At 68.9% G+C, this 55,275-nt stretch carries 49 protein-coding genes (2 of these 49 running past the window's edge); 21 read left to right on the forward strand and 28 right to left on the reverse strand.

The window, feature by feature from the left end; all coding sequences use genetic code 11:
* Nucleotides 1–1,933, forward strand: the 3' portion of a protein-coding gene (locus AMK58_RS26485) for an efflux RND transporter permease subunit (protein ID WP_035682314.1). The gene continues 1,220 nt to the left of window position 1, outside the view; 1,933 of the gene's 3,153 nt are visible here — the last part of the coding sequence; its start codon lies off the left edge, out of view; it ends in the stop codon at nucleotides 1,931–1,933.
* A gap of 128 nt (nucleotides 1,934–2,061) precedes the next feature.
* Here AMK58_RS26485 and AMK58_RS26490 read toward each other — a convergent pair whose 3' ends face one another.
* Complete coding sequence (locus AMK58_RS26490) at nucleotides 2,062–2,898, reverse strand: MurR/RpiR family transcriptional regulator (RefSeq protein ID WP_059399660.1); 837 nt, start codon at nucleotides 2,896–2,898, stop codon at nucleotides 2,062–2,064.
* 372 nt (nucleotides 2,899–3,270) lie between these two features.
* Here AMK58_RS26490 and pflB point away from each other — a divergent pair, with 372 nt between their 5' ends.
* The 5 genes from pflB (at nucleotide 3,271) to AMK58_RS26510 (ending at nucleotide 9,943) form a co-directional block, all read left to right on the forward strand.
* Nucleotides 3,271–5,553 carry a formate C-acetyltransferase gene (gene pflB, locus AMK58_RS26495; RefSeq protein ID WP_059399661.1) on the forward strand — a complete coding sequence of 761 codons (2,283 nt, stop codon included), beginning with the start codon at nucleotides 3,271–3,273 and terminating at the stop codon, nucleotides 5,551–5,553.
* A gap of 185 nt (nucleotides 5,554–5,738) precedes the next feature.
* Nucleotides 5,739–7,016 carry a phosphopyruvate hydratase gene (eno, locus tag AMK58_RS26500; protein WP_059399662.1) on the forward strand — a complete coding sequence of 426 codons (1,278 nt, stop codon included), beginning with the start codon at nucleotides 5,739–5,741 and terminating at the stop codon, nucleotides 7,014–7,016.
* Nucleotides 7,017–7,054: 38 nt separating this feature from the next.
* Nucleotides 7,055–7,231 (forward strand): hypothetical protein, encoded by a 177-nt coding sequence (locus AMK58_RS30715; RefSeq protein ID WP_155903499.1) that lies wholly within the window; start codon nucleotides 7,055–7,057, stop codon nucleotides 7,229–7,231.
* Nucleotides 7,228–8,715, forward strand: coding sequence for a bifunctional enoyl-CoA hydratase/phosphate acetyltransferase (locus AMK58_RS26505; protein WP_059399663.1), 1,488 nt, complete (start codon nucleotides 7,228–7,230; stop codon nucleotides 8,713–8,715). Before AMK58_RS30715 ends, AMK58_RS26505 begins: the two co-directional genes overlap by 4 nt.
* A gap of 10 nt (nucleotides 8,716–8,725) precedes the next feature.
* Nucleotides 8,726–9,943, forward strand: a complete 1,218-nt coding sequence (locus tag AMK58_RS26510) for an acetate/propionate family kinase (RefSeq protein ID WP_059399664.1) — start codon at nucleotides 8,726–8,728, stop codon at nucleotides 9,941–9,943.
* Nucleotides 9,944–9,952: 9 nt separating this feature from the next.
* Here AMK58_RS26510 and AMK58_RS26515 read toward each other — a convergent pair whose 3' ends face one another.
* From AMK58_RS26515 to AMK58_RS26540, 6 genes are all read right to left on the reverse strand, one after another.
* Entirely contained in the window at nucleotides 9,953–10,744 is a 792-nt protein-coding gene (locus AMK58_RS26515) for an alpha/beta fold hydrolase (protein WP_035675492.1), read from the reverse strand.
* Between the two features lie 272 nt (nucleotides 10,745–11,016).
* Nucleotides 11,017–11,781: a 2-dehydro-3-deoxy-D-gluconate 5-dehydrogenase KduD gene (kduD, locus tag AMK58_RS26520; protein ID WP_059399665.1), complete on the reverse strand. Its 765-nt coding sequence runs from the start codon at nucleotides 11,779–11,781 to the stop codon at nucleotides 11,017–11,019.
* 31 nt (nucleotides 11,782–11,812) lie between these two features.
* The gene (gene kduI / locus AMK58_RS26525) at nucleotides 11,813–12,649 is read right to left on the reverse strand and encodes a 5-dehydro-4-deoxy-D-glucuronate isomerase (RefSeq protein WP_079285396.1); all 837 of its coding nucleotides are present in this window, start codon (nucleotides 12,647–12,649) and stop codon (nucleotides 11,813–11,815) included.
* Between the two features lie 51 nt (nucleotides 12,650–12,700).
* The gene (locus AMK58_RS26530) at nucleotides 12,701–13,453 is read right to left on the reverse strand and encodes a GntR family transcriptional regulator (RefSeq protein WP_059399666.1); all 753 of its coding nucleotides are present in this window, start codon (nucleotides 13,451–13,453) and stop codon (nucleotides 12,701–12,703) included.
* Between the two features lie 137 nt (nucleotides 13,454–13,590).
* Nucleotides 13,591–14,625, reverse strand: coding sequence for a 2-keto-3-deoxygluconate transporter (gene kdgT, locus AMK58_RS26535; RefSeq protein ID WP_035682897.1), 1,035 nt, complete (start codon nucleotides 14,623–14,625; stop codon nucleotides 13,591–13,593).
* Nucleotides 14,626–15,203: 578 nt separating this feature from the next.
* Entirely contained in the window at nucleotides 15,204–15,983 is a 780-nt protein-coding gene (locus AMK58_RS26540) for a response regulator transcription factor (protein WP_035682895.1), read from the reverse strand.
* On the opposite strand from AMK58_RS26540, the gene AMK58_RS30720 reads away from it, so the two are divergent.
* A complete protein-coding gene (locus tag AMK58_RS30720; protein WP_155903726.1) occupies nucleotides 15,982–16,254 on the forward strand; it encodes a hypothetical protein in 273 nt (90 codons plus the stop codon). The two genes, AMK58_RS26540 and AMK58_RS30720, sit on opposite strands and share 2 nt — an antisense overlap.
* Nucleotides 16,255–16,335: 81 nt before the next feature.
* Complete coding sequence (locus AMK58_RS26545; protein WP_035682893.1) at nucleotides 16,336–17,154, forward strand: coiled-coil domain-containing protein; 819 nt, start codon at nucleotides 16,336–16,338, stop codon at nucleotides 17,152–17,154.
* Between the two features lie 17 nt (nucleotides 17,155–17,171).
* Here the strand turns inward: AMK58_RS26545 and AMK58_RS26550 are convergent, their stop codons facing one another.
* From AMK58_RS26550 to AMK58_RS26560, 3 genes are all read right to left on the reverse strand, one after another.
* Nucleotides 17,172–17,420 carry a hypothetical protein gene (locus tag AMK58_RS26550; RefSeq protein ID WP_035682891.1) on the reverse strand — a complete coding sequence of 83 codons (249 nt, stop codon included), beginning with the start codon at nucleotides 17,418–17,420 and terminating at the stop codon, nucleotides 17,172–17,174.
* A 123-nt stretch (nucleotides 17,421–17,543) separates the two neighbouring features.
* Nucleotides 17,544–18,227, reverse strand: a complete 684-nt coding sequence (locus AMK58_RS26555) for a class I SAM-dependent methyltransferase (RefSeq protein ID WP_051140975.1) — start codon at nucleotides 18,225–18,227, stop codon at nucleotides 17,544–17,546.
* Between the two features lie 45 nt (nucleotides 18,228–18,272).
* Nucleotides 18,273–19,274, reverse strand: coding sequence for an alpha/beta hydrolase family protein (locus AMK58_RS26560; RefSeq protein WP_035682888.1), 1,002 nt, complete (start codon nucleotides 19,272–19,274; stop codon nucleotides 18,273–18,275).
* Nucleotides 19,275–19,511: 237 nt separating this feature from the next.
* On the opposite strand from AMK58_RS26560, the gene AMK58_RS26565 reads away from it, so the two are divergent.
* The gene (locus tag AMK58_RS26565; RefSeq protein ID WP_035682886.1) at nucleotides 19,512–20,177 is read left to right on the forward strand and encodes a MarC family protein; all 666 of its coding nucleotides are present in this window, start codon (nucleotides 19,512–19,514) and stop codon (nucleotides 20,175–20,177) included.
* Between the two features lie 7 nt (nucleotides 20,178–20,184).
* Here the strand turns inward: AMK58_RS26565 and AMK58_RS26570 are convergent, their stop codons facing one another.
* From AMK58_RS26570 to AMK58_RS26580, 3 genes are all read right to left on the reverse strand, one after another.
* Nucleotides 20,185–21,243 (reverse strand): Glu/Leu/Phe/Val dehydrogenase dimerization domain-containing protein, encoded by a 1,059-nt coding sequence (locus tag AMK58_RS26570; protein WP_035682883.1) that lies wholly within the window; start codon nucleotides 21,241–21,243, stop codon nucleotides 20,185–20,187.
* A 386-nt stretch (nucleotides 21,244–21,629) separates the two neighbouring features.
* The gene (locus tag AMK58_RS26575) at nucleotides 21,630–22,241 is read right to left on the reverse strand and encodes a DUF2076 domain-containing protein (RefSeq protein WP_059399667.1); all 612 of its coding nucleotides are present in this window, start codon (nucleotides 22,239–22,241) and stop codon (nucleotides 21,630–21,632) included.
* 325 nt (nucleotides 22,242–22,566) lie between these two features.
* Nucleotides 22,567–23,682, reverse strand: coding sequence for an AI-2E family transporter (locus AMK58_RS26580; protein ID WP_035682877.1), 1,116 nt, complete (start codon nucleotides 23,680–23,682; stop codon nucleotides 22,567–22,569).
* A gap of 204 nt (nucleotides 23,683–23,886) precedes the next feature.
* Here AMK58_RS26580 and AMK58_RS26585 point away from each other — a divergent pair, with 204 nt between their 5' ends.
* The 7 genes from AMK58_RS26585 to AMK58_RS26615 all read left to right on the forward strand — a co-directional run bounded on the left by AMK58_RS26585 (nucleotide 23,887) and on the right by AMK58_RS26615 (nucleotide 33,849).
* Nucleotides 23,887–24,564 carry an HAD family hydrolase gene (locus AMK58_RS26585; protein WP_035682875.1) on the forward strand — a complete coding sequence of 226 codons (678 nt, stop codon included), beginning with the start codon at nucleotides 23,887–23,889 and terminating at the stop codon, nucleotides 24,562–24,564.
* Nucleotides 24,561–25,445, forward strand: coding sequence for a lipid kinase (locus AMK58_RS26590; RefSeq protein ID WP_035682881.1), 885 nt, complete (start codon nucleotides 24,561–24,563; stop codon nucleotides 25,443–25,445). The genes AMK58_RS26585 and AMK58_RS26590 overlap by 4 nt, the downstream gene beginning before the upstream one ends.
* 359 nt (nucleotides 25,446–25,804) lie before the next feature.
* A complete protein-coding gene (locus AMK58_RS26595; protein ID WP_035673347.1) occupies nucleotides 25,805–26,494 on the forward strand; it encodes a GntR family transcriptional regulator in 690 nt (229 codons plus the stop codon).
* Nucleotides 26,495–26,535: 41 nt separating this feature from the next.
* On the forward strand, nucleotides 26,536–28,293 hold the full coding sequence (gene oxc, locus AMK58_RS26600) for an oxalyl-CoA decarboxylase (RefSeq protein WP_059399668.1): 1,758 nt from the start codon (nucleotides 26,536–26,538) through the stop codon (nucleotides 28,291–28,293).
* 116 nt (nucleotides 28,294–28,409) lie between these two features.
* Nucleotides 28,410–30,140, forward strand: a complete 1,731-nt coding sequence (locus AMK58_RS26605) for an NAD(P)H-dependent oxidoreductase subunit E (protein WP_051140211.1) — start codon at nucleotides 28,410–28,412, stop codon at nucleotides 30,138–30,140.
* A gap of 1 nt (nucleotide 30,141) precedes the next feature.
* Nucleotides 30,142–32,895, forward strand: coding sequence for a formate dehydrogenase subunit alpha (gene fdhF / locus AMK58_RS26610; RefSeq protein WP_035673352.1), 2,754 nt, complete (start codon nucleotides 30,142–30,144; stop codon nucleotides 32,893–32,895).
* A gap of 108 nt (nucleotides 32,896–33,003) precedes the next feature.
* Nucleotides 33,004–33,849: an IclR family transcriptional regulator gene (locus AMK58_RS26615; protein WP_051140212.1), complete on the forward strand. Its 846-nt coding sequence runs from the start codon at nucleotides 33,004–33,006 to the stop codon at nucleotides 33,847–33,849.
* Nucleotides 33,850–34,264: 415 nt separating this feature from the next.
* Here the strand turns inward: AMK58_RS26615 and soxR are convergent, their stop codons facing one another.
* Complete coding sequence (gene soxR, locus AMK58_RS26620) at nucleotides 34,265–34,726, reverse strand: redox-sensitive transcriptional activator SoxR (protein WP_035673355.1); 462 nt, start codon at nucleotides 34,724–34,726, stop codon at nucleotides 34,265–34,267.
* A 97-nt stretch (nucleotides 34,727–34,823) separates the two neighbouring features.
* Between soxR and AMK58_RS26625 the strand changes: the two genes are divergently transcribed.
* Nucleotides 34,824–35,084, forward strand: a complete 261-nt coding sequence (locus tag AMK58_RS26625; protein ID WP_014200106.1) for a hypothetical protein — start codon at nucleotides 34,824–34,826, stop codon at nucleotides 35,082–35,084.
* Nucleotides 35,085–35,430: 346 nt separating this feature from the next.
* On the opposite strand, the gene AMK58_RS26630 is transcribed toward AMK58_RS26625, so the two are convergent.
* The 3 genes from AMK58_RS26630 to AMK58_RS26640 form a co-directional block, all read right to left on the reverse strand.
* On the reverse strand, nucleotides 35,431–36,321 hold the full coding sequence (locus AMK58_RS26630) for a helix-turn-helix domain-containing GNAT family N-acetyltransferase (protein ID WP_104675503.1): 891 nt from the start codon (nucleotides 36,319–36,321) through the stop codon (nucleotides 35,431–35,433).
* Nucleotides 36,322–36,654: 333 nt separating this feature from the next.
* Nucleotides 36,655–37,905 carry a formyl-CoA transferase gene (gene frc, locus AMK58_RS26635; protein WP_035673364.1) on the reverse strand — a complete coding sequence of 417 codons (1,251 nt, stop codon included), beginning with the start codon at nucleotides 37,903–37,905 and terminating at the stop codon, nucleotides 36,655–36,657.
* 83 nt (nucleotides 37,906–37,988) lie between these two features.
* Nucleotides 37,989–38,417, reverse strand: coding sequence for a PAS domain-containing protein (locus tag AMK58_RS26640; RefSeq protein ID WP_035673429.1), 429 nt, complete (start codon nucleotides 38,415–38,417; stop codon nucleotides 37,989–37,991).
* Between the two features lie 356 nt (nucleotides 38,418–38,773).
* Between AMK58_RS26640 and AMK58_RS26645 the strand changes: the two genes are divergently transcribed.
* Complete coding sequence (locus AMK58_RS26645; protein ID WP_059399669.1) at nucleotides 38,774–40,837, forward strand: methyl-accepting chemotaxis protein; 2,064 nt, start codon at nucleotides 38,774–38,776, stop codon at nucleotides 40,835–40,837.
* Between the two features lie 51 nt (nucleotides 40,838–40,888).
* Here AMK58_RS26645 and AMK58_RS26650 read toward each other — a convergent pair whose 3' ends face one another.
* From AMK58_RS26650 to AMK58_RS26685, 8 genes are all read right to left on the reverse strand, one after another.
* Entirely contained in the window at nucleotides 40,889–42,178 is a 1,290-nt protein-coding gene (locus tag AMK58_RS26650; RefSeq protein ID WP_035673371.1) for an amidohydrolase family protein, read from the reverse strand.
* Nucleotides 42,178–43,101 carry an ABC transporter permease gene (locus tag AMK58_RS26655; RefSeq protein WP_035673431.1) on the reverse strand — a complete coding sequence of 308 codons (924 nt, stop codon included), beginning with the start codon at nucleotides 43,099–43,101 and terminating at the stop codon, nucleotides 42,178–42,180. Before AMK58_RS26655 ends, AMK58_RS26650 begins: the two co-directional genes overlap by 1 nt.
* A gap of 5 nt (nucleotides 43,102–43,106) precedes the next feature.
* On the reverse strand, nucleotides 43,107–44,156 hold the full coding sequence (locus AMK58_RS26660) for an ABC transporter permease (protein WP_014200097.1): 1,050 nt from the start codon (nucleotides 44,154–44,156) through the stop codon (nucleotides 43,107–43,109).
* Nucleotides 44,146–45,687, reverse strand: coding sequence for an ABC transporter ATP-binding protein (locus AMK58_RS26665; RefSeq protein WP_035673373.1), 1,542 nt, complete (start codon nucleotides 45,685–45,687; stop codon nucleotides 44,146–44,148). Before AMK58_RS26665 ends, AMK58_RS26660 begins: the two co-directional genes overlap by 11 nt.
* 196 nt (nucleotides 45,688–45,883) lie before the next feature.
* Complete coding sequence (locus tag AMK58_RS26670; RefSeq protein WP_372712406.1) at nucleotides 45,884–46,819, reverse strand: BMP family protein; 936 nt, start codon at nucleotides 46,817–46,819, stop codon at nucleotides 45,884–45,886.
* A 230-nt stretch (nucleotides 46,820–47,049) separates the two neighbouring features.
* Nucleotides 47,050–47,685 (reverse strand): uracil phosphoribosyltransferase, encoded by a 636-nt coding sequence (upp, locus tag AMK58_RS26675; protein ID WP_035673377.1) that lies wholly within the window; start codon nucleotides 47,683–47,685, stop codon nucleotides 47,050–47,052.
* Between the two features lie 29 nt (nucleotides 47,686–47,714).
* Complete coding sequence (locus AMK58_RS26680) at nucleotides 47,715–48,923, reverse strand: URC4/urg3 family protein (RefSeq protein ID WP_035673379.1); 1,209 nt, start codon at nucleotides 48,921–48,923, stop codon at nucleotides 47,715–47,717.
* Nucleotides 48,920–50,182 (reverse strand): GTP cyclohydrolase II, encoded by a 1,263-nt coding sequence (locus AMK58_RS26685; RefSeq protein WP_035673382.1) that lies wholly within the window; start codon nucleotides 50,180–50,182, stop codon nucleotides 48,920–48,922. Before AMK58_RS26685 ends, AMK58_RS26680 begins: the two co-directional genes overlap by 4 nt.
* 251 nt (nucleotides 50,183–50,433) lie before the next feature.
* On the opposite strand from AMK58_RS26685, the gene AMK58_RS26690 reads away from it, so the two are divergent.
* Nucleotides 50,434–50,772, forward strand: coding sequence for a hypothetical protein (locus tag AMK58_RS26690; protein ID WP_079285403.1), 339 nt, complete (start codon nucleotides 50,434–50,436; stop codon nucleotides 50,770–50,772).
* 70 nt (nucleotides 50,773–50,842) lie between these two features.
* On the opposite strand, the gene AMK58_RS26695 is transcribed toward AMK58_RS26690, so the two are convergent.
* On the reverse strand, nucleotides 50,843–51,244 hold the full coding sequence (locus AMK58_RS26695) for a hypothetical protein (protein WP_035673386.1): 402 nt from the start codon (nucleotides 51,242–51,244) through the stop codon (nucleotides 50,843–50,845).
* 387 nt (nucleotides 51,245–51,631) lie between these two features.
* Here AMK58_RS26695 and AMK58_RS26700 point away from each other — a divergent pair, with 387 nt between their 5' ends.
* Entirely contained in the window at nucleotides 51,632–53,701 is a 2,070-nt protein-coding gene (locus tag AMK58_RS26700) for a cellulase family glycosylhydrolase (RefSeq protein ID WP_035673388.1), read from the forward strand.
* Between the two features lie 81 nt (nucleotides 53,702–53,782).
* Here the strand turns inward: AMK58_RS26700 and AMK58_RS26705 are convergent, their stop codons facing one another.
* Both AMK58_RS26705 and AMK58_RS26710 read right to left on the reverse strand, forming a co-directional pair.
* On the reverse strand, nucleotides 53,783–54,127 hold the full coding sequence (locus AMK58_RS26705) for a hypothetical protein (protein ID WP_236778356.1): 345 nt from the start codon (nucleotides 54,125–54,127) through the stop codon (nucleotides 53,783–53,785).
* A 138-nt stretch (nucleotides 54,128–54,265) separates the two neighbouring features.
* Nucleotides 54,266–54,691, reverse strand: coding sequence for a hypothetical protein (locus tag AMK58_RS26710; protein ID WP_051140214.1), 426 nt, complete (start codon nucleotides 54,689–54,691; stop codon nucleotides 54,266–54,268).
* A 262-nt stretch (nucleotides 54,692–54,953) separates the two neighbouring features.
* On the opposite strand from AMK58_RS26710, the gene AMK58_RS26715 reads away from it, so the two are divergent.
* Nucleotides 54,954–55,275 carry the 5' portion of a hypothetical protein gene (locus tag AMK58_RS26715; RefSeq protein WP_035673391.1) on the forward strand. 56 nt of this gene lie beyond the right edge of the window, so 322 of the gene's 378 nt are visible here — the first part of the coding sequence; the start codon lies at nucleotides 54,954–54,956; its stop codon lies off the right edge, out of view.

Consider the following 55,275-nt stretch of genomic DNA (forward strand, 5'->3'; position numbering starts at 1 on the left):
CGACGCCATCGTGGTGGTGGAGAACGTCGAGCGCGTGATGAGCGAGGACGGGCTGCCCCCGCGCGAGGCGACCCGCAAGTCGATGGGCCAGATCACCGGCGCGCTGATCGGCATCGCGCTGGTGCTGTCCGCCGTGTTCGTCCCCATGGCCTTTTTCGGTGGCTCGGCGGGCGCCATCTACCGTCAGTTCTCGCTGACCATCGTGTCGGCGATGGCGCTGTCGGTGCTGGTCGCCCTGGTGCTGACCCCGGCGCTCTGCGCCACCATCCTGAAGCCGGTGGCCAAGGGCCACGGCCACGCCAAGCGCGGCTTCTTCGGGCTGTTCAACCGCGGCTTCGACGCCAGCAGCCGCGTCTATCTGAGCGGCGTGCGCGGGGCGGTGTCGCGGCTCGGGCGCTACGGCCTTGCCTACGCGCTGATCGTCGGCGGTCTGGCCTACCTGTTCCTCCAGATGCCCTCCTCCTTCCTGCCGCAGGAGGATCGCGGGACCATGTTCGTGCTGTGGTCGGCCCCGCCGAACGCCAGCATCGAGCGCACGATGGAGACGACCAAGCAGGTCGAGACCTATTTCCTGGAGAAGGAGAAGGACAGCGTCGAGGGCCTGTTCACCATCGCCGGCTTCAACTTCGCGGGCCGCGGCCAGAACGCCGGCATGGCCTTCGTCCGGCTGCGCGATTGGAGCGAGCGCGAGTCCGCCGACCGCAAGCCGACGGCCATCGCCGGCCGCGCCATGGGCGCCCTGTCGAAGGCCAAGGACGCGGTGGTCTTCGCCTTCATGCCGCCCTCGGTTCCGGGGCTCGGCAACGCCACCGGCTTCGACCTCCAGCTGGTGGACCGCGGCGGCGTCGGGCATGACCGGCTGATGCAGGCACGCAACCAGCTGCTGGGCCTCGCGGCGCAGAACCCAAAGCTGGTCGGCGTCCGCCCGAACGGGCTGGAGGACACGCCGCAGTTCAAGCTGACGGTGGACCGCGAGAAGGCCAGCGCGCTCGGCCTGTCGCTGACCGACGTCAACACGACCCTGACGGCGGCCTGGGGCTCCTCCTACGTCAACGACTTCATCGACCGGGGGCGCGTGAAGCGCGTCTATCTCCAGGCGGACGCTCCCTACCGCATGCAGCCGAGCGACGTCGACCGCTGGTACATGCGCAACGCCATGGGGCAGATGGTCCCCTTCTCCGCCTTCACCACGGCGCAGTGGACCTACGGTTCGCCGAAGCTGGAGCGGTACAACGGCATGTCGTCGCTCAACATCCAGGGCTCCGCGGCGCCGGGCATCAGCTCCGGCGAGGCGATGCAGGAGATGGAGGCGATGATGGCCAAGCTGCCGCCGGGCGTCGGCTATGAGTGGACCGGCCTGTCCTACGAGGAGCGGCTGAGCGGGTCGCAGGCACCGGCGCTCTACGCCCTGTCCATGCTGATCGTCTTCCTCTGCCTGGCTGCGCTCTACGAGAGCTGGTCGGTGCCGGTGTCGGTCATCCTGGTGGTGCCGCTGGGCGTCATCGGCGCCGTGCTCGCCGCCACGCTGCGCGGCCTGCCCAGCGACGTCTACTTCCAGGTGGGCCTGCTGACGACCATCGGCCTGTCGGCGAAGAACGCCATCCTGATCGTGGAATTCGCCAAGGCGCTCTACGACGAGGGCATGGAGCTGAAGGATGCCGCCATCGAGGCGTGCCGCCAGCGCCTGCGCCCGATCATCATGACCTCGCTGGCCTTCGTGCTGGGCGTTCTGCCGCTGGCGACCAGCAGCGGCGCGGGCTCGGAAAGCCAGAACGCCATCGGCGTGGGCGTGATGGGCGGCATGATCTCCGCCACCGTGCTGGCGATCCTGTTCGTCCCGGTCTTCTTCGTCGCGGTCTACCGTCTGTTCGGCAGCAAGCGTGCCGGCGCCCACTCCCCGCCGGGTGCCGAGCCGGTGCACGCCGGCGACTGACGGTTCGGCTGCGGCTGGAAGCGGAAGGCCCGGTCCCGGAAACGGGGCCGGGCTTTTTGCTGTGGGAACTGCGGCAGAACGGCACAGGACGGGCGGGGCGGCTTGCTGCCAAACTAATATACTAGTATTTATTGTTCCCGGGGGTGGCGGCTGAGCGCCTGCTTGTGGCGTTCCAGGCGCTCCCGCAGGGCGTCGCCTTTGCGCAGCGCCACGGCAATCGACAGTATGTCGCCGAGGACCAGATGGCTGATGCGCGACGTCATGGGCGAGTGGATGTCGAAGTCTTCCGCGACGTCGGCCAGCAGGCTGACCGTGGCGAGCTGCGCCAACGGCGAGCCGGAGCGGGTGATGGCGACGACCGCGGCGCCGGACGACAGCGCGTTCTGCACGGCCTCCAGCATGTCGCGGGTGCCGCCCGAACTGGACACGGCGACCACCGCGTCGCCGGGGGCGAGCGACAGGGCCGACACGAAATAGACGTGGGCGTCGCTGTAGGCGACGGTGGGAATGCCCAGCCGGAAGAAGCGGCGCTGGATGTCCTGCGCCACCGTGCCGGAGTTGCCGGAACCGTAGAACTCGATCCGCCGCGCCCCGGCCAGCAGGTCGGCGGCGCGGTCCACCGATTCCGCCGACAAGTTGTTGCGCACCTGCATGAGCGTCGCCAGGGTGCGGTCGAACACCTTGCCCGCGATGCCCGCCGCCCGGTCGTCCGGGCTGACCTCCTGGTCGATGAAGGGCATGCCGGCGGCGATGTCCTGGGCCAGCTTGATCTTGAACTCGCGGAAGCCGCTGCAGCCGAGCGCCCCGCAGAAGCGGGCGATGGTCGGCTCGCTGACCCCGGCACGTTCCGCCATGTCGGCCATCGACAGGGTGATGACCTCGCCCGGCTGGGCCAGCACGCAGTCCGCCAGCTTCCGTTCCGAAGGACGGAGCCCGTCGCGCACCGCCATGATCCTCGCCAGCATCGGCCTGTTCCCCCGTTCCGTCCGTCCGACACTGTAGCACGGATAGTAAAACTACATGACCCGATAGGAGGGTGCTATCGGCGGCACTGTTCCACATACCGGGACCGCCGACGATGCGGCGTTCCGTCACAGTAAGTTCATCAAAGACCGTGGAAAATCAACCGCTTTTGCCTTGCGCGCTTCGCTGATCCGGTTTATGTAGCAAAACTACAGAATGACTTTTGGCCCTGCCGGCTTCACAGCCCGTTGCCATACCGCCGCTCCCGCCCCGATCGGAGTCCGGCGGTCTTCCGACCCCTCCACTGGGGGGCCTCCAGGGTCGATCAGCGACGCGGCGCGTGCCGCCCAGACGCCTTTTCGTGAGGAGACATCATGGACACCCTGCTGAGAGACGGACTCGTCGAGACCCCGGAACAGCAAGCCGAGCGCCCCTGGCGCCGCTTCGTTCCGGGCGTCTGGCAGCAAGAGGTCAACGTCCGCGACTTCATCGTCCGCAACGTCCACCCCTACGCCGGGGATTCGCGCTTCCTGACCGGCCCGACCGGACGGACCAAGGCCCTGTGGGACAAGGTCACCGCCCTGCTGAAGGAGGAGCGCGCGGCCAAGGGCGGCGTGCTTGACGCCGACACGGAGGTCTTCGGCTCGATCATCGCTCACGCACCGGCCTACATCGACCAGGAGCTTGAACTCGTCGTCGGCCTGCAGACGGACAAGCCGCTGAAGCGCGCGATCATGCCCTTCGGCGGCTGGCGGATGGTCAAGAACGGGCTGGAGGCCTACGGCTTCAAACCCTCGCCCAAGCTGGAGGAGGTCTTCCCCGGCCTGCGCAAGTCGCACAATGACGGCGTCTTCGACGTCTACACCGAGGAGATGCTGCGCTGCCGCAAGTCGGGCGTCATCACCGGCCTGCCGGACGCTTACGGCCGCGGACGCATCATCGGCGACTACCGCCGGCTGGCGCTCTACGGCGCGACCTTCCTGATCGAGGACAAGAAGGCCCAGTACAAGAGCCTTGAGCTGGACCGCGTCGACGAGCACACGCTGCGCCTGCGCGAGGAGATTACCGAGCAGATCAAGGCGCTGAAGGAATTGGCCGCCATGGCCAAGACCTACGGCTTCGACGTGTCGCGCCCGGCGGCCAACGCCCGCGAGGCGGTGCAGTGGACCTACCTCGCCTATCTGGCGGCGGTGAAGGAGGCCAACGGGGCGGCCATGTCGCTCGGCCGCGTCTCCAGCTTCCTCGACGTCTACGTCGAGCGCGACCTGCGCGACGGCCTGCTGACCGAGGAGGAGGCGCAGGAGCTGATCGACCAGTTCGTGACCAAGCTGCGCATCGTCCGCTTCCTGCGCACGCCGGAATATGACCAGCTCTTCTCGGGTGACCCGACCTGGGTGACGGAGTGCATCGGCGGCATGGCGCTCGACGGGCGCACGCTGGTCACCAAGAACAGCTTCCGCATGCTCCAGACCCTGAACAACCTCGGCCCGGCGCCGGAGCCGAACCTGACCGTTCTGTGGTCGGAAAGCCTGCCGGAGGGCTTCAAGAAATTCTGCGCGGAGACGTCGATCAAGACCTGCTCGGTGCAGTACGAGAACGACGACCTGATGCGGCCCTACTGGGGCGACGACTACGGCATCGCCTGCTGCGTCTCGGCCATGCGCATCGGCAAGCAGATGCAGTTCTTCGGCGCCCGCGCCAACCTCGCCAAGACGCTGCTCTACGCCATCAACGGCGGCCGCGACGAGGTCTCGGGCGAGCAGGTCGGCCCGGCCTTCGCGCCGATCACCGGCGACGTGCTCGACCACGACACGGTGGTCGCCCGCCTGCTGCCGATGATGGAATGGCTGGCCCGCGCCTACATGAACACGCTCAACGCCATCCACTTCATGCACGACAAGTACATGTACGAGCGGCTGGAGATGGCGCTGCACGACCGCGACGTGCTGCGCACCATGGCCTGCGGCATCGCCGGCCTGAGCGTCGTCGCGGACAGCCTGTCGGCGATCAAGCACGCCACGGTCAAGGTGGTCCGCGACGAGCGCGGGCTGGCCACCGACTTCGTCATCGAGGGCGACTATCCGGCCTTCGGCAACAACGACGACCGGGTCGACGGGATCGCGGTGTGGCTGGTGGAAACCTTCATGGGTCTGCTGCGCAAGCAGAAGGCCTACCGCGACGCGGTGCCCACGCAGTCGGTGCTGACGATCACCTCGAACGTGGTCTACGGCAAGAAGACGGGCAACACGCCGGACGGGCGCAAGGCCGGCCAGCCCTTCGCGCCGGGGGCCAACCCGATGCACGGGCGCGACCGCAAGGGGGCGATCGCCTCGATGGCGTCGGTGGCCAAGCTGCCCTACGCCCACGCCCAGGACGGCATCAGCTACACCTTCACCATCGTGCCCGGCGCGCTGGGTCCGACCGGGGGTGAGCGGGTGGACAATCTGGTGGGCATGCTGGACGGCTATTTCGGTCAGGGCGGCCACCACATCAACGTGAACGTCTTCGACCGCGAGACGCTGCTGCACGCCATGGACCATCCGGAGCTGTACCCGCAGCTGACCATCCGGGTGTCGGGTTACGCGGTGAACTTCATCAAGCTGACCCGCGAGCAGCAGATGGACGTCATCAGCCGCACCTTCCACGGCGCGCATTGAGAAGAGTCTGAGCAGCGAAGCACTCGCCCCCACCCTGACCCTCCCCCGCTTCGCAGGGGAGGGGATGAACTCCCTCTCCCGCCCAGCGGGGGAGGGAAGGGGCCCGCGCAGCGGGAAGGGTGGGGGCTCCGCCGCGACCACTTTCCCCGAAAAATCCACTCTCCAATCAAGGTCCACACCCCGCCATGAGCGCCATTACCGAAATCCACGCCCGCGAGATCCTCGACAGCCGTGGGAACCCGACCGTCGAGGTGGACGTCCTGCTCGAATCCGGCGCGTTTGGCCGCGCCGCCGTTCCGTCGGGCGCCTCGACCGGCGCGCACGAGGCGGTGGAGCTGCGCGACGGCGACAAGTCCCGCTACGGCGGCAAGGGCGTGCTGAAGGCCGTGGAGTCGGTCAACGGCGAGATCTTCGACGCCATCGCCGGCCTCGACGGCTCCAACCAGCGCGCCCTCGACCTCGCCATGATCGAGCTGGACGGCACCCCCAACAAGGGCCGCCTCGGCGCCAACGCCATCCTCGGCGTCTCGCTCGCCGTCGCCAAGGCCTCGGCCGAGGAAGCCGCGCTGCCGCTGTTCCGCTACGTCGGCGGCGCCTTTGCCAACCTGCTGCCGGTGCCGATGATGAACATCATCAACGGCGGCGCCCACGCCGACAACCCGATCGACATCCAGGAGTTCATGGTCATGCCGGTCGGCGCCGAGACCGGCGCCGAGGCCATCCGCATGGGCGCGGAGATCTTCCAGGCGCTCAAGAAGAAGCTCAAGGATGCCGGCCACAACACCAACGTCGGCGACGAGGGCGGCTTCGCCCCCAACCTCGCCTCGACCGAGGACGCGCTGGGCTTCGTGATGAAGGCGATCGAGGCGGCCGGCTACAAGCCGGGCGACGACGTCATGCTGGCCATCGACGCCGCCTCGACCGAGTTCTTCAAGAACGGCAGATACGAGCTGGCCGGCGAGGGCAAGTCGCTGGCGTCGGAGCAGATGGTGGCCTACTGGGCCGATCTGGTCGGCCGCTACCCGATCATCTCGATCGAGGACGGCATGGCCGAGGACGACTGGGAGGGCTGGAAGGCGCTGACCGACGCCATCGGCGGCAAGGTGCAGCTGGTCGGTGACGACCTGTTCGTGACCAACCCGGCGCGTCTGGCGGACGGCATCAAGAAGGGCGTGGGCAACTCGATCCTGGTCAAGGTCAACCAGATCGGCACGCTGTCGGAGACGCTGGAGGCCGTCGACATGGCGCACAAGGCCGGCTACACGGCGGTCCTCTCGCACCGCTCGGGCGAGACCGAGGACAGCACCATCGCCGATCTGGCGGTCGCCACCAACTGCGGCCAGATCAAGACCGGCTCGCTGTCGCGCTCCGACCGGCTGGCCAAGTACAACCAGCTGATCCGCATCGAGGAGATGCTCGGCGCAGCATCCCGCTTCGCCGGACGCGGCATCCTCAAGGCGTAACGGCCCAACGGAAGGCGGCTGCGGCAAAGTGTCCGGTGATGCCGGATTTGCTGCGCCGCACCGCCTTTTCCGCTAATATATCAGTACACAAAAAGACGCTCGCAGAAGAAGACGGCAAGACGTGCTTCTCCTTTCAGCAAGGCGCGCGCCGGGAGGGATCGGCTGAAACGGGCAGCATCATGCCTTTTTCTCTTATCCGGAGTGTTCTGCAATGACTGCCAATGGTGAAACCAGCGGCGACCTCCCGGCCGTGCCGACCGAGGCGGCCCCGATCGAGAACGTCACCTTCGACGAGATCGTGGTCGGCCAGTCCGCCAGCATCGCACGGCAACTGACCGTGATGGACGTCGAGCTGTTCGCCACCGTCTCCGGCAACATCGATCCGGTTCATCTGGACGCGAAATTCGCCGCCGACAGCCGCTTTCAAAAGGTGATCGGGCATGGCATGTGGTCCGGCGCGCTGATTTCCGGCGTGCTGGGGACCCGGCTGCCCGGCGCCGGCACCGTCTATGCCGGCCAGGACCTGCGCTTCCGCCGCCCGGTCGGGCTGGGCGACGTCATCACCGCCACCGTCACCGTGCGCGAGAAGCAGGCCGACAAGAACATCGTCGTCTTCGACTGCCTGTGCACCAACCAGGACGGCGAGGTCGTGGTGACCGGGGCCGCCGAGGTGGTGGCGCCGACCCGCAAGGTCCGCCGCGCCGCCCACGCGCTGCCGCAGATCCAGATGATCCGTCACGACAAGCACGACGCGCTTCTGCGCAAGTGCGACGGGCTGGAGCCGGTCGCCACGGCGGTCGCCCATCCCTGCGACGAAAGCTCGCTGAAGGGTGCGGTGGAGGCGGCGGAAGCCGGCCTGATCGACCCCATCCTGATCGGCCCGGCGGCGAAGATCCGCGCGCTGGCCGCCGCCCACGGCCTGGACATCGCCCGCTACCGTCTGATGGACGTCGAGCACAGCCACGCCGCTGCCGCCGCGGCCGTCGCGCTGGCCCGCAACGGCGAGGCCGAGGCGGTGATGAAGGGCAGTCTGCACACCGACGAGCTGATGGCCGAGGTCGTCCGCAAGGAGACCGGCCTGCGCACCAGCCGCCGCATCAGCCACGTCTTCGTGATGAACGTACCCACCTACCCGCGGGCGCTTCTCATCACCGACGCGGCGATCAACATCTACCCGACGCTGGAGGACAAGGTCCACATCGTCCAGAACGCCATCGACCTCGCCAAGGTCCTGGGCGTCGAGACGCCGCGCGTCGCCATCCTGTCGGCGGTGGAGACGCTCAACCCGAAGATCGCCACCACGCTGGAAGCCGCCGCACTCTGCAAGATGGCCGACCGCGGCCAGATCACCGGCGGCATCCTCGACGGCCCGCTGGCCTTCGACAACGCCATCAGCGCCGAGGCCGCGCGCATCAAGGGCATCAAGTCCCCCGTATCGGGCCAAGCCGACATCCTGCTCGTCCCCGATCTGGAAGCCGGCAACATGCTGGCCAAGCAGCTCTCCTTCCTCGCCAACGCCGACGCGGCGGGCATCGTTCTCGGCGCGCGGGTTCCGGTCATCCTGACCAGCCGCGCCGACAACGTCCGCACCCGCCTCGCCTCCTGCGCCGTGGCGGCGCTGGTGGCCGTCGCGCGCCGTCCCGCCCTCGCGCTCAACGCCGTTGCCGCTCCCCTGGCTGCCCCCCTGGCTGCGGAGTGAGGATCACACCATGTCGCACCGTGACGCCTGTCTCGTCATCAACGCGGGCTCCTCCAGCCTGAAATTCTCCGTCTTCTGCGGCGCCGGAAGGAGCGATCTGGAGGCGGTCCTGACCGGCCAGATCTCCGGCATCGGCACCGCCCCGCGCTTCGAGGCCAAGGACGCGGCCCGCCACGTCCTGGCCGACGGCATCCTGGACGAGGTCGGCCCCGGCGACCGCGCCGGTCTGCTCGGCTTCCTGCTGACCTGGATGCGGCACGAGCTGCGCGACGTGCGGCTGGTCGCCGCCGGCCACCGGGTCGTGCATGGCGGCACCCGCTTCGACGCGCCGGTCCGGCTGACCCCGGCGGTGCTGGCGGAGCTGGAGGCCCTGGTGCCGCTGGCCCCTCTGCACCAGCCGCACAACATCGCGGCGATGACCGCGCTGGCCGAGGTTTATCCGGAGCTGCCGCAGGTCGCCTGCTTCGACACCGCCTTCCACCGCACGCGGCCCTGGCAGGCCCAGATGTTCGCCCTGCCGCGCGAGCTGACCGACGAGGGTGTGCGCCGCTACGGCTTCCACGGCCTGTCCTACGAGTACATCGCCCAGCGCCTGCCGCAGATCGCCCCGGAGCTGGCCGAGGCCCGCGTCGTCGTCTGCCATCTCGGCAGCGGGTCCAGCCTGTGCGGCATGCGCGCGGGCCGCAGCGTCGACACCACCATGGGCTTCACCGCGCTGGACGGCCTGCCGATGGGCACACGCCCCGGCGCGATCGACCCTGGCGTGCTGATCTATCTGATGCGCGAGAAGGGCATGGGCCCCGACGAGCTGGAGCGGCTGCTCTACCACAAGTCCGGGCTGCTCGGAGTCTCCGGCGTGTCCAACGACATGCGCGCCCTGCTGGACAGCGAGAATCCGCAGGCGGCGGAGGCCGTGGAGCTGTTCTGCTTCCAGGTCGCCAAGCAGGCGGCGGGGCTGGCGGCGGCCATGGGCGGGCTGGACGCGGTGGTCTTCACCGCCGGCGTCGGCGAGAACTCCGCCCCGGTGCGCGCGCGGGTGGCGGAGAAGCTGGGCTGGCTCGGCGTCCATCTCGACGGGGCGGCGAATCGCGCCCGCGCCACGCGCATCTCCGCCGCCGACAGCCGCGTCCCGGTCTTCGTCATCCCCACCGACGAGGAGCGGATGATCGCCAGCCACACGCTGGCCATCCTGGCGCGGAACGCGGTGCATCCGCCCCTGGCGGCCTGAGCGGACGCCTCAAAGCCCGTCCAGGAAGCTCCGGATCGCGTCGAGGACGAGCGTTTCCTGTTCGCGGTGCGGCACATGGCCGGTGTCGGGGAGAAGCCTTGCGGCTCCCCGCCCGGCCGCGATGCGTTCGGGGTGGGCGCTGGAACCGTACTCGTCGCGGTCGCCGTGCAGGGCCAGCACCGGGCAGCGCACCGCCGCGAGGGCAGGGTCCAGGGTCCAGCCGGCGAAGGCGGGGGACAACCACGTCTCGGTCCAGGCGTCGAGGACCCAGCGGGCTTTGTCGCCGTGATACCGCGCCAGCCGCGCGACGTTGGCCGGGTCCTGGAAATCGCGCTTGGCGTCGCGGATGCCGGCGAGGGTTCTCTCTTCCACGAAGGCCTGGGCGGCGATGGTCACGAGGGCGCGGCAGCGCTCCGGAAAGCGCGCCGCCGTCTCGACCGCCATGCCGCCTCCGACGCTGTGCCCGCAGGCGATGAACTCGGTCACGCCGAGCCGGTCGCACAGCGGCGGGATGCTGTCCCGTGCCTCCGCGGCGACGAAATCCATTGCGAGCCCACCCGAATGGGCGTCCGAGCGTCCGAAGCCGAGCCGGTCGTAGGCGATGACGCGGCGATTTGTTTCAGCCGCCAGCCGTTGCGGGAAGCCGCGCCACAGATCCACGCTGCCGAGGGAGTCGTGGAAGAGGATGATCGGCACGGCGCCGGCGGTTTCCGGAGTCCAGCTTTTCGCGTAGAGGCGGCCTTCCACGGTCCGGATCGACCATTCCGTTTCAGTCACGGGGGCTTCGTTTGGCGTCGGCATGGCTGGTGGCGTTGCGGTCCTGGGGACTTCCGTTATGCCGTGAAGTGCTGAGGAACGCCCGTGGAAACGTATTGACGCTGCCTTTGCCCCCTCCCTAACCCTCCCCCTTTTCGAGGTGGAGGGGACTGCCGCCGCTTCGCAAAAGGCACCCTCTCCCGCGTGAGCGGGGGAGGGTCGGGGTGGGGGCAAGGCTCACCGCGAACCGCCACGAAACAAAACCGGGCGCCATCGCTGGCGCCCGGTTTTCGTCATTCAAACGGAACCACCCCGCCTCAGCGGGCGAGCCAGCCGCCGTCGACCGGCAGGACCGTGCCGTGGACGTAGTCCGACGCGTCGGAGGCCAGGAACACCGCCGGGCCGCCCATGTCGGAGGGAACGCTCCAGCGGCCCGCCGGGATGCGGCCGAGGATCTCCGCGCTGCGCTGCTCGTCGGCGCGGATCGCCGCCGTGTTGTTGGTGGCGACGTAGCCCGGCGCGATGGCGTTCACGTTGATGCCCTTGCCGGCCCATTCGTTGGCGAGCAGGCGGGTGATGCCGGCCACGCCGCTCTTGGAGGCGGTGTAGGAGGGCACCCGGATGCCGCCCTGGAAGGACAGCATCGACGCGATGTTGATGATCTTGCCCTTGCGGCCCTGGCCGATGGCGTAGCGCCCGAAGGCCTGGCAGAGGAAGAAGACCGTCTTGATGTTGATGTTCATCACGAGGTCCCAGTCGGCCTCGGTGAAGTCCACGGCATCGGCGCGGCGGATCAGCCCGGCGTTGTTGACCAGGATGTCCAGCCCGCCGAAGGTGCCCACAACCTCCTCCACCAGACCCTGCACCGGGGCGATGCTGGTCAGGTCGGCGGACATGCCGTGGAACTTGCGGCCGGCGGCCTCCACCAGGGACTTGGTCTCGTCCAGCGGCACCACGTCCACGGCGGCGATGTCGGCGCCCGCCTGGGCCAGCGCCACGGCGATGCCCTGGCCGATGCCGGTGTGGGCGCCGGTCACCAGGGCGACTTTGCCGGTGAGGTCGAAGGGATGTGCCTGAGCCATTGTCTTGCTCCTTATTCTTGGCGCGCGAGGATCAGCGCAGGTCTTCCATGGGGATGAAGTCCATGTCGGTGAAGTCCTGGTTGTCGCCGGCCATGGCCCAGATGAAGGTGTAGTTGCGCGTGCCGACGCCGGAGTGGATCGACCAGCTCGGCGAGATCACCGCCTGCTCGTTGGCGACGACGACGTGGCGCGTCTCGGACGGCTCCCCCATGAAGTGGAAGACGCGGGCCGGCTCCGGCAGGTCGAAGTAGAAATAGACCTCGCAGCGGCGGTCGTGCGTGTGGCACGGCATCGTGTTCCACATGTTGTTCGGCTTCAGCACGGTCATGCCGAGCACGAGCTGCGCGGTGCGGCAGACGTCCGGGTGGATCATCTGGTAGATGGTGCGCTCGTTCGACTGGGCCGGGTCGCCCATGTGCACGGCCTTGGCCTGCGCGATGGAGATCTTCATCGTCTCGAAGCGGGCGTGGGCCGGGGCGCTGTTCAGGTAGAACTTCGCCGGGTTGGCCGGGTCCAAGCTCTCGAAACGGACGTCCAGGCTGCCCATGGTGATGTAGAGGCAGTCGCGCGGGGCCAGCTCGAACACCGCGCCGTCCACCGTGATGCGGCCGGGGCCGCCAACGTTGACGGCGCCCAGCTCGCGCCGGTCGAGGAAGTTGGCCGAGCCGATGGCCTTGGCCGATTCCAGCTTCAGCGGGCCGGACACCGGCATCGCGCCGCCGACCACGAAGCGGTCGATGTGGCTGTAAGTGAGGACGATGTCGTCCGCCTCGAAGATGGACGGGACGAGGAAATGGTCGCGCAGCTTGGTGGTGTCGTAGTTGCGGACGTCATCCTGGTGTGACGCGTGCCGGACGGTGATCTTCATGGCGGTATCCTCGTTTGTGTTTTTCGGGGGCCTGGGCGGCGGAATTAGGGGTCAGGGACCAGTGAAGAAGAACAGGTTCGCCCCCTGGGCCTGGGGGATGGAGGTCAGCAGGCCGTCGAGGTGGACGGCCATGCGGTCGGCGGCCAGTGCCGGGTCGGCGTCGGCGATGGCGTCCACGATCGCCGCGTGCTCGGCCAGCACGTTGGTGAGGCGCCCCGGCTCCGGCAGGGTCAGGCGGCGGTAACGGTCCACCTGCACCTTCACCTGCTGCGCCATGCTCCACAGGCCGGGATAGCCGGCGATTTCGGCGATCAGGGCGTGGAACCGCTCGTCGGCCTCGTGGAAGGCGTTGAGGTCGCCGTCCTCCACCGTCTCCTGCTGGAGCAGCAGGTTGGCCCGCAGGCCGGCGATCTGGCTGCCGGTGGCGCGCTGCGCCGCGTAGCGGACGGCGGTGCCCTCCAGCGAGGTGCGGATGACGATGGCCTCGGGCAGGGCGTTGACCGGGATGCGGGCGACGAAGGTGCCGACCTGCGGGAAGATCTCGATCAGCCCCTCGTCCGCCAGACGCAGCACGGCCTCGCGCACCGGGGTGCGGCTGACGCCGAAGGCTTCGGCGATGTGCTTCTCGACGATGGGCTCGCCCGGATTGCGGCGCATCTCCACGATCTCGGCGCGCAGCGACCGGTGGATCGCCCCCATGGTCGAGGCGCCCCGCGCCGGCCCGCGGGCGGGCTTCACCGCGCTCCGCTGGGCGGCGGGGCGGTCGTTGCTGGCGTCGGGCGTCGGGGTGGTCGGCATGTCCATGGCTGCACCTGTTGCGCCGGCTCGGCCGGTCCTAAGGGAGCATATTAGTATATCAGTGCCGTGGCGCAAGCCGGAAATCACGGGGTCCGCAATCTCCGGCTTTTGCCTGGGATGAAGCGACGCTCAGTCGGTCGCCGTCACTCGGCGGGGGCGGGCTGGACCGGCAGGGGCTGCGCTTCGGTGTTCTCCTGGGCGGCCTTCTGGGCGGCCAGATAGCGCGGGGAGAGGACGCCGAACCGGCGGGCCCACCAAGCGGTCAGGATCGGGGTGAGCAGCGAGGTGACGACGACGCTGGTGGCGACCAGGGCGGTGGCGGCCGGGGCGCTCGGGGCGAAGCTCGGTTCGATGGAGGCGATGATCGGCGGGACGGTCACGGCCGCGCCGGCGGTGGAGGCGGCGCCGATGCCTGCGGTGCCGTTGCCCTTGGCCAGCAGGACGTCGGCGACGACCAGCGTGAAGCCGGTGATGGCGATGACCGAGAGGCCGAGGACGATGCCGAGCAGGCCGGTGTTCAGGATGACCGCGAAGTTCAGGTTGTTGCCGAGCGCGAAGGCGAAGAAGGGCACCATCACCGGCACGGCCTGACCGAAGAACTTGCGGAACTCCTGGTCCAGGTTGCCGAGCGCGAAGCCGATCAGGAAGGGCAGCAGGGCGCCGACCATGGTCTGCCAGGGGAAGGCGGCCAGACCGGCCAAACCCAGCGTCGCCATCGTCATGAAGGGACCGGATTCCAGGCACATCAGGCAGAAGGCGCCGGATTCCTCCTTGGTGCCGTACTGCTGCATCAGCGCCATGTACATGCCGCCGTTGGTGTCGTTCATGGCGGCGATGATCGCCAGCACCGACAGGCCGGTGAAGAAGCCCGAACTGACGCCCTCGTGCGGGATGAACCAGGAGGCGACGATGCCCATGGTGGCGGCGGTGAGGATCTTGACGGTGACGAGCACGCCGCTCTTGCGCAGGACCAGCGGGGTCGCCTTCAGGCTGATGCTGGCGCCGATGCAGAAGAACCAGACGGAGAGGATCGGCAGGGTGCCGGTGATAAGGCCGTTGGTGAAGGACCCGAAGAACTTGCCCGTGTTCGGCGCGAAGGTGTTCAGGCAGGCGCCAAGGAACAGGGGAAGGATCATCATCCCGCCGGGGATGCGGTCGATCCGGGATTTGATGTTCATAGTCGGTACTCCTGGGGCGGTCCGACTGGGCCGTCGATGAGGGTCGTCAAAGGGAGGCGCCCCCGCTGGAAGGACAAGGGGGGGCTGCTGCCGGTTGCGGCGTATGGAGGGGGAGCGTGCCGCGCATCCCCTGCGGTTGCGGCGCTGGTCCGGCGGCCTGTGAGCCTGTCCATGGATCGCGTCGTTGATGAAGTGAATACTAGTATATTAGTGTTGAAGGCAAGTCAGGAGAACTGCGTATCCCGCCGGTTGACACTCTGTCGCACGTCTTGCGGTGGTGGTTTGGCGGTGCCGCTCTCGTGCGCCGAACAACGTGCTTCGTGTCGGAAAGCGCAAGCGTGGCAGCGGCTTGCAACGCTTCGTGAACGCTGCGGTCAGCGGCTTCGATGCGCTGGGCAGCCCGCGTGGCGCGCGAAACATTGCGATGACTTGTCGTCGACCAGCCGGGCGGCTTCCCGGAAGAGGGCGGTGTGGCCGAACGCCTCGAAGCGCGTTGGCCGTCCGCTTTGAACCGTTGCCTGTCTGCCCGTTGGACAATTCACGAAATTGGGGGTGGGCTCAACGCGACCATCGCCCCTTCACACCGCCAGCCGTGCCTCGCCAACTCCGCGCCCGAACCCCGCATATCCCGGCGGTACCCGGCGCGCCGGCTGTGCCGGGGCAGGGTCTTCATGCTCGGGCGGGGCTTCGAACTTGTAGCCGCGTCCGTAGACGGTCTCGATGTAGCGGGCGCCGCCGGTGGCCTCGGCGATCTTCTTGCGCAGCTTGCAGATGTAGACGTCGATGACCTTGTCGAGCGGGTCGGCGCCGGACAGTCCGTAGACCTCGTCGTAGATGTGCTCCTTGGAGACGACGCGGCGGTGATGGGCGGCCAGAACGCCGAGGATGGCGTGCTCGCGCTGGCTCAGCCGCAGCCGCTCGCCGGCGACCTCCGGGTCGCGCCCGTCGAGGAAGACGGTGAGCTGCCCCACCCGCACCGCGTTGCTCAGCAAGCCGCGCGAGCGCCGGCGCGCCACCTCGATGCGCGCCCGCACCTCGGCGCTGACCACCGGCTTGACCAGCACGTCGTCGGCCCCGGCGTGGAGCAGTTCCACCGTCGTCGCCACGCAGCGCCGGTCGAGCAGGCAGAGGATCGCCGCCCCGACCTGATGCGCCCGCAGCGCCGCCACGCAGCGCGCCGGGTCGTCGACGCTGCCCAGGACGATGGCGTCGTAGCCCAGTCCGTCCGCCCCCTGGTCGCGCAGAAGCTCCTCCAGCCCGGCCCAGTCCTGGCGGTCATAGCGGATCTTCCCCATGCCGAGCTGACGGCCGAGCGCGTCGGCGATCAGGGGGTTCGGTTCAACCAGGACAGCACGCATGGGGTTCTCCGCAACATCGGATCGGCGAGGGCGATTGATTTGCTTTTTAGGAAAAGTCTTTTTCGCGCCTGCAAACATCATTCAAAAAACCAATCGAAATCCGTACTGTCAATCGTTGGTGTTAATACCTTGGCGAGAGGCGGGAGTCGGCGTTAAAGCGGTTTTAAAACCCGTTAACAAACTTGATTTTGGGAAATTTGCCGACGAAATCCCTAAAAATACAAAACGAATTCTCGGCAGTGCGTTTGCCGGACCGTCTCCCGGCCCTTAGCCTATGGAAAAAGGTTCCTGTGCGCGGCGCGCCGGACGCGCTACTGTGGCGCTGCAGGCCCGACTGTCAGGATAAGCCGCGATGACCGAGATGATGCCGCTCTCCAACGCCGAGGACACGCCGCCTCCGCCCGCGGCACCGGCCAAGCGGGCCACGCGTCAACGCGCGGCAAAGGCGCCGTCGGAGGAAACCACGCAACTCCTGCGCGTCTATGGCGATCAGGTGGCCACTCTGGGCGAACAGATCGCCAAGGCGGAGGCCGCGGCAGACAGCGAACGGGCGGAGCGGCTGCGGGTGATCGCCGAGCACGCCTCCGAGCGTGAACGCTGGCGCGAGGCCATCGGGCAGGTGGAGCGGGCGCGCTCCGGGGATGTCGGGACCCTCCAGGGCGACCGCGAGGCGGAACGCGACCGCATCAACCAACTCGTCGAGACGCTGATTGCCGAGACCTCGGCGCGCGAGCATGGCATGGCCCGCGCGCTTCAGGACGCGGAGGACCGGCTGTCCGCGGTGAACGCGGAGATCGCCGCCCTCCGTCTGTCCCACGCGGTGGCGCTGGACCGGCTCCAGGCCGACCGCGAGGCCGAGCGCAAGCGCATCGGCGACCTCGTGGAGCGGCTGATCGCCGACACGGAGGCGCGGGAGCGCGGCTTCCGCCAGCGCATCGAGGCGGCGGAACGCCGCAGCGAGGAGGCGCAGGCGGCCTTGGAGCAGGAGCGCCGGACCGGCGCGGAGCTGGAAAAGCGGCTGGAGCGGCTGACCGGCACGCTGGACGGCCTGCGCCGCGACCGCGAGGCCGAGGTCGCCGCCTACGAGGCGATGCGCGACCAGTGCCGCATTCTGGTGACCGAGCTGGCGCGGCGGCAGACCCCCTGGTGGTGGCGCCTGTTCCGGAGATGAGCGTCCGGCGCTGAGCGTCATTCGTCCTTTTTGTCGTCGCCGCCGCGGAAGGGCGCGGTCGCCACGTGGGCCGTCGCCGACACCACGTCGCCCGCGACGCTGACCGCGGACCCGGCGACGCTGGCCGCCGTATCCACCGTGGCGACCACCACACCGCAACCGGTCAGAAGCAAGGTCGTCGGGAAGAGCAGGACGGCGGCGGACAAGCCGGAGCGGGGCAGCCTGGAGCGGAAGAGGCCGGAGCGGGACAAGGAGGGGCGGGGCATGGTCTTCGGCCTTCGAAAGGGTGATGCCGCTCCACTATGCCCCGGACGCGCGATGGCGCGCCTGTGACCAAACGGCGGCGCTCATGCTGGCACGCCGCCGTATCGCCGCCAAGTGGTCCGTGCTTAAGGCAGCTTCTTGAAGACCATGCGCCGCATCGGCTGGTCGAAGGCGGTCATCCCCTCCGCGTCGATCCGCCCGCTGGCGGCGAAGCGGCGGCGGACCTCGGCTTCGACCGGAGGCAGGCGCTCGCGCCGCGCCGGGTCCACGGCGGTGACGTGGGTCAGGTAATGATCGGCGTCGCGGTAGCGCACCACTGTGCCGTAGACCGTCTCGTCCACCGCCTGCAGCGGCAGCGGCGGGTGCTTCAGCGTGTCGTAGGCCGCGGCGCGCACCTCCGTCTCGTCCTCGATGGGCAGGATGACTTCGAAATAGGCGCCGTCGGCGATGGGCTCGACCACCACCAGCGTGCCGCCGGGCTTCAGGACCCGCGCCGCCTCGGCCATCGCGTCGGCCATGACCGCCACCGGCAGGTGGTGGAAGCTGTTGGAGTAGACGACGGCGTCCACCGACGCGTCTTCCAGCGGCAGGGCTTCCCCCTTGCCGACGCGGTAGTCGGCGCCGGCCACCGGCTCCGCCTTGCGGGCGCGGGCGAGCTGGCCCTCGCTGATCTCGATGCCGATGGCCCGGGCGCCGAGGCCCGCGAAGTGGCGGGTCAGCGACCCGTCGCCGCAGCCGACATCCACCACGGTCCGGTCCCGCGGGTCCAGAACCTCGGCCAGGGCGTCCTTCAGGGTCATCGTCGTCATGGTGCGTTTCCGTTTTTCTTGATGGTTGGCAAGTGTTAAGGCGGGTCAGGGCGCGGCGTTCAGCGTCCGCCGGAAATAGTCGAGGACCTCGTCGTTCAGCCGCGCGTGGAAGGCGGCGCGGTCGAATCCCGGCGGGTCCTGCACCGTCGCGCCGAAGCGGGCGGCGGCGCTGGCCGGGACCGGCGTCAGGAAGGCGTAGTGGCCGGCGCCGGGGACGAGGTCGTACTCCGGCGGCCGGGGCAGCAGGCCGCGCACCCGCGCCACCTGGAGGGCGCCCCTCTCGTCGCCCTTCTCCGCCTCGTAGAGCCGGATCGGAACGGTGACGCGGGACAGCGCGCCGTCCCCGAACAGCGCGCCGACCGGGTCCATCAGCAGCAGCGAGCGGATGCGGGAATCGGTGGCGGCCTCCAAACGCTTCGGCGTGGCCGCGACGGTGGTCTTGGCGCCCGCCGGGCAGAGGCTGCGGTTGTCTGGATGGGCAGCGCAGACCTGGGCCAGCCGCCCCGGATCGGCAACCCCGCCCGCCGCCGCCAGCGCGGCATGGCCACCCGCCGCGTAGCCGAGCACGCCGATGCGCTGCCGGTCCACCCGAAAGCCCATGGGCGAGGAGTCCAGCACGGCGTCCAGCGCCGCGCGGAGCTGCAACGGCAATTCCGGCCACAGCGGCACGGTTCCAATCCGGTCGCCCTTGCCGGCCCTGGAATCCGCGTCCGGTTCCATGCCGCCGAGATGGGTCACGATGGCGGTCATCATCCCGCGGCGCGCCAGGAACAGGGCGACGCTGACCATCGCCAGCCCGTTGCGCGACGGCCCCTGGGTCATCATCACCAGCGGCATGGAATTCAGCGCCGGCCCGCCCTCCGGGGCGACGTTCAGGTGATAGGGGCCGCGCCGGATCGGCTGGACGGGATCGCGCGTGGGATAGAGCAGCAGGATCGGCACGGACTTGCCGGTGCCCGGATCGGCGTAGGCGATCTGCGACACCGCCGCCCGGAACTGGGCCGGCGTTTCCGCCCGCGCGGGCAGGACCGGGAGCAGCCCGGTCATCACAAGAGCCAGAACCCACCGCCGTGTTCGCGGACTCATCGCAACCCCTCCGGCATCACGTCTCGAAGCCTTCCCCGCTTTGGGGGAGTGTGGCCGTCTTGCTAGTCGAACGGCAAGAGCGTCGTGCTTTCCCTGAACAATGGGGGCGGCAAATCATGGCGCCTTGCCAAGAAACGGGCCGCCCTGTACCACGGCGATAAGCCCAGCGAACCGCCAAGGCACAGGTCGGCCCGTCCCATGTTCGACAGCTTCCTTCTCGCCTTCACGGCGCTGTTCTCGATCGTCAACCCCATCGCCATGGCGCTGATCTTCAGCCAGGTGACGGCGGAGCGCAGCCCGAAGGAGCGGGCGCAGCTCGCCACGCTGGTCGCCGTCTATTCGGCCATCGTCATGCTGACCGCCCTGTGGGCGGGGTCCTATGTGCTGAACTTCTTCGGCATCTCGCTGGCGGCGCTGCGGATCGCCGGCGGCTTCGTGGTGGCGGAGCGCGCCTGGGCGCTGCTGAGCGCGCCGGAAGCCCACGAGGCCCGCAAGCAGGAGCAGGCCGCGCCGGCGGAGGAGGCCGGGGACTCCGATGTCGGGGAATCGGCCTTCTTCCCGCTGACCATCCCCTTCACCACCGGCCCCGGCACCATTTCCGTCGCCATCGCGCTCGGCGCCACCCGCCCCAGGGGGACCGAAGGGCTCACAGAGTTCTTCATCGGCGTGTCGGCGGCGGCGCTGGCCATCGCGCTGCTGATCTGGCTGTCCTACCGCTCCGCCGACCGGTTGGTGGCGCTGCTCGGCCACACCCGCGCCCGCGTGCTGACGCGGCTGTTCGCCTTCCTGCTGTTCTGCGTCGGCGTCCAGATCCTGCTGACCGGCCTTCTGGACGCCTTCCCCGTGCTGGCCTCGGGGCGTTGAGCCTGACTCAGCGGGCGCGGCCCACGCGTTGGCGGGCCATGCGGTCGGCCACGGCGGCGGTCGGTTTGCGCTCCATGTCGGCGCGGGCAAAGATCTCCGTCAGCGTGTCGGCGATCCGCTCGATGTGGCCCATCACGCGGCCATGATCGTAACCGGCGCGCTCGTGGTAGACGTCGATCACCCCGCCGGCGTTGATGACGTAGTCGGGGGCATAGAGGATGCCGCGGTCGGCCAGCGCCTGTCCGTGCCGGGCCTCGGCGAGCTGGTTGTTGGCCGCCCCGGCGACGACCGGGCAGGTCAGGCGCGGGATCGTGCCGTCGTTGAGGACGGCGCCCAGCGCGCAGGGGGCGAACACGTCCACCTCCAGATCGAAGATGGCGTCGGCGGACACCGGCGTGGCGCCGACGCGGTCGGCCACGCGGCGGGCCTGCGCCTCGTCGATGTCGGCGACCCACAGCCGCGCCCCGGCCTCGGCCAGATAGCGGGCGAGATGCCCGCCGACGCTGCCCACGCCCTGGATGGCGACGGTCAACCCTTCCAGGTCGGTGCGGTGCAGGCGGTGGAGCACCGCCGCGCGAAGCCCGACGAAGACGCCGTAGGCGGTTGAGGGAGAAGGGTCGCCGCTGCGCGTGCCGCCGCTCGCGGTCGCCTTCTCGACCACGCCGGAGACATGGGCGGTCTCCAGCGCCATGGTCTTGATGTCGGGCACCCCGGTGCCGGAATCCTCGGCGACGATGTAGCGTCCGCCCAGCCGTTCGACGTGGCGGCCCATGGCGCGCAGCAGCGCCTCGCTCTTGTCGGTGCGCGGGTTGCCGATGATGACCGACTTGCCGCCGCCCAGCGGCAGACCGGCCAGGGCCGACTTGTAGGTCATGCCGCGCGACAGGCGCAGCACATCGCGCAGGGCCTCTTCGTCGCTGGCGTAGGGCCACATGCGGCAGCCGCCCAGCGCCGGGCCGAGCGCGGTGTCGTGGATGGCGACGATGGCACGCAGGCCGGACGCGGCGTCGGAGCAGAAGACCACCTGTTCGTGGTCGTCGAAATCGGGATGGTCGAACAGCGGCACGGTTTCCTCCTGATCTTTTTCTTTTTGAAAAGCGGAAGTCACCGTCGGCACAAAATTCCGGCGTCGCGCGCGGAAGGGTTCCGCGCGCCGTGCGATGGTACGGCGTGTCCGCTTTTCCTTGCCCTGTGCTTCACCCCCTCTTGATCGGGCGGGGGGCAACGGGGCCTTCTCTTGAAGGAAACTAGATGCGCGTGAAATTGCTGGCAAGGCGGACGGTTGGCCGTCCTGCAAAAAGCAAGGAGATGAGCGCCGGCGCGGTCCGGAATCGGGAAAGTGTCGCGGACGGGGCCGCGAACGATAATTTCCGGTCTGCTCTCAGGACGGGGAGGGAGGCCGGGGACCGGCCGGGCGGTGGGAGGAGGCCGCCCGGCCGGTCTCCGCGGGGATCAGAATTCCTCGTCCCCGCCGAAGCCGCCCCACGAATCCTCTTCGCTGGGGATCTCCTCGGCCACCTGATCGACGGCGCCCTGGGCCTCCTGGGCGATGGCCTCGCCGCCGCCGGAGAAGGCGCTGGACAGCGCGCTGCCGATCAGCATGCCGCCGGCCACGCCCATGGCCGTCTGCATGGCGCCGGCCATGAAGCCGCCGCCGGCGCGCTGCGGCTGCTGGGCGTAGGCGGCGACGCGCGGGTCGCCGTAGGCCGGGGCGGCGCCGGGCGCCTGACCCCAGGGCGAGCCGCCGGGGCGCTGCTGCGGGGCCGGGGCGGGCTTGGCGGCGCCGCCACCGAACAAGCCGCCGAAGATGCCGCCGCCGCCGGCCGCCGCGGCCGGGCGTTCCTGAAGCTGGCGCTCCAGCTCCTGGTTCTGGTTCTGCGAGGCGGCCAGCGCCTGCTCCAGCATGACGATGGCCTGCGCCATCAGGTAGGGCGCGCCCGGCTGGCGGGCGATGGTGTCGCGGATGTGGGCTTCGGCCTGCGGGTCGCGCGGGCCGGACTGGGCCTCGGCCTGACGCAGCTTGGCGAAGAGGTCGTCAATGATCTGGCGTTCGGTCTGGTCCATGGCGGTGCTCGTGCTCTCGGTGGTTTGAGGGATGGTCCGGGCGTGCCCCGGCGCGTCGTCCGTCAGAGGGGCGACAGCGTCCGGGGGAGGCCGGAAAGATGTGGAGGGTGTGGGAGAGGTCTGGGGATCGCGGGTCCATGGGAGCATTCAGTCCCTCCAAGTGCGGTCACGCCCGTCGGCGCAAGAGCAGGTGAAGAGATCCGACATCGCGACCACGTCTAAGTCGCCAGAGGGGCCCGGATCACAGGTCCCGGAGACGTGGGGAGGGCCGGGAAACCTGTCAAGAGAGGGGGGTGCCAGAAAAATAACGGAAAACAGCGCTGCGTTACTCGGGCCGGGTGCGCGCCTCGAAGCGGCGGCGGTCGCTCTTGTCGCTGAGCACGAAGGCGAAGGGGCGCAGCGCGTCGATGTGGCTGAGCGCGATGGCGATCAGGACGGTCATCGGCACCGCCAGCACGGTCCCCGCTGCCCCCCACAGCCAGCTCCACAGCAGCAGCGAACTGACGATCACCAGGGGCGAGATGGCGAGCTGCTTGCCCTCCAGCCGCGGGCCGATGAAGTTGCCCATCACCTGCTCGATCACCAGCAAGCCGCCCGCGACCATCAGGGCGGTGGTCGATCCGCCCTGGGCCAGCGCCATCAGCACCGGCAGCGCCCCCGCCGTCACCGACCCGATCACCGGGATGTAGTTCAGCAGGAAGGCCAGGAAGCCCCACAGGAACAGGAAGTCGATCCCGAACAGCGACAGCCAGCCGATGTAGAGCGCCCCGGTGATCAGCCCCAGCGTCGTGCTGACCAGCAGGAAACGGCGGAACTGCTGGGCGATGGCGATGACCGCGGTGACGGTGGTGGCGCAACGCTCCGGCCCCAGCGTCTTGACGATCTTCTCCCGCCAGACCGGCGCCTCGACCAGCATCAGCAGGGCGAGGAACAAGACGATGACCAGCGTCGAGACGGCCTCCCGCGCCGCCGTCAGCACCGACGCGACGAGGCCGGACAGCGCCTCCGCCCCGCCGCCTCCGGAGTCGCTGCTGCCGGAATCGCCGAGAAACCGTTCGCGCAGCCCGTCGATCCAGCCGCTCGCCTGCCCCCACAGACGTTGCAACTCCTCGGCGTGGCGCGGCACCTCGCCGGCCACACGCTGGCCGATGAACCACAGGCTCCCGGCGAAGACGGCCAGCACCAGAAGCACCGTCAGCATGGCGGCGAGCGGGCCGAGCAGGGCCAGCCGCGGCGGCACCCGGTCGCGCACCCAGCGCCCGACCGGCGCCACGGCGACCGCGACGAAGAAGGCCCCGGCCAGCGGGATGAGCACCGGCGACGCGGCGCCGAGGCCCCACAGGACGGCCAGGGCGGCCAGCAGGCCGAGCAGCCAGAGGCCAAGCGTCATCCGGTCGATGGACCAGCGCCGATTCCCGTCCGCGTCCTCACGCTGTGCCAAGGCCGTCCGCTCCCCGCCATTGCGCCACGCTGCCGGTTGGGCAGCATGAGCTTGACGCGAAACCGGCCGCGAAGTTCCGCAACGCCCCGGTCCCAGCCGGAGCGCAGAATTGCCATCCGGGGGACGTTGCGGCGCAGCGGAGCTGCCACCAACTCACTGGGGCCGGCTCCGCCGGAGCGGGATTCAGCCTTGGGGGCACACGCCATGGACCGCATCAACACGGCTTTCCTGTTCGACCTCGACGGCACGCTGATCGACAGCGTCTACCAGCACGTGCTGGCTTGGCAGGAGGCGCTGGACCATGAGGGGATCGAGCTGTCGGTCTGGCGCATCCACCGCAAGATCGGCATGAGCGGCGGCCTGTTCGCCAACATGCTGCTTCGCGAGACCGGCCTCGCCATCAGCCCGGAGCTTCTGGAGCGGCTGCGCCGCCGCCACGCCGAGGCGTTCCGCGGGCTGGCCGGGCGCGTCCGCCCGCTGCCCGGCGCGCAGGAGCTGCTGTCCCACCTGACGGCGGCCGGCATCCCCTGGGCCATCGCCACCAGCGGGCGGATCGAGACGGCGCGCTCCGGGCTGGAGGCCCTGGGCGTTGACCCCGACCGGGTGCCGGTGGTGACTCGCGATCAGGTGAAATACGCCAAGCCCGACCCAGACCTGTTTCTGGCCGCGGCGGAACGGCTCGGCGTCGCCATCGAAACGGCCATCGTGGTCGGCGACAGCGTGTGGGACATCCTGGCGGCGCGGCGCGCCCGCGCGCTCAGCATCGGGCTGCTGTCCGGCGGCTACGGGCAGGACGAGCTGGAGCGGGCCGGCGCCTTCCGCGTCTACGAGGACCCCGCCAGCCTGCTGGAGCATCTGGACGAGGTGGGAGGCCGACGCTGAGCGCCGACCGACGCCGCGCGCTGCTGATCGTCAACGGGAAGGCCCGCCAGGGGCAGCGCGCGCTCGACGACATCCGGGAGGAGGCCGCGAAGGCGGGCGTCACCCTGATCCGCGCCGAGTGCCGCGAGCGGGAGGACATTGCCGAGGCGATCCGCGACCATGCCGACTCGGTGGACATGGTCATCATCGGGGGCGGCGACGGCACGCTGAACGCCGCCGCCCCGGCGCTGGCCGACACCGGCCTGCCGCTCGCCATCCTGCCCATGGGCACGGCGAACGATCTGGCGCGCACGCTGGGCATTCCGCTGGATCTGCGGGAGGCGGCGAAGCTGGCGGTCAGCGGCCCGATTCGCCGGATCGACCTCGGCGAGGTCAACGGCGTGGCTTTCTTCAACGTCGCCAGCATCGGCCTCAGCGTCGAGCTGGCCCGCGAGCTGACGCGCGAGATGAAGCGGCGCTGGGGCGTCTTCGGCTACGCCGTGGCGGCTTTCCGCGTGGCGCGGCGCATGGCGCCCTTCCGCGCCGAGATCCGCATCAATGGGGTGCGGCACCGCGTCAAGTCGGTGCAGATCGGCGTCGGCAACGGGCGCCATTACGGCGGCGGCATGACCGTTCAGGAGAACGCCGCCCCCGACGACGGGCAGCTCGACGTCTACAGCATCGACCTGCGCGGCTGGTGGGAGTGGCCCCTGCTGTACCCGGACTTCCGCCGCGGCCGGCACGGACACTGGAAGAACGTCCACGCCTGGTACGGGCAGGAGGTGGAGATCACCACCCGGCACCGCCGCCCAGTCAACACCGATGGCGACATCACCACCCACACCCCGGCGCGCTTCCGCGTGCGGCCGGGAGCCGTCTCGGTCATCGCGCCGCCGCGGTGAGGCTGTGGGCTGTTGCCCCCACCCTAACCCTCCCCCGCTCTCGGCGGACCTATGGTCCGCCTGTCGCGTCAGCGCAAACCTTCGGTTTGCGCGAGAGCTGCGCAGGGGAGGGGACTACCGCCGCTTCTCAACAATCTCTCTCCCCCGCAACCCCGGCGCGACATTCCCCTCAAATCCAAGTCCGCTCGTGAAACAGTTCGCTGAGCGAACATAATCGCTTGCGGGCTAGTGGTATCTGGTATACCGTATCACCAATCCAAGCCGCTTCCCTTCTCCGGGGCAACGAAACCGCGGCCCAAACCCCTTCAGCCGGGGCCCTCCAACGCGAGGGGAAAGAAGAGTCAGGGACGGGAACAGCCATGCAGACGATGAGTTTCTCGGTCGCCCCGCTGGACCAGGGGATGAGCTTCAAGGCCAAGGCCTACCAATCGCTGCGCCAGGCCATCACCCAGATGGACATCTACGGCGGGCCGAGCGAGATCCGCCTCGACGAGCGCCAGCTCTGCGAGGCGCTGGGCGTCAGCCGCACCCCGGTGCGCGAGGCCATGGCGCTGCTTGAGCAGGAGGGCTTCATCCGCTCCATGCCCCGGCGCGGCATCTTCGTCGTGCGCAAGACCAAGGCGGAGATCATCGAGATGATCACCGTCTGCGCCGCGCTCGAAGGCATGGCCGCCCGCCTCTTCGTCGAACGCGCCGACGAGCGCGGCATGGCCGACCTGCACGAGACCTTCGACCGCTTCGCCGAAGGCGAGCTGGCCGACCACGTGCTGGAGTATTCCGACGCCAACGTCGCCTTCCACCAGTCGATCATCCAGGCCTCGGGCTGCACGCTCATCGCCGACCTGACCGACCGCTTCTTCATCCACATGCGGGCCATCCGCCGCGTCACCATGCGCCGCGGCGGCCGGGCCGAGACGTCCATCGTCGAGCACCGCGACATCATCGACGCCCTGACCCGGCGCGACGCCGACCTGGCCGAGCGGCGGGTGCGCGAGCACACGCTGGGGCTGGCCCGCCATGTCGAACAGCACTGCGATTTTCTCGATTGACCGATCGTGAACCGAATAAGAGTCGGGGAGGAGTAACCCTTATGTCAGCCGTCACAGTCCTCAACAACCAAGCCACGGCCGCCACCGATGCGGAACCGGCGCTGACGGATGGTTTCCAGCTCGTCATCGATGCCCTCAAGCTCAACGGCATCGAGAACCTCTACGTCGTGCCGGGCATCCCGATTTCCGACCTGCTGCGCATGGCCCAGGGCGAGGGGCTGCGGGTCATCTCCTTCCGCCACGAGCAGAACGCCGGCAACGCCGCGGCGATCGCCGGCTTCCTGACCAAGAAGCCGGGCGTGTGCATGACCGTCTCGGCGCCGGGCTTCCTCAACGGCCTGACCGCGCTGGCCAACGCCACCACCAACTGCTTCCCGATGATCCTGATCTCCGGCTCCTCGGAGCGCGAGATCGTCGACCTCCAGCAGGGCGACTACGAGGAGATGGACCAGCTGGCCATCGCCAAGCCGCTGTGCAAGGCGGCCTTCCGCGTGCTGCACGCCCAGGACATCGGCATCGCGGTGGCCCGCGCGATCCGCGCCGCGGTGTCGGGCCGTCCGGGCGGCGTCTACCTCGACCTGCCGGCCAAGCTGTTCTCGCAGGTGATGGACGCCGCCGAGGGCGCGCGCTCGCTGGTCAAGGTGGTCGACGCCGCCCCGGCGCAGCTGCCCTCGCCGGACTCGGTGGCGCGCGCTCTGGAGGTGCTGAAGGGCGCCAAGCGGCCGCTGATCATCCTCGGCAAGGGTGCGGCCTACGCGCAGGCCGACGAGGCGGTGCGCGAGCTGGTCGAGAAGAGCGGCATCCCGTTCCTGCCGATGAGCATGGCCAAGGGCCTGCTGCCCGACACCCACCCGCAGTCGGCGGGGGCGGCGCGCTCGATGGTCCTGAAGGACGCCGACGTGGTGGTGCTGGTCGGCGCGCGGCTGAACTGGCTGCTGTCGCACGGCAAGGGCAAGACCTGGGGCGAGCCGGGGTCGAAGACCTTCATCCAGATCGACATCGAGCCGCGCGAGATGGACAGCAACGTGGCGATCGTGGCGCCGCTGGTCGGCGACATCGGGTCCTGCGTCTCGGCGCTGACCGCCGGCATGGCCAAGGGCTGGACGCCGCCGCCGGCGGAGTGGACGGGGGCGGTGTCGGCGCGCAAGGAGGCGAACATCGCCAAGATGGCGCCCAAGCTGATGAGCAACGCCTCGCCGATGAACTTCCACGGCGCGCTGGGCGCGCTGCGCCGGGTGGTGCAGGAGCGGCCCGAGGCTCTGCTGGTCAACGAGGGGGCCAACACGCTGGACCTGGCGCGCGGGATCATCGACATGCACCAGCCGCGCAAGCGCCTGGACGTCGGGACCTGGGGCGTGATGGGCATCGGGATGGGCTTCGCGGTGGCGGCGGCTGTGGAGTCGGGCAAGCCGGTGCTGGCGGTGGAGGGCGACAGCGCCTTCGGCTTCTCGGGCATGGAGGTGGAGACGATCTGCCGCTACAACCTGCCGGTGTGCATCGTGGTGTTCAACAACAACGGCATCTACAAGGGGACGGACGTGAACCCGACGGGCGGGTCGGACCCGTCGCCGATGGTCTTCGTTCCGGACTCGCGCTACGACAAGATGATGGAGGCCTTCGGCGGCGAGGGCGTCAACGTGACGACGCCGGACGAGCTGTACCGCGCGGTCAGCGCGGCGATGGACAGCGGCCGGCCGACGCTGATCAACGCGGTGATCGACCCCAACGCCGGGTCGGAGAGCGGCAACATCGGCAGCCTCAACCCCACCAGCGCCGTCCGCAAGGGTCCAAAGCAGTAACGCCTTCCTGAGTTATAAAAAAAGCCCCCTCGGAAAAAACGGGGGGGCGGTTCCAAACGACGGCACGACATCCCAACGTTACGAAGAATCAAGCCTGACGAGAGGGGAGGGCGGACATGGACACGGCCATCGTCGCCAAAGACGACACCAAAAGGCGCGCCATCCATCCCGGTTCGGGGCGCCGGAACACCCGGCCCCAGCCGAAGGGCCGGCAGGTCGATCCGGCGGCCCTGGCGGAGGTGCAGGAACTCCTCGGTGACCGGTCCCGGCAGCGGGACCTGCTGATCGAGCATCTGCACCTGTTGCAGGACACCTACCACGGGCTGCACGCCCGCCACCTTGCGGCGCTGGCCCACGAGATGCGGCTGGCCCTGGTGGAGGTGTACGAGGTGGCGTCCTTCTACGCCCACTTCGACATCGTGATGGACGGGGAGGACGCCCCTCCGCCCGTGACCGTCCGGGTCTGCGACAGCCTGTCCTGCTGCATGGCCGGCGGCGAAAAGCTGCTCGACGAACTGAAGGCCGCCGACATGGGGCCGGATGTCCGGGTGGTGCGCGCTCCCTGCATGGGCGCCTGCCACAACGCCCCGGCGGTGGCCATCGGCCACGCCCTACACGAGAACGCCACGGTCGAGAGCGTGGTCACCGCCGTGAAGAACGGCGAGACGCACCCGCAGCTCCCCACCTATGTCAGCCTGGAGCAGTACAAGGCGGAGGGCGGCTACCGCCTGCTCGCCGACTGTCTGACGGGCAACGTCCCGGTGGACGACATCCTCGGCAAGCTGGAGGGCGCCAACCTGCGCGGCCTCGGCGGCGCCGGCTTCCCGACCGGCCGCAAGTGGCGCTTCGTCCGCCACGAGCCCGGCCCCCGCCTGATGGCGGTGAACGGGGACGAGGGCGAGCCGGGCACCTTCAAGGACCGCTTCTATCTGGAGAACGATCCGCACCGCTTCCTGGAAGGGATGCTGATCGGCGCCTGGGTGGTCGAGGCGACCGACGTCTACATCTACCTGCGCGACGAGTACCCGCACATCCGCGAGGTCCTGGAGCACGAGATCGCCGCCGTGGAGAAGGCCGGCCTCGCCGGGCACACCCGCATCCATCTGCGGCGCGGCGCCGGGGCCTACATCTGCGGCGAGGAGTCCGCGATGCTGGAGAGCATCGAGGGCAAGCGCGGCCTGCCGCGGCACAAGCCGCCCTTCCCGTCGGTCGTCGGCCTATTCGGCCGCCCGACCCTCATCAACAACGTCGAGACGCTGTTCTGGATCAGGGACATCCTTGAGAAGGGCGCCGACTGGTGGGGCAGCTATGGGCGCAACGGCCGCAAGGGCCTGCGCAGCTACTCCGTCTCCGGTCATGTGAAGGACCCGGGCGTGAAGCTGGCCCCCGCCGGCGTCACCATCCGCGAACTGATCGACGAGTATTGCGGCGGCATGGCCGACGGCCACACGCTCAAGGGCTATCTGCCCGGCGGCGCGTCGGGCGGCATCCTGCCCGCCAGCATGGACGACATCCCGCTGGACTTCGGCACGCTGGAGCAGCACGGCTGCTTCATCGGCTCCGCCGCGGTGGTCGTGCTGTCGGATCAGGACGACATGCGCAAGGTCGTGCGCAACCTGCTGGACTTCTTCGAGGACGAGAGCTGCGGCCAGTGCACGCCCTGCCGCGTCGGAACGGAGAAGGCGGTGGCGCTCATCAAGCAGCCGGTGTGGGACGAGCCGCTTCTGACGGAGCTCGCCCGGCTGATGGGCACGGCGTCGATCTGCGGCCTGGGTCAGGCCGCGATGAACCCACTGAAGAGTGCGCTGAAGCACTTCCGCGACGATCTGCGCGGGGAGGTCCGGTGATATGAGCGACCGCATCCTGTTCCACCTCGACGACGAACTCGTCGAAGCCCACGCCGGCGAGACGATCTGGCAGGTCGCCAACCGCCTGGGCACCGAGATCCCGCATCTCTGCTACGCCGATGAGCCGGGCTACCGCGCGGACGGCAACTGCCGGGCCTGCATGGTCGAGATCGACGGCGAGCGTGCCATGTCGGCCTCCTGCGTGCGCCACCCGACGCCGGGCATGCGCGTCCGCTCGGCCAGCGAGAACGCCAAGTTCGCCCGCAAGATGGTCATCGAGATGCTGGTCGCCGACCAGCCGAAGCGGGAGGAGGCCCACGACCCGGACAGCAAGTTCTGGCGCTGGGCCGACCGCCTGGAGGTCTCGGACAGCCGCTTCCCCAGCCGGGAATGCGCGCCGAAGCCCGACTTCAGCCATCCGGCCATGGCGGTGCAGCTCGACGCCTGCATCCAGTGCAACCTGTGCGTCCGCGCCTGCCGCGAGGTCCAGGTCAACGACGTCATCGGCATGGCGCTGCGCGGCCACAAGGAGACGATCGTCTTCGACTTCGCCGACCCGATGGGCGACAGCACCTGCGTCGCCTGCGGCGAGTGCGTCCAGGCCTGCCCGACCGGCGCGCTGATGCCGAAGACCCAGGTGGACCTGAACAGCGGCGTCTTCGCCGCCGCCCCGGACCGCAAGGTGGACAGCGTCTGCCCCTATTGCGGCGTCGGCTGCCAGCTGACCTACAACATCAAGGACGAGAAGCTGCTGTCGGTGACGGGCGGCGACGGCCCGGCCAACAAGAACCGGCTGTGCGTGAAGGGCCGGTTCGGCTTCGACTACATCCACCACCCGCACCGCCTGACCAAGCCGCTGATCCGCAAGGAGGGCGTGTCCAAGCACGACGTGGACATCGACCCGCTCAACCCGCTGACCCACTTCCGCGAGGCGAGCTGGGAGGAGGCCCTGGAAGTCGCCACCGCCGGCCTGCGCAAGATCCGCGACGAGCGGGGCGGCTCGGCGCTCGCCGGCTTCGGCTCGGCCAAGGGCTCCAACGAGGAAGCCTATCTGTTCCAGAAGCTGGTGCGCGTCGGCTTCGGCACCAACAACGTCGACCATTGCACCCGCCTGTGCCACGCCTCCTCGGTGGCGGCGCTGATCGAGGGCATCGGGTCGGGCGCGGTGACGGCTCCCTTCATGGCGGCCAAAGACGCCGAGGTGATCGTCGTCATCGGTTCCAACCCGACGGAGAACCACCCGGTCGCCGCGACCTTCTTCAAGAACGCGGCCAAGCGCGGCGCCAAGCTGGTCATCATGGACCCGCGCGGCCAAGTGCTGAAGCGCCACGCCAGCCACATGCTGCAGTTCAAGCCGGGCCGTGACGTTCCCATGCTGAACGCCATGCTGAACGTCATCATCAGCGAGGGGCTGTACGACGAGCGGTATGTGGCGGAGCACACCCAGGACTTCGAGGAGCTGCGCGCCCACATCGCCAGCTTCACCCCGGAGGCCATGGAGCCGGTCTGCGGCATCCCGGCGGAACAGCTCCGCGAGGTCGCGCGCCTCTACGCCACCTCCAAGGGCTCGATTATCTTCTGGGGCATGGGCGTGTCGCAGCACACCCACGGCACCGACAACGTGCGCTGCCTGATCGCCCTGTCGCTGGTCACCGGCCAGATCGGGCGCCCCGGCACCGGCCTGCACCCGCTGCGCGGCCAGAACAACGTCCAGGGCGCCTCCGACGCCGGCCTGATCCCGATGATGTTCCCGGACTACCGCCCGGTGGACGATCCCGAGGTCCACGCCTTCTACGAGGATTTCTGGGACACCAAGCTGGACTCCAAGCGCGGCCTGACCGTCGTCGAGATCATGGACGCGATCCACGCCGGCTCGCTGAACGGCATGTACGTGATGGGCGAGAACCCGGCCATGTCCGACCCGGACGTGGAGCACGCCCGCGACGCGCTCGCCAAGCTCGACCATCTGGTGGTGCAGGACCTGTTCCTGACCGAGACGGCCAAATACGCCGACGTGGTTCTGCCCGCCTCGGCCTGGCCGGAAAAGACCGGCACGGTGACCAACACCAACCGCCAGGTCCAACTCGGCCGCCAAGCCCTGCCGCCTCCGGGCGAGGCCCGGCAGGATCTGTGGATCGTCAACGCCATGGCCCGCGGCCTGGGTCTGGACTGGACCTACGAGCATCCGCGCGACGTGTTCCGGGAGATGAAGGGGGCGATGCCGTCGCTCGACAACATCACCTGGGAGCGGCTGGAGCGCGAGCGCTCGGTGACCTACCCCAGCCTGTCCGCGGACGATCCCGGCCAGGAGATCGTGTTCGGCGACGGCTTCCCCACGGCCACCGGCCGCGGGCGTCTGGTCCCCGCCGATGTGATCCCGCCGGCCGAGGAGCCGGACGCCGAGTTCCCGATGGTCCTGACCACCGGGCGCCAGCTGGAGCATTGGCACACCGGGTCGATGACCCGGCGCGCCCAGGTTCTCGACGATCTGGAGCCGGAGGCGGTGGCCTACATGAGCCCGGCGGACCTGCGGCGGATGGGCGCCAAGGGCGGCGACCGCATGAAGGTCACCACCCGGCGCGGCACCATCGAGCTGAAGGCGCGGTCGGACTACAATGTCCCGTCCGGGCTGGTGTTCGTGCCCTTCTGCTACGCCGAGGCGGCGGCCAACGTGCTGACCAACCCGAAGCTGGACCCCTACGGGAAGATTCCCGAGTTCAAGTTCGCCGCGGCCCGCATCGAGCCGGCGGCATAGCCAACCGGCGGCCCCCGTTCCCCGCGAGGGAGAACCGGGGGCCGCCACACCCGAGGACGACAACGGCGCGATGCAACAGCGCCGGACGATTTCGAGAGGGATGGGACGATGAAGACGCAAGCGCTGATGATGGCACCCCCGGCCCCGCGGGCCGAAGGCCGCGCGGAGACGGTGGACCGTGCGGCGAAGGGCAATCTCGTTCAGTCGCTGTCGCGGGCACTGAGCATCATGACCATCCTCGGCCAGTCGGACAGCCCGATGAGCCTGACCGCGGTGGCCGAAGCGGCGCATCTCTCGCCCTCCACGGCGCACCGTCTGCTGACCACTCTGCAGGAGGAGCGTTACGTCCGCTTCGACCAGGGCAAGCGCGGCTGGGCGGTCGGGGTGCAGGCCTACATGACCGGCACCGGCTTCCTGAAGACGCGCAGCCTGCTCGACGTCGCCCGTCCGCGCATGCGCCGGCTGATGGAGGAGACCAGCGAGGTCGTCAATCTGGCCATCGAGGAAAACGGCGAAGCCATCTATCTGCACCGCGTCGGCGGCCCGCGCGTCGCCCAGGCGGCGCTGCCCGTCACCGACCGGACGCTGCTGCACTGTTCCGCCGTGGGCAAGGCGCTGCTCGCCGGCATGCCCGACACGCGGGTGCAGAGCATCGTGACCCAGCGCGGCATGCGCCAGTTCACCCGGACCACCGTGTCGTCGATCCCGGCGCTGCACCGGGAGCTGATCCTGACGCGCGATCGCGGCTACGCCGTGGATCAGGAGGAGCGGGTCAGCGGCCTGCACTGCGTCGCCGCGGCGATCTACGACGAGCAGGCCCGCGTCATCGGTGCCTTGTCGCTGTCGAGCACCAACCGGCGCCTGGACGACGCCCGCGTCGTGGCCTTCGGTGAGATGGTCAAGCGCACCGCCGCGGCGGTGACCGCCGAGATCGGCGGGCGCTTTCCGACCTGAGGCTCTGGCTTAGCCCCTAGGGAATTCGAATTCGCGCCGGCCGGGAGGCGCGATCCGCCCCGATCCGCAAATCCTTCGGATTGGGTCGAGGCGGCTGTTACCCCGGTTTTCCTTCCTGTCACGTAGTGCTGCCCTGAAGAAACTGACCGCGCCCGCAACGGCGCGGTCTTTTTTTGGCAAAACACTTTGTTTCCGCAATGTGGAAACTTAAGATTCCTTGTTGCGTCCTGGCGAAGACTCGGGCATCATTCTTCTTACACAGGGTTCATCACCCTTTGTATCGGGCGGGTTGTTGCTCCGCATTATATGCGAGCCTCTCGGATACTGGCCGTGCTGGAAACAGCACGGCCTTTTTATTGCCGAGGCGGCGCCGGACGGGGAGGTTATGCTGCGGTGCGGCAAAACAGCGCGGAGGTCACCGCGGATCGAGCAGGCGCGGGCCGGGACCGTCCTCCGACAGCTCGTCCCAGGGGTTGCGCAACGGGCATTCGCCGAGCGACAGGCAGCCGCAGCCGATGCAGTCCTCCAGCCCGTCGCGCAGCCTGGTGAGCACGGCGATGCGCTCGTCCAAGTCCGCTTTCCAGGCCGCGGACAAGCGTTTCCAGTCCTCTGCGGTGGGCGTGCGGCCGTCCGGCAGGGTCTTCAGCGCCTGCGCGATGGTGGCCAGCGGAACGCCCAGGCGCTGGGCGACCTTGATGACGGCGATGCGCCGGAGCACGTCGCGGGGAAAGCGGCGCTGGTTGCCGCTGCTCCGCCAGCTCGCGATCAGCCCCTTTGATTCGTAGAAGTGGATGGTGGACACTGCCACACCGGAGCGTTCCGCGACCTCGCCCACGGAAAGGTCCTTGTCCATGTCGGCGGGATCGAGAATCGCCATCGCCGGGCCTCCCCTGGGGTTCGGAACCTCTTGACCTCAAGTGAAGTTGAGGTTGTACCGAGAGAGAGTCAACAGCGCGCCGCATCGAGGGTAGCCGATGATTTCACCAACCTCCGTCGATTGGACTTCGCTCAACACCCTGCGCGCCACGCCGGGGCCGGAGGTGACGGCTCTGCCGGCCTCGTTCCTGACGATCACCAAGGCCGCGAACCTGAAGCCGGCCATCGTCCGCCCGGTGCTGGACGGGCTGCTGCGCCAGGGCTTCGTGCGCGAATACGAGACCCAGTACGGCAAGGCCTACGCCCGCACGCCGGAGGGCAACCAGCGCATCCGCGAAGTGAGGGAGTGGCTGCGGTAAGGTTCGGGATTCTCGCCGGCAATCGGTTCTTCACGGATTGCACGGATTCAGACACGGATTTCCCGGATTATCCTATTTGTCGCGACCCGAGATCATTGGGGGCGGGCCTCGCACCGTGAGACAGAATCCTGCAGGCAGAAAAACGAACGTATTCTTGCCTTGAAGGGCGATTCCCGGACGGGACAGCGAGCCGGGATTTCGACGGGCAGGGAACCCGGTCAGGAAATCTCCGTCAGGCATGCCCCTATCCTCATGAGCTTTCCTGCCGTCTCATCGCCAATCCGCTCTTGGAATTGTCGATGATCTCGGGTCGCTACGTTTATGGGGCGGCGGAACTCGGCCCCAATCAGGGCCGAGGGTTTGTCGCAGGGGGCCGTAGCCTGACGAAGCGCTGCTCCAGAACCTCTCCTCCCCACTGCGAGCCGAGGTGCTCCTCGACGCAAGTGAAGCCGTGCGCCTCGTAAAGATGACGGGCGGCCGAGAGACCGCTGAAGGTCCACAGATGGGTTTCCGTGAAACCCTGTGCATCCACGAAGGCAAGAGCCTCCGACAGCAACCGACGCCCAACCCCGCCACCGCGCACGCCGTCATCGATGATGAACCAGCGCAGATGTGCGATGCCCTCTCCCATATCCTCCCCGTCGATCGCGATGGAGCCGACTATGTTCTCTTCCCGGATGGCCGACCATATCGCGTTTCGTGGGCTCTCAAGGCGATCACAGAAGGCGGCCAGTCCGGCGGCCACAACCGACTCGAACCGCTGCCCGAAGTGGGCGGTCCTTGCATAATAGCGTACGTGCATCTGGGTGATCCGCGCGACGATGCCCTGCCGATATCCGCAGACGATCCTGATCTCCGGGCGCGCGCTGTGATCGACGCGGGAGGCCAGGGCGTCGGCATAGAGCCGCAGTCCTGTGGCAACCACTTGCCCCTCCCCGGGATCCAGGCGCTCCAACGCCTCTGACACCTGCTTGGTGGCGAAGGTGTGGATCGCGGCCACGCGCTGCCGCCCCGCTGCGCTCAGGGTCAGCCTCTTGCTGCGGCTGTCGTCCATATCCGCCTGCTCCAGCACGTCTCCTGACCGGACGAGCTTCTGGAGCATGCGGCTGATGCTGGATTTTTCCAGACGGAGGACATCTCCGAGCCGACGCGCCGTGATGCCTGGACAGGCATCGATTTCGATCAAGGCGTGGACCGCCGATGGGGGCAGCTCCGTACTGGCGAAAGCGCCCCCCATGAACCCGAGTTCGCGGACAAGTCGACGGGAGGCCGAGCGGATCTGTTCGATGGTGGCAGACTGTGCGGTCACTTCAGGGCTCAACATGGTTGCATGATACAACCATATCCGAGATGATCTCGGGCCGCTACACCTACTCGTGCGCGGCGCGCGCTTCCCGGTCAGCGATGGCTGGACACGTCAAGGAACAATCCGTGTCATCCGTGTCTGAATCCGTGCAATCCGTGAAGCCCCTATTGCCCGGCAAAAATCCAGAACCCGCACAAAGAAAGGACGGCGCCCCTTTCGGAGCGCCGTCTTCGCGAGGTGTGCCGTCAGACTGTCGGGAAGCGATCAGACAACCTTGTTGGCGTGCAGCTCTGCGATCTGTTCCTTGCTGTAGCCGAGGCTGGCCAGAACCTCGTCGGAGTGCTCGCCGAGCAGCGGCGACCCGGTCACTTCGACGGTCATATCCGAGAACTTGATCGGGCTGCCGACGGTCAGGTACTTGCCGCGGGCCTTGTGGTCGACCTCGACGATCGTGCCGCTCTTGCGGAGCGACGGGCACTCGGCGATTTCCTTCATGGTCAGCACCGGAGCGCACGGGATGTCGAACTTGCGCAGGATGTCGACCGCCTCGTACTTCGTCTTGTCGGCCAGCCAGCCCTCGATGAAGGCGAAGATGTCGAAGATCTTGTCCTGACGCGCCTGGGCGGTGTTGTAGGCCGGATCGTCGATCCACTCCGGCTTGCCGAGAGCCTTGCAGATCGGCGCCCAGGCATGGCCCTGGATGGTGAAGTAGATGTAGGCGTTCGGGTCGGTCTCGGCGCCCTTGCACTTCAGGACCCAGCCCGGCTGGCCGCCACCGCCGGCGTTGCCGCCACGCGGAACCACGTCGGAGAACTCGCCGTGCGGGTACTGCGGATACTCTTCCAGGTAGCCGACGCGGTCGAGGCGCTGCTGGTCGCGCAGCTTGACGCGGCAGAGGTTGATGACCGAGTCCTGCATCGACACGGCGACCTTCTGGCCCTTGCCGGTCTTCGAACGGCCCATGAGGGCGGTCAGGATGCCGATGGCGAGGTGCATGCCGGTGTTGCTGTCGCCGAGAGCGGCGGCGCTGACGGTCGGCGGGCCATCCCAGAAACCGGTGGTCGAAGCCGCACCGCCGGCGCACTGGGCGACGTTCTCATAGACCTTCAGGTCTTCGTAATGATGGCCGTCGCTGAAGCCCTTCACCGAGGCGACGATCATGCCCGCGTTCAGCTCGTTGATGCGCTCCCAGGTGAAGCCCATGCGGTCGAGCGCGCCCGGCCCGAAGTTCTCCACGAGGACGTCGGATTCCTTGATCAGCTTCTCAAGGATTTCCTTGCCCGCCGGGGTCTTGGTGTCCAGCGTCAGCGAGCGCTTGTTGCTGTTCAGCATCGTGAAGTAGAGCGCGTCCGCTTCGGGAATGTCACGGAGCTGGTTGCGGGTGACGTCGCCGGAACCCGGCCGCTCCACCTTGATGACGTCCGCGCCGTACCAGGCGAGGAGCTGCGTGCAGGCGGGGCCGGCCTGAACGTGGGTGAAGTCGATGATCTTGATTCCTTCGAGCGGCTTGCTCATGGCTCGTTTACTCCCTCTCACTTATTGCGATGCCGTTGTTGAGCACTGGACAACACGGACAAACTGGCGGGATGGGTTGTGGGTTACTGACTTGCGGACTCCAACTCCGACAGGCGTCGGCGGAGCTTGCGCTCCTCGGCCCAGCGGCTGCTCTCGTCGCGGATGATGGCGACGATTCCGGTCACCGTGCCGTCCGGCGCGGTCAGCAGGGCGACCGTGAAGGCGATGGACAGGGCGTGCCCGTCCTTGTGCAGGGCCGGGACGCGCAGCACGTCGCTGCCGTAGCGCGTCTGGCCCGTGCGCATGGTGTTGGCGTAGCCGTCCCAATGGCGCTGGCGCTGGCGTTCCGGGATGATGATGTCGAGCGATTGCCCCAGCGCTTCGCTCTCCGCGAAGCCGAACATCCGCTCGGCCGCCGGATTCCACACAGTGATGGCGCCCTGCGCGTCGGACACGACGATCGCGTCCCCGGCGGCCATGACAAGCTGTGTGAAATCGACTGTTGCGCTCATGAAAGCATTCGCTCCGACACCGGACCCGAAACCTTCCGGCGCCGTCATGTTTTCTTCAAAACACGCCCGCACCGTTGGTTTTGCACTCCGTTTCCGAAGTGCGATGGGATGTGAGATACCGTATACCAGATGCGAAATGCCTGGCAAGCCCTTTTGTGCGTTAGGCGAACTAATCGCGCTCCGGACCTTTCGCGGCAAATGCCGGAGACTGAGAAAGGAGGCCGCCCGATGCGCGCACTCGCCACCGTTGAACCGGCGGATGATCTGTGACCGGCAGATATGGCCGTTCGGTTTTCGGTGTGCCAAGATGGCCGACCGCCTCTGATCCGGGGCGGCGGCTCGAACAGGGTAGGGGCATGACGGGGCGTTTCAGAACCAAGATCATCATCGGCATGACCGCTGTCCTGGCCGTGGGAGCGGCGGCGGTCACCTCCGTGTCCCTGCTCCTGTCCCGCGACGCCGCGGAGCGGGCGGTGACGACCCTGGTGGCCGAAACCGCCGACCATCACGGCGCGCGGGTGGCCGCCGACATCTCCGCCGCCCTGGCCGATGCCCGTTCCGCCGCCGCCCTGGTGGAGGTGGAGCGCTCCACCGGCGCCCCGCGCCGCGAGACGGTCAACCGCTACCTCAACCGCCTGATGGCGGTCGGCCCGCTCTACGCCGGGGTGTGGGTGGACATGGCCGACGACGGGTTCGACGGGCGCGACCGCGACGTCGCCGGGCTGGACCGCGCCGGCGAGATTCTCGGCCTGCCCGGCACCGGGCGGATGAGCCTGCTGTGGCTGCCCGGCCCCAAGGCCGACGACAGCGAGGGCTATCCCTTCTCCGACGTCGAGGAGAAGGAATATTACCGGGCCGCCGCCGCGGCCGGGAAGCCGGTGCTGACCGAACCCTATCTGGACGATCTGACCAAGGCGCTGATGACCAGCGCCGCCGCACCGGTGAAGGACGGCGATCGGGTGATCGGCGTCGCCGGCGTCGATCTGACGCTGAGCGGCCTGACCGATCTGGTCCGCCGGGTGAAGCCTTACGGCGACGGCCACGCGGCGGTGCTCACCGGTGCCGGGGTCTATGTGGCCCATCCCGACGCCGGCCGCCTGTCGCAGCCCGCCGACGACCTGCCGGAGGACGCGCGCCGCGCCATCGCCGAGGGCCGGGCCTACGACGGCGTCGTCACGCTCGGCGGCGCCCCCCATTACCTGCGCCTGTCGCCGGTGCGCTTCACCGGCGCCGACGGGGCGTGGTCGTTCCTGGTCGCGGCGCCGCAGGCCAGCGTGATGGCCGACGCCAACCGGCTGACCCTGCTGACCGTCCTGGTCGGGGTGGGCTGCATCCTGCTCGGCGGTCTGGTGGCGTGGCGGGTGGGCGACGGCATCGCCCGGCCGATCGCCGGGCTGACCGTCGCCATGGACCGGCTGGCCGCCGGCGATCTGGACGCCGCCATTCCCGGCGCCGACCGCAAGGACGAGGCGGGCGCCATGGCCCGCGCGGTCGGGGTGTTCAAGCAGGGGCTGGTGCAGGCCCGCGACCTGGGCCGCCAGCAGGAGGCGGAATGGCGGGCCAGGGAGGCGCGGACCGCCACCCTGCTCGACCTGCAGCGCGGGTTCGAGGAGCGGGCGGGCGGCCTGACCGGGGCGCTGGCCTCGGCGGCGCAGCAGCTCGAATCCACCGCCCGCGCCCTTACCGGTATCGCCGAGCAGACCCACGGCCGGTCGGAGCGGATGACGCTGTCCGCCCATTCCGCCGCGGACAACGTGCAGACCGCCGCCGCCGCGACCGAGGAGCTGTCGGCCTCGGTGGAGGAGATCGGGCAGCAGGTGGGCGAATCCGCCCGCATCGCCGAGGCGGCGGTGGCGGATGTGAAGCGCGCCGACTCGGCCGTCGTCGTGCTGGCCGACAGCGCGGAGCGGATCGGCGCCGTCGTCGGCCTGATCAACGACATCGCCGGCCAGACCAACCTGCTGGCGCTCAACGCCACCATTGAGGCGGCCCGTGCGGGCGAGGCCGGAAAGGGCTTTGCGGTGGTCGCCGGAGAGGTCAAGAGCCTGGCCAACCAGACCGCCCGCGCGACCGAGGACATCGTCGGCCAGATCAAGGGCATCCGCGACGCGACGGGCGAGGCGGTGGAGGCGGTGCAGAGCATCAGCCAGACCATCGCCCAGGTCAGCCGCATCGCGTCCGGCATCGCGGCGGCGGTGGACCAGCAGTCCGCCGCCACCCGCGACATCGCCCGAAGCGTCCTGCAGGCCGCCGACGGCGCCCGCGAGGTCAGCGGCGGCATGGGCGAGATCCGGGCCGGGGCGGGCGACACGGGCACCGCCGCCGACCAGCTCCTCGCCGCCGCCGCCGGGGTGGCCGGTCAGTCCAAGGAGCTGGCCCGCGAAATCGACCGCTTCATCGCCGGGGTCCACAAGGCGTGATACGCGGATTCTTCCCTCTCCCTGGGTGAGAGAGGGAAGGATTGCGGGACGTTACCTCGCCCGCGCCGTGGGCAGGGTGAAGGACACCGACTCCGGGCGGCCCGGCAGGGAAAGCTGGGCCTCCACCGGGGCGCAGCGGCTGACCACGGCGCCGCGGCGCAGGACGAACAGGCGGGTGGCGCGGGTGCGGATCGCCTCCACCGGGTCGGCGGCCTGGAGCACCACCAGATCGGCGTGGCAGCCGACCTCCAGCCCGTAGCCATCGAGGTGCAGCAGCTTGGCGGGCGCCTCGGTCACCGCGCGGAAGCAGGCGAGCATCCCGTCATAGCCGGTCATCTGCCCGACATGCAGGCCCATGTGCGCGACCTCCAGCATGTCGCCGGAACCGAGCGGGTACCAGGGGTCCATCACGCAGTCGTGGCCCAGCGCCACCGTCAGGCCGGCGCCCATCAGCTCCGGCACGCGGGTCATGCCGCGGCGCTTGGGGTAGCTGTCGTGGCGGCCCTGGAGCGTGATGTTGATGAGCGGGTTGGCGATGACGCCGAGGTTCGCCTCGACCATCAGCGGGATCAGCTTGGAAACGTAGTAGTTGTCCATGGAATGCATGGAGGTGAGGTGCGAGCCGGTCACCCGGCCCTGCATCCCCAGCCGCTGCGTCTCGTAGGCCAGCGTCTCGACATGGCGGGACAGCGGGTCGTCCGACTCGTCGCAATGCATGTCGACCAGCAGCCCGCGCTCCGCCGCGATCTCGCAGAGCAGCTTCACGGAGGCGGCGCCGTCGGCCATCGTCCGCTCGAAATGCGGGATGCCGCCGACCACGTCCACGCCCATGTCGAGTGCGCGCTTCAAAAGGTCCACCGCGCCGGGGGCGCGCAGCACGCCGTCCTGCGGGAAGGCGACCAGCTGCAGGTCGAGGTAGGGGGCGACCCGCCGCTTGACCTCCAGCAGCGATTCCACGGCCAGCAGGCGCGGGTCGCAGATGTCCACATGGCTGCGGATCGCCAGCAGACCGCGCGCCACCGCCCAGTCGCAATAGGCCAGCGCCCGCTCGACGATGGCGTCCTGGACGAGCTGCGGCTTCAGCTCGCCCCACAGCGCGATGCCCTCCAGCAGCGTGCCGGAGCGGTTGACCCGCGGCAGGCCGTAACTGAGCGTGGAGTCCATGTGGAAGTGCGAATCGACGAAGGGCGGCGTGACCAGCCGGCCGGTGGCGTCGATCTCCTCCCCGGCGGGGCCGGGCAGGTCCTTTTCCACCGCGGCGATGCGGCCCTCGCGGACGCCGATGTCCATGCCGGTGCGGCCGTCGGGCAGCGTGGCGCGGCGCAGGATCAGATCGAACATCAGCGTTCTCCTTTGCGGTACGGGATCATCAGCGCCCGCGGGTAGGAGGCGCGGCGCGCCACCAGCACCAGCGCCAGGATGCTCAACAGGTAGGGCATCATCAGGAACAGCTGGTAGGGCAGGACGCCCCCCGCCACCTGCTGAAGCCGCAATTGCAGCGCGTCGAAGGCGGCGAACAGCACCGCGCCCAGAAGCGCCTTGCCGGGCCGCCAGGAGGCGAAGACGACCAGCGCGATGCAGATCCAGCCGCGCCCGTTGACCATGTTGAAGAAGAAGGCGTTGAAGGCCGACAGGGTGAGGAAGGCCCCGGCCAGCGCCATCAGCGCGCTTCCCGCCACCACCGCGCCGATGCGCACCGCGGTGACGCTGAGTCCCTGGGCCTCCGCCGCTGCCGGATTCTCGCCGACCATGCGCACCGCCAGCCCGACCGGCGTGCGGTAGAGGACGTAGGCGACCACGGCGACGAGGATCAGCGCCATGTAGGTCATCGGCGTCTGGGCCAGCGCGCCGGGCAGGGCCAGCGGCTGGAACGGCTCGATCGTCGGCGGGGTGCTCGCCTGCGGCAGGACGAGGCGGTAGACGAAGTAGGACAGGCTGGTGCCGAGCAGGGTGACGCCGATGCCCGCCACATGCTGCGACAGGCCCAGCGGCACCGTCAGGGTGGCGTGCAGCAGCCCCATCAGCCCGCCGCACAGCGCCGCCACCAGCACGCCGGTCCACAAGTCGGCGCCCTGGTAGACGGCCATCCAGCCGGCCATGGCGCCCATCGTCATGATGCCCTCGATGCCGAGGTTCAGCACGCCCGCCCGCTCGCACAGCAACTCGCCCAGCGTGCCCAGGATGTAGGGGGTGGCGATGCGCAGCACCGCCGTCCAGAAGGCGGCGGAGACCAGGATGTCGAGGATCGTTTGGAACAGCTCCATGGCGCTCACCCCCGCCGCAGCCGGTAGCGCGTCAGCAGCCCGGCGACCAGCATGCAGAGCAGGCTGGTGGCGACGAGCACGTCGGCGATGTAGTTGGGCACCGGCATGGCGCGGCTCATGGCGTCGGCGCCGACGAAGATGCCGGCGATGAAGACCGCCGCCCCGACCACGCCCACCGGGTGAAGCTGCGCCAGCATGGCGACGACGATGCCGCTGTAGCCGAAGCCCGGTGACAGGTCGAGCGTCAGGTAGCCCTTGAGCCCGCAGACCTCGATCACCCCGGCCAGCCCGGCCAGCCCGCCGGACAGCAGGGCGGTGCGCAGCATGACGCGGGTCACCGGCATGCCGGCGAAGGCCGCGGCGCGCGGGTTGGCGCCGACCGCCCGGTTCTCGTAGCCCCAGATGGTCCGGGTGTCGATCAGCCAGAGCAGCGCCGACAGGCCCAACGCGACCAGCAGGCCGGTGTGCAGCCGCGTGCGCTCGACCAGCTTGGGCAGCTCGGCGGCTTCGACGACGGGGGCGGACTGCGGCCAGCCCATGCCCATGGGGTCCTTCAGTGCGCCTTCCAAAAGCATGGAGACGAGCAGCAGGACGATGAAGTTCAGCAGCAGCGTCGTCACCACCTCGTCCACGCCGAAGCGCACCTTCAGCACGGCGGGACCGAGCAGCGTGGCGCCCCCGGCGGCGGCCCCGGCGATCATCACGGTCGGCAGCAGCAGCCAAGCCGGTAGGTCCAGCATCCCGCCGCCCAGCACGACGGCGGCGAGCGCGCCCATGTAGAGCTGCCCCTCCGCGCCGATGTTCCACAGCTTGGCGCGGAAGGCCACGGCGGCGGCGAGGCCGGTGAGGATCAGCGGCGTGGCGCGGGTCAGCGTCTCGGTCAGGGCGAAGCGGGAGCCGGCGGCCCCCTCCAGCAGCAGGCCGTAGGCGCGCAGCACCGGCGCGCCGGTCCAGGCGACCAGCAGCGCGCAGAGCGCCAGCGCCGCCACCACCGCCGCCACGGGCGCCAGCAGGCGGGCGGCCAGCGGGGTATGCTCTCGCGGTTCAAGCCGCATCGACGATCTCCGGCAAAATCTCCCAATGCCCGGCCATCAGCAGGCCGAGCTGGCGGACCGACACGCGGCCGTGCGGCAGAACGGGGGTGAGGCGCCCGTGATAGGCGACGGTGATGCCGTCGGCCAGCGCCAGGATCTCGTCCAGATCCTCGGAGATCACCAGCACCCCGGCCCCGGCGGCGCGGGCCTCCAGCAGCCGCCCATGGACGTATGACACCGCGCCCACGTCGAGGCCGCGGGTCGGCTGGCTCGCCAGGATCAGGTCGGGACCGTGGGCCAGCGTGCGGCCCAGGATCAGCTTCTGCATATTGCCGCCGGACAGCAGCTGCGTGCGGGCGTCCGGCCCCGGGCAGCGCACGTCGAACGCTTCGATCACCTCCTCGGCGTAGGCGCGGGCGGCACTCCGGCGGATCAGGCCGAAGCGCTGGAAGGCGGGGTCGTGGTAGCGCTCGGCGATCAGGTTCTCCCAGACCGCCATGGCGCCGACGAGGCCCGCGGCGTGGCGGTCCTCCGGGATGCGGGCGACGCCGCGCCGGACCATCTCCGCCGGGTCGGCATTGCCAATGGCCTCGCCCTTCAGCGCCATGGTGCCGGAGTCGGGGTGGATCAGGCCGCTGACCAGCTCGGCCAGCGCGGTCTGCCCGTTGCCCGACACGCCGGCGATGCCGACGATCTGGCGGCGGTGCACGGTCAGGTCCACCGCGTCGAGCAGCGGGCGCCCGTGGCCGGAGGCGACGGTGACGCCGGACAGAGTCAGCACCGGTTCGCCCGGCTCCAGCGGGGTCGGGGTGGGCGGCTTCAGGGCGCGCCCGACCATCAGCTCGGCCAGCTCCTCGCGGTCGGTCTCGGCGGTCCTGCGGGTGGCGACGAGGCGCCCGCCGCGCAGCACGGCGACGGTGTCGCTGGCCGCGAAGACCTCGTTCATCTTGTGGCTGATGAAGACCACGGCCAGACCGTCGGCGGTCAGACGGCGCAGCGTGTCGAACAAGCTGGCCGATTCCTGCGGGGTCAGCACCGCGGTCGGCTCGTCCAGGATCAGGACGCGGGCGTCGCGGTAGAGCGCCTTCAGGATCTCGGCCCGCTGCCGCTCGCCCACCGACAGATCGCCGACCAGCGCGTCGGGCCGCACCTCCAGCCCGAAGCGGCGGGCGAGGTCAAGCAGCTTGGCCTTGGCGGCGGCGCGGTCGGAGCGCGGGCGCCACAGCGACTCCGTGCCCACGGCGATGTTGTCGAGCACCGACAGGTTGTCGGCGAGCGTGAAATGCTGGTGGACCATGCCGATCCCGGCGGCCAGCGCCGCTCGGGGGGAGCCGGGGGGAAGCGGCTGGCCGAACGCCTCGATGCTGCCCTCGTCGGCCACGTAATGGCCGAACAGGATGTTCATCAGGGTCGTCTTGCCGGCGCCGTTCTCGCCCAGCAGGGCCAGCACCTCGCCCTTGTGGAGCGTCAGCGAGATCGAATCGTTGGCGACGAGCGGCCCGAACCGCTTCGTGATGCCGGAGAGGCGGAGGACGATGGGGGGTGATGTCATGGATGTCCGCGGGGTGCCGGAAGGCAAGAAACATATTCCCTCTCCCCTCCGGGGAGAGGGTTAGGGTGAGGGGGTTGCGCATCTCGGCACGTCCGGCAAAAGCGCAACCCCCTCACCGGCCCTTCGGGCCACCCTCTCCCCGGAGGGGAGAGGGTTCGATGGCCTCCCTCCCCGGAGGGGAGAAGGAGTTAGGAAGTCACATCGTCGACTTGGGCTCGTTGTCGTTCACCTTCACGGTGAACTTGCCGTCGAGGATCTCCTGCTCGCGGGCCTTCACCTTGGCCACCACATCGGCGGGAACCTTGCCCTCGAAGGTGCCGAGCGGGGCGAGGCTGGAGCCCTTGTGGACCATCTGGCTGTAGGGGCCGTAATCCTCGGCCTTGTAGCTGCCGGCCTTCACCGCGGCGATGGCGCGGTCGACCGACGGCTCCATGTGCCAGAGCGCGCTGGCGACCACGGTCTCCGGATACTGCGGCTGGGTGTTGATGACGTTGCCGATGGCCAGGACCTTGCGCTCCTTGGCGGCGTCGGACACGCCGAAGCGCTCGGCGTACATCACGTCGGCGCCGCGGTCGATCATCGCGAAGGCGGCCTCCTTGGCCTTCGGCGGGTCGAACCAGGAGCCGATGAAGCTGACCATGAACTTCACGTTCGGGTTCACCTCCTTGGCGCCCTCCATGAAGGCGTTCATCAGGCGGTTCACCTCCGGGATCGGGTAGCCGCCGACCATGCCGATGACGTTCGACTTGGACACCGCACCCGCGATCATGCCGGTCAGATAGGCCGGCTCCTGGATGTAGTTGTCGAAGACCGAGAAGTTCGGCTCCTGCGGCTTGAAGCTGGAGCCCATGACGAAGGCGGTCTTGGGATAGTCCTTCGCGACCGCGCGGGCCGCGCGCTCGACGCCGAAGACCTCGCCGAAGACGAGCTGCTGGCCGCCTTCGGCGTACTGGCGCATCACGCGCTCATAGTCGGTGTTGGCGACCGACTCGGCCCAGACATACTCGATCTCGCCGCGGGCCTCGGCGGCCTTCAGGGCGGTGTGGATGCGGCTGACCCACTGCTGCTCGATCGGCACCGTGTAGATGCCGGCGACCTTGACCTTCGACTGGGCCCAGGCGGGCAGAGCCATCGCCGCGATGGCGGCGGCCGCCGCACCGCACAGGACGGCGCGCCGCGCCACGCCGAATACGTTCCCCCTAATCACATTCCCCATGAAAACCCCCTCCGTCTGCTTTGCTGTTTCAGCTCAGAAATGCAGCAGAGGCGTTGCAACGGCAATGCCATTCCGTGCGCGTCAGCCCTGCTGCGGCTCTCACGGGTCGGCAGGGTGGCATGTGACCAAAAGGGCGGCAACGATTCTCAGCGGGTGCCGTAAAGCCGGTCGCCCGCGTCGCCCAGGCCGGGCAGGATGTAGCCGTTCTCGTCCAGCCGCTCGTCCACCGCGGCGGTGAAGACCGGCACGTCGGGGTGCGCGTCGTGGAAGGTGCGCAGGCCCTCCGGGGCGGCCACCAGGACGGCCAGCTTGATCGAGGCCGCACCCGCGTCCTTCAGCCGGTGCACCGCTGCGACGGCCGTGTGGCCGGTGGCGAGCATGGGATCGACCAGGATGACCAGCCGTTCTTCGATGTCCTCCGGCACCTTGAAGAAATACTCGACGGGGGTCAGCGTCTCCTGGTCGCGGTAGAGGCCGATGTGCCCGATGCGGGCCGACGGCAGCAGCGTGCGCATGCCGTCGAGCAGCCCTTGCCCGGCCCGCAGGATGGAGACGAGGCACAGTTTCTTGCCGGTCAGCAGCGGCGCGTCGAAGGTTGCCAGCGGCGTCTCCACCGGGCGGTCCTCCAGGGGAAGGTCGCGCGTCAGCTCATAGCCCATCAGCTGCGACACCTCCCGCATCACCTCGTGGAACCGGGCGGTGGGGGTCTCCCGCCGCCGCAGAAGGGTCAGCTTGTGCTGGACCAGAGGGTGGTCGATGACGGTGAGTGTCGGAATGGGCATGGGAGACCCTGCGGGTGGTTGGCGTCACATCAGAAGACGGTTCCGTCGCTGCGGATGCGGATCGGCGGGCCGCCGCCGGGGCGGCGTTCGCGGGCGATCCGGCGTCCGGCGGTCCAGGTCCCGCCCTGGAGAACCTTGGCGAGCGGGAAGCTCTCCGCGGGCACGCCCAGCCGGGCGCGCACGTCGTCGGCGAGACGGTCGAGCAGGGCCACGGTCAGGGCGCGCCACTCCACCACCGCCTCGTCCCCCACCTCCAGCGCGTCGGTGAGGAGGCGTGGGTCCTTCGGCACCAGAACGCCGCTGTCCACCAGAAGCCCGCCGTTGCGGTATTCCGGCAGGCCGGTCAGCCGGTCCAGGCCGGTGACGGCGATGCCCGCTCCCTCCAGCGGCTCGACCAGAGAGTAGCTGAGCCATTGCGACAGCTTGTGGAAGGGGACGATGCCGACCGCCGAATGGGTCCAGCTGTCGCCCAGATTGACACCACCGCGCTCGATCCGGCCCGGCCAGATCGGCCCCAGCCCGCGCAGCACCGCGTCGAGGATGGCGGAGGCGGGAAGTGTCCCGTCCACGTCCTGCGCCTTCAGCGCGTCGTAGAGGGTGCCGACCCGCCCCGGCGTGCCGAACAGGTCAGGCGCGGCGGTCAGCGCGCTTCCCAGACGGCGCAGCAGGGCGGCGCGCCCCTCCAATCCGACCAGCGGGTTGTCCGGCCCGGCTTGGAAGCCACGGGCGAGCGCCGTCTCGGTCATGGCGGACAGGGCCGCCGCGTCGGCGCGCAGAGGGGCGTGGACTGGATCGTCGGCAAAGCCGCCGGAGCGGAACAGGTCGAAGCTGGCGATGGCCAACCCTTCGGAGCGGGCCAGCTCCACCCCCGCGGCGTCGCGGTAGCGCCAACGGTCGCCCGCCCCTGCGTCGAGCAGAACGCTGGTCACCGCGAGGTCGAAGCGGATGCGCGCGATCTCGTCGGCGTCCACCGTCAGCCCGGCGGCAAGCGTTGCCCAGCGGTCCTCGCCTGCCACCACGAGATGCCGCCAGCGGCTGTGGTAGGGAACGTCGAGGTCCGGATAGGACTCCCGCGTCACCGCGGCGACCAAGGCGGCCGCCTCTTCCATCCGCTCTGGGCGAAACGCGAAATGGGCGAGGTCGCCGCACTCGGCCTTTGCCAGGATCGCGTGGGCGCGCTGGCGCACCGCGTCGGCGGAGAGCAGCCACCCCACATCATCGTCACTGACGGCGCTCAATCGGTCAGCCCCCGGCCCTTGGCGACGGTCAACTCCTCCGCGGTCGGCACGGCGGGGGTGAAGTAGCCGGCGGCCTTCTTGGCGTCCATCTCCACCTTGGCGTCGTCGGGGATCAGCTCCTCGGGGATCGGGATCTGCTCGACGATCTCGATCCCGGCGCGGCGGATGGCGTCGGACTTCATGTTGCTCATCGACACCATGCGGTCGATGCGGGTGACGCCCAGCCAGTGGAAGACGTCGGGCATCAGCTCCTGGAAGCGCATGTCCTGGACGCCGGCCACACACTCCGTCCGCTCGAAATAGGCCTCCGCCCGGTCGCCGCCGGGCTGGCGCTTGCGCGCGTTGTAGACCAGGAACTTGGTCACCTCGCCCAGCGCGCGCCCTTCCTTGCGGTTGTAGATGACCAGTCCGGCGCCGTTCTCCTGCGCGGTACGGATGCACTCCTCGACGCCGTGGGTCAGGTAGGGCCGGCAGGTGCAGATGTCGGAGCCGAAGACGTCCGAGCCGTTGCACTCGTCATGGACCCGGCAGGCGACCTTGCGCGCCGGGTCGGTCAGCGCCGCCACGTCGCCCAGGATGTAGATGGTCAGCCCGTTGATCGGCGGCAGGAAGACCTTCAGGTCGGGGCGGGTCACCAGCTCCGGGAACATGCTGCCGGTGTGCTCGAACAGGCCGCGGCGCAGAGCGCTTTCGGTGATGCCGAAGCGCTTGGCGATGCCGGGGAGGAACCACACCGGTTCGATGGCGACCTTGGTCACGCGGGCGTCGCCGCTGGGCAGCAGGATCTGGCCGTCCGCCGCCAGCCGCCCGGCCCGCATGGCATCCACCAGCTCCGGCATCTTGATGCGGGCCTTGGTCACGGCGATGGTCGGCCGCACGTCCACGCCGCGCGCGAGATGCTCGCCGAAGGCCTCGCTGACCATGTGGCCGAAGGGGTCGATGGAGACGATCTTCTCCGGGTCGCTCCATTGCGGGTGCGGGCCGATGGGCTCCGCCGGGGCGGTGTTGGTCAGGTCCGGCACGTGATAGGCGCTGAGCTGCCCCGCCGCGACGGCGAGCGCCCGGTAGACGGCGTAGCTGCCGGCGTGGGCGCCGATGGCGTTGCGCTGCGCCGGGTCGGAGAGGGAGGCGACGACCGGACCGCGCTCCGCGGCGGTGGGGGCGCCCCAGTGGACCGGGGTGTAGCGCGGCTTGGCGCCGCCGGTCGGGTGCGAGGCGAGAACGATGTGACGTTGCGGCTGGTTGCGGCGGCTTTCCATACGGACGCTCCCGATGCCATTCACCATGCGACAGTGTGACACAGTTTCGGCGCCTGCGAACACCAAATCGAATGGCGGCAACCTCTGACGTTCGTTCGGTTTTCGACCCGCCATTTCCGCCGGGGGGCACCCCTTTCGGGGAATAAGGGGTGCCCGAAATTTGTCCCAGCGCGGATGGTTGGAGCCAGAGCTTAGGCGCACGATCTGCTGTTAGGATCGGGTCAACCGATCGCAGAAAAAGGATGCAGGGAATGTCCGTCCACTCAGGCGCGGGCCATTCAGGCAATGGTGGTTTCGGCAAGCGTAGTTGGGGGGTGGCGCTGGGAAGCTTGGTGCTGACCGTCGCGCTGGCCGCTCCGGCCATGGCCGATGACCACAAGCATTGGCGCAAGCATAAGCACAAGCATCACCACCGCGGCCATGGCCCTGTGGTGATCTATGAGCCGCCCCCGCCGGTCGTGGTGATGCGCCGTCCGCCGCCGGTCTACTACGCCCCGGCCCCGCGCGTGGTCTACGCACCGCCGCCTCCGCCGGTCTATTACGCGCCCGCCCCGGGCCTCAGCGTCCAGATGAACATCCCGCTGCGCTGAGTCCGCCGTCCTGCGGAAGGCGGCCCGCGACCGGGCGCGCCTTCACCGCAGGGCTTTCACTGGAGGATCGTCACCGCAGGACGCGGCACGGATCCACGATCAGCATGTCCACCGGCTCGTCCTCGCCCTTGGCGGGCATGTCCTCGTGCTTGGGGATCAGCAGGCAGCGCCCGTCCTGAAGCAGGACGGCCTTGACCCGGAACCACATCGTCTTCGGGTTGCTGCCGAAGGTGATTTCAAACGAATCGCCCGCCGCGATGCGAGCGGGCACCGGCACGTTGCCGTACTCACGGCAGGTGTGGGTGAACACCCAGTTGCGGCACAGCTTGAAGGTGGCCGACCCGTTGGTGGTCACCAGCGACACGCTCTGCCCAACGGCGGGAGCCTGTGCCGCCTGAACCGGTGCGCCGGCAAGCGTGGTTGCCAAAGCCGCCGTGCAAAGCACCGCCACCATCCTCATGCCCGTCATCATCCACCATCCGTCGTGGCGCACAGTGTAGCACGCGCGGCCTCGCCCACGGGTTGACACTTCGGAAGGGCGGACTCCGCGCCGGCTCGCACCACGCTGTCCATACCGGGACGATGGGGGCATCCCGGATGTGAACCGGTTGGCCTCCCGCCTGTGACCAGACTGGGGCACGGGCGCCGAACGGTCCTGCGCGATGGCGGCGGCGGTGTTCCCGGCGCGTCCCCGGCAAACCCAGGGCTGGCCTGCTGTTGCGCCGCCGCATCAGGCAATGCCTGCGGCCAGCCGCTCCTATTTGCCACAAATAGTTAATTCATTTTAAAGGAATTGTTAGTATCTCGTTAACCAACTGAAGTCACGGTCTGGCCATCGAAACCGCAATGGAATAGACAAATGGCGACGACCTCCACTGGTTTGACCAAGTCCAAAATCGTCGTAAACGCCTATGGCACCTCTTCAGACGCTGTGAATCCTCACTTTCGTCTGATGATCGACGGCAAGGATGTTGGTCAGGCGTCGGTGGGCTCGGCCGAGCCGAAAGCCTATACATTCGACGTTGACGTTTCCTCTGGCCAGGCACATAAAGTCCAGGTTGTTTATGACAACGACGATGTGAACGCCGGGTCGAACCGCGACCTGGGCATCACGTCCATCGTCATCAACGGCCACATGCTGAGCCCGACCGACGCGAGCTACGAGCGGCACGACGATGCCGGCGGGACCATGGCCGGCCAGGAAGGCCTGTGGTGGAACGGTGCGCTGAGCTTCTCCACCCCGGCGTCGCTCTACGGTGCCACGCCCGACACGGCCACTTCCGGCAGCACCCCCGCCGCGCCGGAGGCCGGCAGCGTAGCCACGGGCGGCAGCGACGCCTCCGCCGCCACCGGCTCCTCGACCATCACGATCAACGCTCGCGGCGCCGCCGCGGCGGGCCAGAACGCGCACTTCACGGTGCTGGCGGACGGCAAGACGATCGGCGAGGGCACGGCCGGCACGGAGTCGAAGGACTTCTCCTTCAAGACCGATCTGGCCGCCGACCAGGCGCACAAGATCCAGGTCCAGTACGACAACGACGCCACGGTGAATGGCCAGGACCGCAACCTGCATGTCGGCAGCGTGACCATCAACGGCCACGAATACGCCCCGACCGACTCCGCGGTCAGCTACGACAAGGGCGCGTTCGACGGCAAGGACGTCATCAAGGGGCAGGCCGACCTGTGGTGGAACGGCACGCTGGTGGTCGAGGCCGACAAGGGCCTGTTCACCGCCGAGTCCGCCTCCGCGCCCTCCACGGGCCCGAGCACGACTCCGACCACGCCGACCGCCCCGGTGACCACCCCCTCCACCGACAGCGGCGCCGGGTCAAGCAACGGCTACCTGCACACCGATGGCAGCCAGATCGTCGACAGCGCCGGCAACAACGTGAAGCTGACCGGCGTCAACTGGTTCGGCGCGGAGGGTTATGCCTTCGCCCCGCAGGGCTTGTGGCAGGACAGCTACAAGAACATCATGAACCAGATGCAGGACCAGGGGTTCAACACCATCCGCCTGCCCTGGTCGGACGCCATGCTCGATAACGGCCGCATGCCCACGGGCATCGACTATTCGAAGAATCCGGAGCTTCAGGGCAAGACCAGCCTCGAGGTGTTCGACAAGATCATCGAGTACGCCGATCAGACCGGCATGAAGATCATCCTCGACCATCACCGCTCCGGCGACGGCGCGTCGGCCAACGAGAACGGGCTCTGGTACACCAGCCAGTATCCGGAATCGAAGATGATCGAAAACTGGAAGATGCTGGCCCAGCGCTACGCCGACAACCCGTCGGTCGTCGCCGCCGACCTGCACAACGAGCCGCACGGCCAGGCCACCTGGGGCGACGGCAACCAGGCCACCGACTGGAAGGCCGCGGCGGAGCGCATCGGCAACGCCGTCCAATCGGTCAACCCGAACTGGCTGCTGATCGTCGAGGGCGTCGAGAACTCGTCCGAGGGCACCTACTGGTGGGGCGGCAACCTGGACGGCGTGAAGACCGACCCGGTCGACTTCAACATCGACAACAAGCTGGTCTATTCCGTCCACGACTACCCGCCGTCAATGGCCGGCTTCGGCTGGTTCAACGACCCCAGCTATCCGAACAACATGAAGGACATCTGGACGGACGCCTGGGGCTGGATCGTCCAGAAGGACATCGCGCCGGTTCTGGTCGGCGAGTTCGGCACCAAGCTGGAGACCAGCCAGGACAAGCAATGGCTCGACGCCATGGTCAAGTACATGGACGGCGACTACAACGGCGACGGCAAGTCCGACCTGGCGGCGGGCGATCAGGGCGTCAGCTTCACCTATTGGGCCTGGAGCCCCGGCTCGGGCGACACCGGCGGCATCATGACCGACGACTGGGCAGTGAACACGGCGAAGATGCACGCCATCGAGCCGGCCCTGTTCGACGGCACCATCGCCTGATCGCACACGTGGTCCGTTGAGGAATTGCCCGGCATCGGAGGATCTCCGGCGCCGGGCTTCTCCCGTTTGCCGGCGCCGCCGTTACGCCGAGGCCGCTCCGCGTGGGCGGAACAGCGCTTCCGCCTCGGCCCGCGGGTCGCGGAAGAGGCTGGCCGGTTGTCCCGGACGGCCGCCGCCGGCCAGGATGGCGACCGTCTCGGCCAGCCACAGATAGGGCCCGCTGCGCCCGGCTTCGGGAAGGCGGGACAGGTCGCGCAGGTAATTGCCGACCGCCTGGGTCAGCGCCTGCTCGCCCGTGGCGCCCTGCACCCGTCCGGCGGCGGCGGCGAAGCGGCGGCGTTCCTCCGCGTCCGTCTTCACCCGTTCCTCCACGGCCTTCAGAAGCGCCGCCCGGGTGCGGGGACCGTTCAGCAGGTTCAGAGCCATCACGACGGGATCGACCGGCCTCGCGGGGCGCGAAGCGGAGTCCCCCACCGTACGCCGCGGCTCGGCCCCGCGGCGCGTCGAATGTCCGTTCTGCATGGAATGTTTGGCTTTCTTTCCCCGGAAGGGCCGAGCAGCCCTTCAGATGGTGTAGGTTCCCTCGAACAGGTCGCCGAGCGCGAGGCGCATCAGGGACCGGGTCCGGGTGACGCGCCGATGCTCGTCGCGCGCGGTGACCATATGACAACGCCGGCACAGCCATCGCCGTTCCATCGCGTTCTCGGCCATCGCCTTCTCGGCGGACCGTTCGATCGCCGCGGCGCGACGGTATTGTCCGACGATGCTGCGCGAGGTCCGGACCCCGGCATACTCGACCACGTCCGGCCAGGGGGCCGGGTCGCCTGCGTCGCTGAACCAGAGTCCGTCGGGCGACAGCCAGCGGCCGTCCGGCAGGCAGCGCAACGTATGGCCGTGCGGACGCCCGCAATGCTCGCACCGCGGAGCGGCCGGGCTGGGGGCGATGGAACGGTCCTGATGTTCGGCGGGACGGTCGATGAGGCGGGCCATTCTGACCAGGGATGGTGGCTGCGAACAAAACCAAAACCGAATCTAGCGCATCGCACGGTCCGTGGGAATCCCCAACGATGGCCCGCCCGCGGTAATTCTTCGATCGCAGGTTATGACGAAAGCCGTGTGCATCGCCGCCTCGGCACCTTGTGCGGGACCCGGTCGCCGCTTTTGCAAGCCGGTGGGGCCGGAGGGAGCATTTTGCCTCTGGTTCCCGTGCGCCACTGCCTATACGCTGTCAGACAAATCGGAGCTATAGGTCATGGAAAAGGTAACAGTGCCGCAGAATTCGGCCGCGCCCGTCACCGGCAATTCCACCGGCGGTGGTGTGAAACAGCGCGTAGACTTCGAACTGAATGGCGTCCGCATCGTCGCTTTCCTGGACAGCGACCAGCCCACCCAGCCCGGCGGCATCATGTGGCCGCAGGTTGCCGAGTCCTACGCCGCGGAGCAGGGGATCGGCATGAGCGACGCCCGCTGGTACAGCGTGCAGCCCTACCGCTTCGCGAACGGGCGCCCCAACGTCAACGAATACCGCCCCAACGGCCAGACCTGGAAGTTCGAGACCAACCTGAACACGGCGG

Source organism: Azospirillum brasilense, assembly GCF_001315015.1.
Classification (GTDB): Bacteria; Pseudomonadota; Alphaproteobacteria; order Azospirillales; family Azospirillaceae; genus Azospirillum; species Azospirillum brasilense.

What these genes read in the sequence shown, in the direction of transcription:
- AMK58_RS26490 (WP_059399660.1), bottom strand. Translation starts at nt 2,898, where the DNA reads ATGCTGGCGAGGATCATGGCGGTGCGCGACGGGCTCCGTCCTTCGGAA.
- pflB (WP_059399661.1), top strand. Translation starts at nt 3,271, where the DNA reads ATGGACACCCTGCTGAGAGACGGACTCGTCGAGACCCCGGAACAGCAA.
- eno (WP_059399662.1), top strand. Translation starts at nt 5,739, where the DNA reads ATGAGCGCCATTACCGAAATCCACGCCCGCGAGATCCTCGACAGCCGT.
- AMK58_RS30715 (WP_155903499.1), top strand. Translation starts at nt 7,055, where the DNA reads ATGCCGGATTTGCTGCGCCGCACCGCCTTTTCCGCTAATATATCAGTA.
- AMK58_RS26505 (WP_059399663.1), top strand. Translation starts at nt 7,228, where the DNA reads ATGACTGCCAATGGTGAAACCAGCGGCGACCTCCCGGCCGTGCCGACC.
- AMK58_RS26510 (WP_059399664.1), top strand. Translation starts at nt 8,726, where the DNA reads ATGTCGCACCGTGACGCCTGTCTCGTCATCAACGCGGGCTCCTCCAGC.
- AMK58_RS26515 (WP_035675492.1), bottom strand. Translation starts at nt 10,744, where the DNA reads ATGCCGACGCCAAACGAAGCCCCCGTGACTGAAACGGAATGGTCGATC.
- kduD (WP_059399665.1), bottom strand. Translation starts at nt 11,781, where the DNA reads ATGGCTCAGGCACATCCCTTCGACCTCACCGGCAAAGTCGCCCTGGTG.
- kduI (WP_079285396.1), bottom strand. Translation starts at nt 12,649, where the DNA reads ATGAAGATCACCGTCCGGCACGCGTCACACCAGGATGACGTCCGCAAC.
- AMK58_RS26530 (WP_059399666.1), bottom strand. Translation starts at nt 13,453, where the DNA reads ATGGACATGCCGACCACCCCGACGCCCGACGCCAGCAACGACCGCCCC.
- kdgT (WP_035682897.1), bottom strand. Translation starts at nt 14,625, where the DNA reads ATGAACATCAAATCCCGGATCGACCGCATCCCCGGCGGGATGATGATC.
- AMK58_RS30720 (WP_155903726.1), top strand. Translation starts at nt 15,982, where the DNA reads ATGGGGTTCTCCGCAACATCGGATCGGCGAGGGCGATTGATTTGCTTT.
- AMK58_RS26540 (WP_035682895.1), bottom strand. Translation starts at nt 15,983, where the DNA reads ATGCGTGCTGTCCTGGTTGAACCGAACCCCCTGATCGCCGACGCGCTC.
- AMK58_RS26545 (WP_035682893.1), top strand. Translation starts at nt 16,336, where the DNA reads ATGACCGAGATGATGCCGCTCTCCAACGCCGAGGACACGCCGCCTCCG.
- AMK58_RS26550 (WP_035682891.1), bottom strand. Translation starts at nt 17,420, where the DNA reads ATGCCCCGCCCCTCCTTGTCCCGCTCCGGCCTCTTCCGCTCCAGGCTG.
- AMK58_RS26555 (WP_051140975.1), bottom strand. Translation starts at nt 18,227, where the DNA reads ATGACGACGATGACCCTGAAGGACGCCCTGGCCGAGGTTCTGGACCCG.
- AMK58_RS26560 (WP_035682888.1), bottom strand. Translation starts at nt 19,274, where the DNA reads ATGACCGGGCTGCTCCCGGTCCTGCCCGCGCGGGCGGAAACGCCGGCC.
- AMK58_RS26565 (WP_035682886.1), top strand. Translation starts at nt 19,512, where the DNA reads ATGTTCGACAGCTTCCTTCTCGCCTTCACGGCGCTGTTCTCGATCGTC.
- AMK58_RS26575 (WP_059399667.1), bottom strand. Translation starts at nt 22,241, where the DNA reads ATGGACCAGACCGAACGCCAGATCATTGACGACCTCTTCGCCAAGCTG.
- AMK58_RS26585 (WP_035682875.1), top strand. Translation starts at nt 23,887, where the DNA reads ATGGACCGCATCAACACGGCTTTCCTGTTCGACCTCGACGGCACGCTG.
- AMK58_RS26595 (WP_035673347.1), top strand. Translation starts at nt 25,805, where the DNA reads ATGCAGACGATGAGTTTCTCGGTCGCCCCGCTGGACCAGGGGATGAGC.
- oxc (WP_059399668.1), top strand. Translation starts at nt 26,536, where the DNA reads ATGTCAGCCGTCACAGTCCTCAACAACCAAGCCACGGCCGCCACCGAT.
- AMK58_RS26605 (WP_051140211.1), top strand. Translation starts at nt 28,410, where the DNA reads ATGGACACGGCCATCGTCGCCAAAGACGACACCAAAAGGCGCGCCATC.
- fdhF (WP_035673352.1), top strand. Translation starts at nt 30,142, where the DNA reads ATGAGCGACCGCATCCTGTTCCACCTCGACGACGAACTCGTCGAAGCC.
- AMK58_RS26615 (WP_051140212.1), top strand. Translation starts at nt 33,004, where the DNA reads ATGAAGACGCAAGCGCTGATGATGGCACCCCCGGCCCCGCGGGCCGAA.
- soxR (WP_035673355.1), bottom strand. Translation starts at nt 34,726, where the DNA reads ATGGCGATTCTCGATCCCGCCGACATGGACAAGGACCTTTCCGTGGGC.
- AMK58_RS26625 (WP_014200106.1), top strand. Translation starts at nt 34,824, where the DNA reads ATGATTTCACCAACCTCCGTCGATTGGACTTCGCTCAACACCCTGCGC.
- AMK58_RS26630 (WP_104675503.1), bottom strand. Translation starts at nt 36,321, where the DNA reads ATGGGGGGCGCTTTCGCCAGTACGGAGCTGCCCCCATCGGCGGTCCAC.
- frc (WP_035673364.1), bottom strand. Translation starts at nt 37,905, where the DNA reads ATGAGCAAGCCGCTCGAAGGAATCAAGATCATCGACTTCACCCACGTT.
- AMK58_RS26640 (WP_035673429.1), bottom strand. Translation starts at nt 38,417, where the DNA reads ATGAGCGCAACAGTCGATTTCACACAGCTTGTCATGGCCGCCGGGGAC.
- AMK58_RS26645 (WP_059399669.1), top strand. Translation starts at nt 38,774, where the DNA reads ATGACGGGGCGTTTCAGAACCAAGATCATCATCGGCATGACCGCTGTC.
- AMK58_RS26650 (WP_035673371.1), bottom strand. Translation starts at nt 42,178, where the DNA reads ATGTTCGATCTGATCCTGCGCCGCGCCACGCTGCCCGACGGCCGCACC.
- AMK58_RS26655 (WP_035673431.1), bottom strand. Translation starts at nt 43,101, where the DNA reads ATGGAGCTGTTCCAAACGATCCTCGACATCCTGGTCTCCGCCGCCTTC.
- AMK58_RS26660 (WP_014200097.1), bottom strand. Translation starts at nt 44,156, where the DNA reads ATGCGGCTTGAACCGCGAGAGCATACCCCGCTGGCCGCCCGCCTGCTG.
- AMK58_RS26665 (WP_035673373.1), bottom strand. Translation starts at nt 45,687, where the DNA reads ATGACATCACCCCCCATCGTCCTCCGCCTCTCCGGCATCACGAAGCGG.
- AMK58_RS26670 (WP_372712406.1), bottom strand. Translation starts at nt 46,819, where the DNA reads ATGGCTCTGCCCGCCTGGGCCCAGTCGAAGGTCAAGGTCGCCGGCATC.
- upp (WP_035673377.1), bottom strand. Translation starts at nt 47,685, where the DNA reads ATGCCCATTCCGACACTCACCGTCATCGACCACCCTCTGGTCCAGCAC.
- AMK58_RS26685 (WP_035673382.1), bottom strand. Translation starts at nt 50,182, where the DNA reads ATGGAAAGCCGCCGCAACCAGCCGCAACGTCACATCGTTCTCGCCTCG.
- AMK58_RS26690 (WP_079285403.1), top strand. Translation starts at nt 50,434, where the DNA reads ATGTCCGTCCACTCAGGCGCGGGCCATTCAGGCAATGGTGGTTTCGGC.
- AMK58_RS26695 (WP_035673386.1), bottom strand. Translation starts at nt 51,244, where the DNA reads ATGATGACGGGCATGAGGATGGTGGCGGTGCTTTGCACGGCGGCTTTG.
- AMK58_RS26700 (WP_035673388.1), top strand. Translation starts at nt 51,632, where the DNA reads ATGGCGACGACCTCCACTGGTTTGACCAAGTCCAAAATCGTCGTAAAC.
- AMK58_RS26705 (WP_236778356.1), bottom strand. Translation starts at nt 54,127, where the DNA reads ATGGCTCTGAACCTGCTGAACGGTCCCCGCACCCGGGCGGCGCTTCTG.
- AMK58_RS26710 (WP_051140214.1), bottom strand. Translation starts at nt 54,691, where the DNA reads ATGGCCCGCCTCATCGACCGTCCCGCCGAACATCAGGACCGTTCCATC.